Source organism: Candidatus Zixiibacteriota bacterium (assembly GCA_034003725.1).
In the GTDB taxonomy this organism is placed as follows: domain Bacteria; phylum Zixibacteria; class MSB-5A5; order GN15; family FEB-12; genus WJMS01.
Map to the genome: position 1 here is coordinate 115,343 of JAVEYB010000007.1, position 57,671 is coordinate 173,013.

Here is a 57,671-nt window from a genome sequence, read left to right on the forward strand (position 1 = left end):
CGATGAACCCGCTCAGCGCGATCCCAACGCGCCCATGGATCCCAACGACCTCGCGCGCGAACTGGATTCGGTCGTCGAGAAGTTCAACGAGGAGATGGACAGGGCAGCAAAAAGCTGAACGATTACCCATCCCGTACTGCTTCGGGACCGGCCTCGTTCTCGCCAGGCCGGTCCTTTTTTTTCGTTTACCCCGTGTAGCTTCCGCCGCCTAACTTCCGCTTTCCCCAAGAATCAAATGCCCTATATTCTTCACTACGACAGAGAAAACAATCCCGAGTGAGGAGTATCTCGATGGCGCTTTTTACCTGGCAGGAAATTCACAAAATGCTCGACGAGGCGGTTGCCCATATTCACAAGCAGATCGATTTCGCTCCCAAAATCGGCATCATCCTGGGCACCGGTCTCGGTTCGCTGGTCGATGGCATCCAGATGGTCGGCACGGTTGGCTACGAAACCATTCCGCACTTCCCGGTCAGCACGGTTGAGTCGCATGCCGGACGGTTGCTGTTCGGCCACCTGAAAGGCAAACCGGTCGTATGCATGCAGGGGCGTTTCCACTACTACGAGGGCTACACGTTCCAGCAGATCGCTTTCCCGATCCGCGTCCTCAAGAAGCTCGGTATGGAGACCCTGATTGTCTCTAACGCCGCCGGCGGCATGAACCCGAACTTCAAACCCGGCGACATCATGGTGATCAAGGATCACATCAACTTCTTCCCCGGCAACCCGCTGATCGGTCCGAATGACGAAAGCTGGGGCGATCGCTTCCCGGACATGTACGAAGTCTACAACAAGGGGTACGTTCAGCTCGCTAAAGATGTCGCACTCCAGCAGAACCTGAGACTGCAGGAAGGCGTCTACGTCGGCCTGACCGGACCGTGTCTGGAGACGTCGGCGGAGTACAGGATGCTTCGCGGGTTCGGCGCCGACGCGGTCGGGATGTCGACTGTGCCCGAGGTCATCACCGCGCACCACCAGCGCAACAAGATTCTCGGCTTTTCGATCATCACCGACATGGGCCTCGCCGACAACATGCATCCCTGTTCGTTGCAGGACGTAATCGGGACGGCCTCCCGCACCGAGCCAAAACTGCGTGATTTGATTGCAGGATGTGTGGAGAAGATGTAGGGAAGACTTCTCCCCCGAGCGAAAGACTGTGGCCCACCTATAGTCCCCGCCGCGGCGGGTCCTGCGGACGCGGGTTCTGCCCTACGCGGATCACTCTGCAGCACCCACCCCCTGCCCGCAACAACATCGCCCCACTCGCGTGTCTGGGCACGGCGGGTGGGGCTACTCTATACAGTCAGTTCGACAGGCAAACGGCTAGAACGTAACAAGCGGTTTGATGATGCCGTCCTCTTTCGAGGCCATCAGGTTAAACGCCTTGTCCACTTCGTCGAACGTAAACCGGTGTGTGGTCAGCAGTGACGGATCGACCTTTTTCGTCTCGAGCAGCCGGAGCAGGCGGTCCATCCGGACCCGTCCGCCGGGGCAGAGGCCGGTGCGGATGGTCTTGTCGGACATGCCGACTCCCCACTCCGTGCGCGGAATCTTGACATAGTCACCCTCGCCGAAATAGCCGCAGACCGAGATGGTCCCGCCCGGCCGGGTGGCTTTGACGCAGGACTCGAAGGTGATCTGCGAGCCGAGGCACTCGACCGCCGAATCGACCCCGAGACCGCCGGTCAACTCGAGGATCTTCTTCACCGGGTCGCCTTCCTTGAAATTGACCGGGATATCGACTGCCAGTTTGCGCGCGAGATCGAGCCGGCTTTGGACGCCGTCGACACCGATTATCAGTCCGGCGCCGAGCAGTTTGGCCCCGACCGCAGCCATCATCCCGACCGGTCCGAGGGCGAAGATTGCCACGGTACCGCCGAGCGGAATGTTGGCCTGCTCGGAGCCCATAAACCCGGTCGACATCATATCGGTAGCATAGACCGCGATCTCCGGCGGCACGCCTTTGGGAATGAGCGCGAGGTTGGCCTCGGCATCGTTGACATGGAAGTATTCGGCGAAGGTGCCGTCTTTGATATTTGCAAATTTCCAGCCACCGAGCATCTGGGTGCACTGCGAAGGGTAGCCCCGGAGACAGTTTTCGCATTTGTAACAAGGGGTGATGGCGTTGACAGCGACCAGGTCGCCGTTCTTGAACGAGTGGACCTCGCTGCCGACCTCGTGAACGATCCCGACCGCCTCGTGTCCGAGCGTGAGGTTGTGGCGATCCCCGATCGCTCCCTTGACAGTGTGTACGTCGGAGGTGCAAACCAGGGCGTGCGTCGTTCTGACGATTGCGTCGTTTGGCCCGGCTTTCGGTATCGGCTTCTCGGCGAATCCGACTTTCCCGATTCCCTGCATCACAAAACACTTCATGGTGCCAGACATAGCTTTCGCCTCCAGCTTGTTACGGTTTGCGGCTGCCGATCCCCTGAGGGGGTTCGGCGAAGTTCACTAGTCATACGAATTTGAGGCCGAAAAAGTCGAAAAACCGGTCCCGGGAGTTCGCAAACATGGAGTACTTTGTCCTTATTATGATAGGTGTTGTGGGCGCTTGCCCACCAGTAATGCGGTCTGTGAGGGTAGCAAAACGAGAGTGGCGGAGTCACCATGGCGCCGGGGTAGACAGCCGCTGTTCCATGCGCCTTCGCCAACAAAAAACCCGCCTCTTGGCGGGTCGCAGACCTCACTCGTGTGCCGATCACTTACGGCGCGAACTTGTCAAACTTCGTCCAGTAGGTCTCGCTCAACTGGTACGCCACAAACCCCTCCGGCCAGCCTTCGCCACTCTGGTCCGGCGCCGCGACGATCATCCCCAGCTCCTCGGCAAAATCAAATACCCGGCGGATATCCGACCGATTGTCCAGCCGCACCTTCTCCCCGATCACGGCCTCGTTGAATACCCACTCTTTGCCGATCTTGCCGAGCGCCCCCACATGCTCCTTGCACAAGGTCAGCAGGTACTCCTGGACGGAGTTCTGGTTGTTCGGGTAGGCATCGGACTTCGGCTTAGGCATGGGAACTGCCGCGCCGACCGCAATTTCATACTTAAAGTATTTGAGCGATTCGACTTCCATGATATATAATGTATCGGCAATTTGGTATAAAATCCAGCCTCATTTTTGCTTCGGCCCCCCGTCCGGCCCCTGAAACTCCCCCCGGACCCGGCCGACCAGCGAGCGCACGGTCCGTAAACTGTAGAAAAGTGATAAGGTAAAAACCGCATGTCAACTAAACAAAACGACCTGCTGATAGTCGAAGTGATGGTCGAAATCACCAAAGGCAGCCGTAACAAGTATGAATATGACTCCCGGCGGGGAATAATCCGGCTCGACCGGATGCTCTTCTCGGCGGTCCACTACCCCTCGGATTACGGCTTTATCACCGACACGCTGGCCGGCGACGGCGACCCGCTTGATGCGCTCGTGCTCGTGTGGGAACCCACTTTTCCCGGTTGCTATATAGAAGCCAAGCCGGTAGGCGTGTTCCATATGCGAGATGAAAAAGGCCCCGACGAAAAGATCCTCTGTGTGCCGACCAAGGACCCGATGTGGAACCAGATCGAGGAACTCGATCAGGTCCCCGCACACCTGCTGCTCGAGATCGAGCACTTTTTTGCGGTTTACAAGGACCTCGAGAAGAAAAAGACCGGTATCGAGGGTTGGTCGCCGCGAGCCGCGGCCGAGCGTGTGATCCGTGAATCACAGGAACGGTACCGTCAGTCCGGAGCAGCGCGACATGACTGATAGCGACGACTGGCTGAGCAGAGCACAGCATTCCCTGAACGGTCTTCGCGGCACCGGAGTACGCCGGCTCACCGAGAACTTCGTGTCGTTGTCGGTCCTTCAGGCCGCGAATTACATCCTGCCACTCGTCACCGTCCCGTATCTGACCCGCGTGTTGGGCGTCGAGAAATATGGTCTGGTCGCGTTCGCCCAGGCTGTCATTCAGTATTTCATCATTCTCACAACCTTTGGGTTCGAGTTGTCCGCCACGCGCGAGATCGCCGCCCACCGGGAAGACAAGGAGCGTGTCTCCCGTGTTTTTGTCGGTGTGCTGCTCGCGCAAAGCGTGTTTCTCGGTCTCGGCTTCTTGCTCCTGTATTTACTAACCCTGGTCGTGCCGCGGCTCGCCGAAGATCCGGGCATTTACCTCATTACGTTCACGATTGTCCTCGGACGAGTACTCTTTCCGGTCTGGTTTTTCCAGGGTATGGAACGAATGAAGTACTCCACCGCGCTCAACCTCGGCGCCCGGGTGCTCTTCGTTATTCTGATATTCGTCTTTGTTCGGACCGCGCACGACTATCGCCTCGTGCCGCTGTTCAACGGACTGGGAATGACCCTCGCCGGCGTTGCCGGGCTCACCCTCGCGTTCACACGGTTTTCTATCCGCTTTCACCTGCCGTCAATCTCGGAAGTCCGACATCTCGTTCGCGATGGGTTCCAGTTTTTCGTCGCCAGCTTGTCGTCTTCGGTGTCTGCGTCGTTCAATACGCTCGTGCTCGGCTTCGCCACCACAAATACCGCGGTCGGCTACTATGCTGCCGCCGAAAAGCTCTATATCGCTATGCGTGCCCTGTTTCATCCGGTGGTTACCGCGTTGTATCCATACATGTCCAGCCAGCGGAATGTCAGGCTGTTTCGACACGTCTTCAGAGTCGGACTTGCATTTGCAATTGTGATCTCGTCGGTCGCGTACCTGTTCAACGAGGAAGTGACGCGGCTCGTGTTTGGGCCGGGATTCGGCCAATCGGCTGATCTCTTCCGTATCTTTTGCCTGATCGTGCCGATCCAAACCACCTCAATGATGCTGGGGTACCCGTTCCTTGCGGCGCTCGGACATGCGTCGTACGCCAACTATTCGCAGGTTGTTGGATCGATCGTGCACATAGTGCTCGTGGGTATGCTCTTGACATACCTTACCCCCGCCCGGATAACCTTCCTGCTGCTTTTCACGGAGACTTTGATCCTGGGCATCAAGATCTACGGGACTCATAAGTACCACTTGTGGAAGCAGGCCTGACCCGTCCGACGACCCATTAATGTCTTGACGACCTTCCATTTTTGGGTATATTCTCGTGCTACACCAGAATAGAAGGTAAGTATCGTATGAAACGGACATTTCAGCCGTCCAATCGGAAGCGGATTAACGATCACGGCTTCCGGAAACGGATGGCCACCAAAAACGGCCGCAAGGTGCTGGCGCGCCGTCGCGCCCGGGGCAGAAAACGTCTGACTGTCCGCATTGCCCGCAAAAAATAGATTACCCCGGAGTGAGAGCCTGAAAGGCAGGGTCGCGATCGACCAGCTTTTCGCCGATAGTCGCCGAATTCCGGGGGATTCTTTTACCCTCCTGTGGCGACCGGCAGACGAGTTTCGATTCGCCGTTTTCGTGCCCCGGGCCTGCGGGAAGGCACACTATCGCAACCGCCTCAAACGGATCTTCCGCGAGGCGGTCCGACTCTCCCGCGATAAGCTCGCCGTGCCGGGTTGGGTCGGTATTCTGGCCCGACCAAAAGCCCCCGCTCCGTCAGTGGAACAAGTGAGTGCCGATGTCAGCCGGATCTTCGCAAGCCTCTCCGAGCAGCCCTTATAGCATATCATGGGCGGCCTATCCATTGATTGCTCTGATCTATCTCTATCGCTATACCCTGTCGCCGATTATAGGAAATCAGTGCCGTTTTGATCCAACCTGTTCGCACTACGCCGAAGATGCCTTGCGAAAATACGGCGCCCTCCGCGGCTCCTGGCTCGCCATCCGTCGCATCCTGCGTTGCCATCCGTGGCACGACAGCGGCTATGATCCGGTGCCGTAGGAAAATATTAAGTACATATGAGACATAAGAATAAAGGAATGTGACCGTGGACAGGAAGTCTATCGTTCTGATCGTTATACTGGCTCTCATTGTCCTGTTCTATTGGCAAATCCTCGAGTTTCTCGGGCTCCACGAGCCAGAGCCGCCACGACAAGCCGCACCCACGGAGCAGATTGACTCATCGACACAAGATGCTGCTAAACAACAGGATACATTCGTTTCTCCATCGGGTGCCGCAATCCCCGATCTGTTGTCCGATACGTCTGCAATCAGCCCGCAGCTTTCCGAAGATATCCTGCCCGACACGACAAAAATTGATTCGGTGATCATTACCACCAATAAGTATGAAATCACCATGATCAGCCTCGGCGGCGGCCCCGTCTCCATGCTGCTGAAGGAGCATACTTACCGCGATGGTAATTTGATAGAGATGTTGCCGGAGCCCATGAATGTCGCCCTGGAGGCCGGTTTTGCCGGCGGCGCCGTAATGACAGGCAAGCTCCCGTTTGTTTCTTCACTCGCGCCGGGCGCGTATGCCATTAAAGATAAAGAGCTTACGCTTGACTATACATTCCGTGCCCCCAGCGGAGTGGAAATCATCAAGCACTACACGTTTTTCCCTGACACCTATTCGTTTGACATGGTACTCGCGGTCCGCAACACCGAACGTCTCGGTATTGACCTGCAGTATGAATTGGTATGGAACAATCCTCCCCCGGTGACCGAGCCCGACGCCAAAACCGATTTCAACGCGATGAACGCCGTGGCGATGATCGGAGGTTCACGAAAGCAGCTCGATGATTACTCCGATGGTGCTCTGAACCAGAGCGAATCCGGCACGACCACCTGGGCCGGGGTCCGCTCCAAGTATTTTACGTCGGTCATGATCCCGAAGTCGCAGCTCGCGGAAGGTGCGCATGCGACCGGCCGCAAGTGGAAAGCGACTATAGACGGCAAGGAAGTCGAGGTCAAACAGATCGCCGCGGCGCTCGAAATGCCGCTCGGCGGGCGCCATGAGATTCGCGACAGCTTCACCGTATTTGTCGGCCCGATGGATTATTTTCTCATGCGGTCGTACGATGTCGGTCTCGAAGACATGCTCGATATCGGCACCACCCCGTTCATCGGCTGGATCATCAAGCCCTTTGCGATCGCAGTGATGTGGGCGCTGCCCAAAATGTATCATGTCATCAGCAACTACGGCGTGGTTATCATCCTGTTTTCGCTGATAATCAAGATCATCACCATGCCGCTGTCGCTGAAATCGTTTAAATCGATGCAGGCCATGAAAGATCTGCAACCCAAAATCGAAGAGCTCAAGAAGCAATATCAGAAAAATCCGCAGGCGATGAATCAGGAGATGATGAAGCTGTACAAAAAGCACGGCGTCAATCCGCTCTCCGGCTGCCTTCCGATCCTGCTGCAGATGCCGTTGCTGTTTGCGATGTTCTCCGTTTTCCAGGCGACCATCCTGCTTCGTGATGCACCGTTTGTGTGGTTTATTAAAGACCTGTCGCACGGCGCCACCGGCTTCACCGATCCCTACATCGCGCTCGTGATTCTCATGGTAGCCGCCCAGTTTCTGTCGCAGCATCTGACCATGGCGTCAAGCACCCAGCAGAACAAAGCTCTGATGTATATCATGCCGCTGATGATGGGCTTTTTCCTGTACAGCCTCCCGTCCGGTCTGATTCTCTACTGGATCTGCTTCTCCGTGTTCTCACTGCTCGACTGGCTGGTTTACCGTCGACCGAAAAACGTGCATGTCCAGACGGCTTAACCCGCACGTGGGTCTGAGATGACAGCATCCGTGGAAAAAAAAAGCCTGACAGCGGCGATGACACTATCGCCGCTGTCATAACGCCACCCGGCGAAGGCGGTATCGCCGCTGTCCGTGTCGCCGGCCCCCGAAGCCTCGCTATCCTCACGAACCACTTCCGGCCGCAGTCAGAGCGCACCGATCACCATGTCACACCGTTTATGCTCCGCTACGGGCAATGGCACGATGCGAGCGGGCGTGTGATCGACGAGGTCACTGCGGTCTATATGCCGGAAAAACAATCATATACGGGTCTGGACCAAATAGAGATATTCTGCCATGGCGGACGTCACGTGGTTCGCATGCTCCTCGACAGTGTGCTTGGTTCGGGAGCACGCGCCGCCGAGCCGGGCGAATTCACACGCCTGGCCTTTCTGAACGGCCGTATCGATCTTGCCCGCGCCGAGGCGGTCGCCGAGGTGATTGCCGCCAACACCCGGCACTCCTATGAAGTCTCGCGCCAGCACCTGCTCGGAGCCTATTCGCAGGAAATCGAATCCCTCCGCGACCGGCTTCTCCGCGCGCGAGCGGAACTTGAAGCGTCCATTGACTTCACCGAAGAAGACATCGATCCGAATCTGCTGCTATCAATGCGTGAGCCGGTACGCGATGTCCTGACAGATGTCGAGCGTCTGCTGGCGACTTACCGGGGCGGCCGCATTATTAATGAGGGATTCCGGATCGTCCTGGCCGGACGGCCAAACGCCGGCAAGTCCTCACTTTTTAACCTCCTGCTTCGACAGGAGCGTGCGCTCGTCAATCCAACCGCCGGTACAACAAGAGATTACCTGTCGGAATGGATAGACCTTCACGGGTTCGCCGTCAACCTGATCGATACCGCAGGTCTTCGAACCGAAGGCGATGAGCTGGAAAAGGCGGGTCAGTCCCGCGCCCGCGCGCTGATCGATCAGGCTGACCTTGTCATCTGGATGGTCGATCTTGCCGACCCCGGATGGAGGACACATCTTCCGGCCGATGTTGCCGGTTTTGATCCATCCCGCACTCTTGTCACCGGTAATAAAATCGACCTCGCGGTCGGCACACCCGACAGTCGAATCGTCCTCAGCTACTCCTGCAAGACCGGCGAAGGTATTGAAGCGCTCATCAACGCTATTGTCGCCTCTATTGATGATCGGATGCCCGATCTGACATCCGGGGTCGTGGTCACCTCGGCTCGCCATCAGCAGAAACTCCGAACGTCACACGACGCACTGCTGCTGGTGTGCGACCAGCTTGAATCGGGGGACTCGCCGGACCTGATTGCATATAACCTTCGCCAGGCGACCGATGCACTGGACGAAATCACTGGACGGATATATACTGAAGAGATTCTGGGCCAGATCTTTGGGTCGTTTTGTATCGGCAAATGAATATCTGGGTACATTGAGCTAATGCCATCGCTCAGGGCGATGCAATATTCGTCGGCGGGAATCGGCAGGTGTCTGTGGATCGTTTCACGTGAAACATCCCGACTTCTCCGTTGGTTTTGAATGAACATGATCGATCGCGACTTTGACATTGTCGTTATTGGCGGTGGGCACGCCGGTGTAGAGGCGGCGCTGGTCGCCGCCCGGATGGGGAAGACCGCCGCTATCGTCACTATGGACCCTGCCCGGCTTGCCCTCATGTCCTGCAACCCGGCAATCGGCGGGATCGGCAAATCGCAACTGGTTGCTGAGATTGACGCTCTCGGGGGAGTAATGGGTCTGGCGACCGATGCTACCGGCATCCAGTTCCGTCGTCTCAATCTCTCCCGCGGTCCTGCTGTCTGGTCCACCCGCGCCCAGTGCGATCGCCGCTATTATAACCAGTTTGTCGTCGACTATGTCTCTGCTGAACCGAATGTATCCGTTATCGAGGCGCTCGCCGGCGATATTATGCTCGATTCCGCAGGCCGCGTCTGCGGCGTGCGAACCGAGGACGGCCGTCCGATCCTCTGCCGCGCCGTCATCGTTGCGACCGGAACGTTCCTTGGCGGTCTTATCCATATAGGCGAAAAAAAGATACAGGCAGGGCGGTTCGGTGAACAAGCCGCCTACCGGCTATCCGAATCGTTTGCCCGCCTTGGTTTCCAACTGGGCCGACTCAAGACCGGCACGCCACCCCGCCTCGACGGGGACACCATCGACTGGTCCCGATGCGAGATTCAGCCCGGCGAGGTTCCAATGCCGCGATTGTCTTATCGCTCCGAACCGCGCCATTTCGAACAGGCGCCATGTTATCTCACTCGCACCACCGATGCAACCCGCGAGATAATGCTGGCCTCCCTGACAAGATCTCCAATGTTTTCAGGGCAGATCTCGTCAACCGGCCCCCGGTATTGCCCGTCGGTCGAAGACAAGTTCTTTCGCTTTGCCGATAAGCCGACGCACAACCTCTTTCTCGAACCCGAGGGCAACGGCACGTCCGAAATCTACCCCAACGGCTTTTCGACCGCTCTCCCTGAGGATGTTCAGGAGAGAGCGATTCGCACCGTCATCGGGCTGGAGGAGGTACGGATCACCCGCCCCGGGTATGCGGTCGAGTACGACTACTGTCCCACCTGGCAGATCAAGCCGTCGCTGGAAACCCGCCGTATTCCGGGATTGTTTTTCGCCGGCCAAATCAACGGCACATCCGGATACGAAGAAGCAGCTGCACAAGGGCTTATGGCAGGAATAAATGCCGTACTCATGATAGCCGGGGAGCAACCGTTTGTGCTCGACCGATCCGAAGCCTATATCGGCGTCATGATCGACGACCTCTGCACGCGGTCGATCACCGAACCGTATCGCATGTTTACCTCACGGGCCGAGTACCGTCTGGCCCTTCGCCAGGACAACGCCCGCGATCGTCTTTTCCGGTACGCGGCCCGGTACTCGCTGGTTCCCGCACCTGACCTCGCCCGCTTTCGGGAACTGGAAGAGAAGACTCAGATGGAAATCGGGAAGCTCCGAGCGACACGTGTCAAGACCACCGACATCCCGGACTTCCGGGATCGGTTCAAGAAGACTGACGACGTCTCTCTGGAGAATCTTCTACGGATGCCCGGTATCGGCCTGGAAGAGATAATGCCTGTTCTGGCGCGATTCGATGGTACGTTCTCTGGAGAGCCGGAGGTGTTGCAGCGAGCCGCGATACGCATCCGGTATGAAGGGTATATCGCAAAGCAGGATCGTGAAATAGAGAAGTTTCGCAAGCTGGAACGGCAACGGATTCCGGAGCGCTTCAGCTATGGCTCAGTCTCCGGCCTCCGGATTGAGGCCCGGCAGAAACTGTCACGATTCCGCCCTCAATCACTTGGTCAGGCGGGACGGATCGAGGGCGTGACCCCGGCCGATGTCGCTATCCTTTCAGTTCACCTCAAGCGTTACCAGGCGGAATCGGCGTGACCGGCTCCCCTCAGACCGTCCCTTTTGACGTGCCCGCCCTGTTGGACCGATTCGACAGCGGTTCAAGACTATCCTTTTTCCACGACCTGCTGATGGCCGAGAACAAGCGAATCAACCTTGTTTCACGTGAAACATCGCGCGATTCATTCGACCGCATGGTCGCCGAGTGTCTGCTTCCACTCACGGTGCTGAACAGCGGCGCCGCCGGGGGCGCCTATCTCGACATCGGAGCCGGCGGCGGATTTCCTCTTTTTCCCATTGCACTCACCGGACGGACCGCCTCTCTCCATGCCTGCGAACGGACCCAGAAAAAGGCCGCCGCCCTGGTCAGGATCGCGCGTGATCTCGGACTGGCCGTCACCGTGATTCCCCGTACGTTCGAGGATATCCGCTTCGAGCGCACCTTCGCCCTCGTCACACTCCGATATGTCACCCTTACGGCGACCTTGCTCTCCGGGGTACTGTCTGTCCTCGACAGTGATGGCGTTTTCGTGTACTACAGCGATCCGCCGTTCGCGGTCGATCGTGCCGGAATTCGACGTTTTCGGTTCCAGTCCGCTCCCGATCAGCCGTTTAAGCACTTCTGCCTGATCACCCGAGAATAGCCCCGGCGAAGGCCCGTTTTTAGTTGCATAAGGCTAGCCGGGATGATAAGATTGGCGCGTACGTGGATGGCAGCTTTTGTTGACAAGGAGTCACTGTGCAGAAGATCATCGCGATTGCCAACCAAAAAGGAGGAGTGGGCAAAACCACTACAGCCGTAAACCTCGCCTCCTGTCTGGCGGCCGCTGAGCAGAAAACCCTTCTCATCGACCTCGATCCCCAGGCCAACACCACCAGCGGGTTCGGGATCGACAAACATAAAGTAGATATATCGATCTACGATGTCATGCTTGAGCGGGCGGGGCTCCCGCAGGTTATTCGCCCCACCGAGATGGCCTGTCTCCATCTTGCGCCCTCCTCCATCTCCCTGGTCGGCGCCGAAGTCGAGCTGGTCAGCATTCTCTCTCGTGAGTCCCGTCTGAAGGCCGCACTGACATCGCTGACCGACGAGTACCGTTACATTATCGTCGATTGCCCGCCGTCACTCGGCCTGTTGACGATTAACGCCCTCACCGCCGCGCACTCCGTCATCATTCCCATTCAGTGTGAGTACTACGCGCTCGAGGGCGTGAGCCAGCTGATGAACACCATCAAGCTCGTACAGCAGCACCTGAATCCGTCGCTGCAGATCGAGGGTGTACTGCTGACCATGTACGACGGCCGCTTGAATCTGTCCAAACAGGTTTCCGATGAAGTACGGCGCTATTTCGACTCGAAAGTGTACAATACGGTTATCAATCGGAATGTTCGCCTGTCCGAAGCGCCGTCGTTCGGTAAACCGATCATCCTGTACGACATACTTTCGACCGGCGCCGAAAACTATATGGCCTTCACCCAGGAGGTAATGTCACGATGAGCAAGCAGGTATTGGGACGAGGACTGGGAGCGTTAATCCCCAGTCATGCGGAGCCCGAGGGTGAAAGCGCGAGATTCCAGATGATTCCGCTCACCGACATATCGCCGAATCCCATGCAGCCACGGCAGTCATTTGACTCCGAGCGGCTCAACGAACTGGCCGAGTCGCTGAAAAAAGACGGTATGATGCAGCCGCTGGTATTGAAGAAAAATGGGTCCGGGTACCACATTATCGCGGGTGAGCGGCGCTACCGTGCGGCCAAGCTGGCCGGATTGGACAAGGTCCCCGCCGCCGTGATGGAACATGTCGACGACACCCGGATGCTGGAACTGGCCCTGATCGAAAACGTGCAGCGCGAAGATCTCAATCCGATGGAACTGGCCGAGGCGTACCGTCGGCTGATCGAACAGTGCGGACTCACCCAGCAGCAGCTCTCCGAAAGGATAGGCAAGTCACGCACCGCCATCACCAATCAGCTCCGCCTGTTGCGACTTCCTGAGTCAGTCGCGCGGTTCGTTCGTGACGGGCGGCTGACCGAAGGGCACGCCCGCTCCCTGCTGGCGCTTTCGTCCGAAGATGACATGCTTCGGATGGCGGAGCAGGTTGTCGATGGTGCGTTGTCGGTGCGGCAGGTCGAGGGCAAAGTCTCCACGGCCCGTAAGAGGCGCCTGATTCCGAAACGCAAGCTGCCGGCGCTGGCTGACGCCGAGACGTACTTGAAACGGCTCATGGGAACGTCGGTAAAAATAGTGCCGGGGCTAAAGAGAGGACGCATTGAGATCGAATACTATAATGATGACGATCTCAACCGCCTCCTGGAGTTATTCGCCCGGATTGAGTAAGACGCCATGCCGACCAAGTACGTAACTATCATGCTGATCCCCGACGGGACTGAGGCGCGCGCCCAGTGGCGCATCCGCCAATGGATCCTCCGACTTATCGTCGGCGGCATCATCTTCATTCTGGTCGGGATCGTGCTCTTCTTCTCGTTTTATGGCAGCGTGCTCTCCCGGGCCGCAATCACCGAAAGAGTGCAGTCCGAGAATGAGGGCCTGAAGCGATATCGGTACAAGGTGCAGTTACTCGAAGACAACCTTCGTGAAGCGCGGGAGATGGTGACCCGGCTCACGAAACTGGCCGGCGTTGACTTCGAATTCCCGGAGATGCCCACCGATTCCACTATTTTCGCCCAGCTCGACCGGACAGCCATCGCCGTCATGGCGCGGCCGGTCTCGGCCGACTACTCCGTGCCCGTAGGATTGCCGATCGACGGTTTCATCAGTCAGCAATTCTCCCCCAGCGACGATCACTATCATCCGGGCGTCGATATCGCCTGCGCCATCGGCACGCCGGTACTCGCCACCGGTTCGGGCCTTGTCGAGTTTGTCGGATTCGATTCGCTCTACGGCAATCTGGTCGTCGTCCGCCACAATGACACGGTGACGTCAATGTACGGCCACAACCAGGAGATCCTGGTTGCCCCCGGTTCTCCCGTGACAGTGGGCGCACGAATCGCCCTCTCGGGTAATACCGGACAATCGACTGCACCCCATCTGCACTATGAAATCAGAATCAAGGATGAACCCATAAACCCGTTGGACAATCCGTATGATAAAGAAGACGAACGGCAATGAGGTAAGCGGAACCATGAATACGATTATCGGCAAAGATACGGTTTTCACAGGGACGCTCGATGTCAAGGGCGCGGTTCGGGTTGACGGTACGGTCAAGGGCAAAGTGATTTGCAGTGACTGCGTCACGATCGGCGCTTCCGGAATGGTGGAAGCCGATATTGAGGCCGACTCCGCAGTGGTCGCCGGGAAAATGCACGGTAACATCAAAACCACCGGCAAGATTGAACTCCAGGCCAAGTGCGAAATGGAAGGCGATATCCGAACCAACTCGCTGGTCATCGAACAGGGCGCCATCTTCTGCGGCGCTTGCGACATGAAAGACAAGGGGCTCCGCTCGGACCTGAACTTCCTGCCGCCCGAGCACAAAGAAGATAGCAAAGAGCGAAACAGGCTCGTGACCATCGACAAGGACGGCACCAAGTAGATTACCGGCCTTTGTTCTTATGTGGACAACCGGTCAAATTTGTGGATAGACACGTAAGTATTTGATGGATATGCGCTTGACTGGCGCCTTGACGGTCTCTGTCAGTCGGTTATCCACAACCTGAACCGGTTTCTCGGACATGGACAGGGCTGATCGGACTTTCGAGTTCGGGCAGGTCTTGAGGGAACAAACTAAGCCCCTATCCCGTAAAAACTTGTGATGCCGGAACTACCTCCCCGGGCAGCGGGGGGGCCGGTCGACCCACAACAGTACACCGGCTCTGTCCGCCCGGTCGATTAACGAGCTTCGGAAACTATTAACAACTTTTCCGTAGTCTCCGCTTTCCAACCGGACCTCCGAGTCGTGCACAACCGTAATCACCCTTTGCTGGGAGGAGCTGATGTCTCCAACCGAGTTTGAGTCCGATATCAAAGCCGTAGAGTCTCTCAACGATGCCTACTCCCGGATCACCAGCGAGATCGGCAAGGTGATCATCGGACAAAAACAAGTCATTGACCAACTGTTGATTTCGCTTCTGTCTTCCGGGCACTGTCTGCTGGTCGGCGTCCCCGGCCTCGCCAAGACACTGCTTATCTCAACGCTTTCCGACGTTTTGAATCTCCGCTTCAACCGAATACAGTTCACGCCGGACCTGATGCCATCGGATATCACCGGCACGGAAATCATCGAAGACGATCACGGAACCGGGAAGCGCAACTTCCGTTTCGTCAAAGGTCCCGTATTTGCGAACATAATCCTGGCCGACGAGATCAACCGTACTCCCCCAAAAACGCAGGCGGCACTGCTGCAGGCTATGCAGGAGCACGAAGTGACGGCCGCCGGTCACACGTACACGCTCGACGAGCCGTTTTTCGTCCTGGCAACCCAGAACCCGATTGAACAGGAAGGCACATATCCCTTGCCCGAGGCCCAGCTCGATCGGTTCATGTTCAACGTCTTCGTCGATTATCCGGCGCAGGATGAAGAGGAGCAGATCGTCAAATCGACTACGACGGGCGCGGAACACCAGCTTGAGCGCATCCTCTCGCCCGAGGAAATCGTGGCCTTCCAGAGGCTGGTGCGGCGCGTACCGGTCTCGGACCATCTCGTGCGGTACGCCGTGAATCTTGTTCGCGCCACCCGCCCGCACGAAAACGGCTCTCCCGATTTCGTCCGTAACTGGGTCAACTGGGGCGCCGGCCCGCGGGCCTCCCAGTTTCTTATCCTCGCAGCCAAGACGCGCGCGATCCTCGACGGCCGCCCCACGCCCGGGCCCGACGACGTCCGGTTTGCGGCGTTTCCAGTCCTGCGACATCGCATTGTCACGTCCTTTAACGCGGAAGCCGACGGCGTCGATTCGATGGAGATCATCCGGCGGCTGCTCGATACCGTCAAGGCCGAGAAATAGCGATGCAACCGTCACCGGGGCGGATCCTATGACAGCGACCACACACCGCATCGTGTTCGGCGACTCGCGCCGCATGACCGGGGTCGACGACCGCTCGGTACATCTGGTGGTGACCTCGCCCCCGTATTGGCAGCTCAAGGACTACGGCGACACACGCCAGATCGGATTCGATGACTCCTACGAGGAGTACATCAACAATTTGAATCTTGTCTGGATGGAATGCTGTCGCGTGTTGCACGATGGTTGCCGACTGTGTGTCAACATCGGCGACCAGTTCGCCCGCGCGGCATATTACGGCCGCTACAAAGTGATCCCCATCCGTACGGAAATCATCCGCTTCTGCGAGACGATCGGTTTCGACTTCATGGGCGCCATCATTTGGCAGAAAGTGACGACCTGCAACACGACCGGGGGCGCCACGATCATGGGATCATTTCCGTATCCGCGCAACGGGATCGTCAAACTCGATTACGAACACATTCTCCTGTTCAAAAAGCACGGGAAACCGCCGACAGTGTCTCACGAGCAAAAGGAAGCCTCCAAGCTCACTACTGAGGAGTGGAACTCGTATTTCGCCGGTCACTGGAATTTCCCCGGCGAAAAACAGAGCGACCATATCGCGATGTTTCCCGAAGAACTGCCGAGACGGCTGATCCGCATGTTCAGCTTCGTCGGCGAAACCGTGCTTGATCCGTTTCTGGGAAGCGGAACCACCTCGCTCGCCGCAGCCAACACCGGACGCAACTCGATCGGCTACGAAATCAGCGCCGTCTTTGAACCGCTGATCAGCCATAAACTCTCAACAAGAGACGTCACGTTTGAACAGGATCCATCCGGTAGCACGGACGACGCAATCTCCCGGCTGCCATACCGGTTCAGCGATCCGCTTCGACTCGATAAGCAGGACGATCCGCGCGGGCAATCCTACGGCTCGCGGGTAAGCCGACACGATCCCCCGCGTGATGAGTCCTTCGTCACCGTCCGCGACGTTCTTTCTCCGGTCGAGATTGAACTGTCCGACGGTCGCACCGTCGCGCTTCACGGCCTCACGATCATTGATTCGCGGCGCCGCCACGCGATGGACTTTCTCAATTCGAAAGTGCGGGGCAGGCAGGTGTACTGCAAATTCGAAAGCTCCTCATCGAGCGGCGACAGCCCACGCTCGGTCTACCTGTATCTCAAGAACAGGACATTCGTCAACGCACACTTGCTCAAGCGCGGCCTGGCTGCTCTCGACCGACGCCAGTCGATCACAAACAACTCGTTATTGAGAATTGCCCGGACTGTCTCGCATGAGACCATTATCGGAGAACCCGAACGGTGAGCGGCAATCGCACCAAATTCGAGCAGTTCGCCCTCGCCGGCCTGCCGCCGACAGGCAAGCTTTTCGTGGGTATCTTTACGACTCTCATGCTTCTGATCTGCCTGTGGGCGGTGTTCATCTTCTATGTCGACAAGGGCATCATTGACGAAGACTCGCTCCCGCTGTACCTGACCAAATCGATGTCCGGCGCTCCCGCTTCAGGCGAACGTGCGCTGCAGGAAGATATCGATGTCATCATGGCGGACTCGCAGGCTGTGCTCGCCCCGATCTGGGACAGCGCGTTTGCCGGGCGCGAAGCTACCGCCGACTCGGCGACACTCGACGTCCAGTTCCATCGCACCGATGAACGCGTGGCGAAGGAAGCCGGTCGTTTTTCCCGGGAACCCGAGTACGGCTCGCACCACGAACATTTGCGAAGAAATGTCGGTCTTGCCCACACGCATATCAACGGCCAGACCTTGCTCTTTTTTGCCCTCGGCCTGGTCTTTTTGTTCAGCTCCGCATCGGTGAAAGTCAAAAAGACGGTCCTGTGGATATTCGGTATCGTCATCCTCCTGCACGCAATCGGTCTCTCCGGCGAAGGATTCGGCTCGCTCTTCGACGATATCCTCGCCGTCAGCGGCGTGGCGATTCTGGTGGTCATTGCGTATATGGCTTTGATGATCTATATCGACCTCGGTCGAAAGGCGGACGAAAACTAATGGCAACCGACTACCGTGCCTATCTCCAGCCCGAAACCGTCTCCAAGCTCAAAGGCATGGAACTGAAAGCCCGGATGGTGGTCGAAGGCTTCATCGCCGGTTTGCACAAGTCGCCGTATCATGGGTTCTCAGTCGAGTTTGCCGAGCACCGTCAGTACATGCCCGGCGATGATATCCGGGGTCTCGACTGGAAAGTATATGCGAAGACCGACCGGTACTACATCAAGCAGTACGAAGAAGAGACCAACCTGAAGGGCTACCTTCTGCTGGACTGTTCCCGCTCGATGGCCTACCAGTCCGCCGGGGTGGTGAACAAGCACGACTACGCCGGCATGCTCTCCGGCGCACTGTCGTACATGATGCTTCGCCAGCGTGACGCTGTCGGCCTTGTCACATTCGACCAGCAGGTCAGGCGCTACATCCCGCCTCGCTCGAAATCCGGACACCTGCATGTCCTGCTCAACGAAATCGCCCACGCCAGACCATCGGAGCGCACCGATGTCGGCAATGCCCTGCACGAGATGGCGGAACGTATCAAACGCCGTGGACTGGTAGTCATCTTGTCGGACCTGCTTGACGAAGCCGACACGATCATCTCCGGCCTGAAGCATTTCCGCTACAATCACCACGAGGTGATCGTGTTTCACATCCTCGATCCCCGCGAGCGCGATTTTGCATTTGGCGGAGAAGCGGTATTCAAGGATATGGAGACCGGGGAAGAGCTTTCAACTCTTCCGTTCCAGATCAAGAAAGACTTCGCGAAGCAGGTGGGTGTCTTTGCCGAACAAATCGGCGCGGCTTGCCGTCAGGCGAATATCGACTACCACCCGATCGACACCGGCATGTCATTCGACAAAGCGTTGTATGCGTTTTTGAGCAAGCGCGAACGGTTGTACTAGATTCGCCGCGATTCCCTGTCGACTGCTTGTCACTTCACTGACGATCCGGTTGTCAGCTCCGTTAGCGGGACAGTTCGGAGCCGGTTGGCACGTTCAGTATATTCGCAAACGGTGTTGACCTGCATCTGCAGGAGAGTTGTGGCCCACCTAAAGCCCGCCTGCGGCGGGCGGCAGGTGGGATTGCTTGGATGCGCGGTGCACGGGGACGTACACCACGCACGAAAATCGGTCACTTCTTCCCGCCGGTCACAAACTCCGCCAATCCTGCGGCGAACGCCTTCGTTTCGGCGTTCTCTGTCTCCGAGGGCACCAGGCGCGCGCGAAGTTGGTTCTCGTAGACTTTTAGCTTGAGACCGGTCAGTCGGTCGGCGACCAGCTTTATTCCTTCGCCCCCCCACCCGTACGAACCAAACACCGCGGCCTTCTTGCCGATGGAGTAGACGGTCGAAAACAGACTGACAAAGTCCCATACCGGCTTGACTGCGTCGCCATTGAAGGTAGGCGTGCCGATCACCACCGCGCGGCTCCGCTCGATCACATCGCGACCGGTCGCGTCGTCGATCGCCGTCATGTCCACTTGTCTGGTTTTTACGCCTAACCTCTGCAACTCGGCGCTGATAATCCCGGCCATGGCGGCCGTGTTGCCGTAGTTGCTGGCATACACGATTGCTGCATCCTGATCATATTGCTCAGCGGTCCAGTCTTTGTACTGGTTGATATAACGGCGCGGCTCCTTACGCTGTATCGGACCATGCGACCCGGCCACCATCGCGATCTCGAACTCGTCGAGCTTGGGCAGATTCCGCCGGATGTATCCCGAAAACGGTCGCATGATGCAGTCGTAGTAGTACTTAACTTCCCAGTCCATATCGATGCTGGCCGACAACTCGTCGTCGTACAGCTCGCCCGTGCCGATATGAGCCGCGAATCCGTCGCAGGAAAACAGGATCTTGTCTTCAACCAGATATTCCATCATCGTGTCGGGCCAGTGCATGTACGGTGTGGCCTTGAAAATCAGCTTCTTGCCGCCGAGATCGAGCTCGTGATTGTCCTTAACCCCGGTGATGTCCGCTTCCGTATTGATGACGTTGTTTACGAACGGTACCGCCGGCGCTGCGCAGAGAATCTTGATATGTGGATGCCGCTTCAGCAATTCCGGGTATGAGCCGCTGTGATCCGGTTCGGTATGGTTGATAATCAAATACTCAATGTCGGTCAGCGGCATGACCTGTTCGATATTCGCAAACCACTCGTCCTGGAATTCGAGCTTGGAGCCGTCGATTAACGCCGCCTTTTCTCCACGGACAAGATATGAATTGTAGGTCGTGCCGGTCTTGGTCTCCATGACGATATCAAAAACCCTGAGACCGCTGTCAACCACGCCGATTGCGTAGACATTTTTCGCTATGGAAGTCGCTGCCATGTAACTAGTTCTCCACTTCGTCCTCTGCTGTGCCGCAATATAGGCAAATCTATCCGTGAAACAAGCCGAGGGCGCTTTGGTTCTGCTCCTGTGAACGGTTTCCGAAAAGGTGCCGAAACACCGGACAACGAGGAGAACCGACCGTGGAGATTCGTACGATGACAGCTCTCGATGATTGTCTCGGGCGGTCAGATATCCGGGAAGTCCGGTTCGATCAACCGGTCTCCGAAGATTTCATCCGCCATCTGGAGTCATTCGGTAACCTGTCCTACTTCAAAGACTTCCCGAGACCCTTTTATCTGGTGGACGTAGCCTGCCGGTTCACGTTTCGCGGAGTCGAAGGAACTGACCGGGGCCGTCTCACCATCAAAGGCGACTATGCTTTGGCCGAATCGGCCTTTCGAAATATGGTGTCTTCCTTCAATCCGCAGACAACACCGCCCTGCCGCGCTCCGCGATGAATCCGCAACCCCTTTCCAGGCGGAAAACGCCCATATCACTGGGTGGTTGAATCGGTCGCGGGGGCCGATATAACGAAAACAGACGGTTGTATGTCCGACGTGGGGGCAACCGGGCATTGTCAACAGGGCGGCAACTGGTGAGGAGAGCATGGGCGTCCGACTGGAGCAACTGTACGAAGAGGCCCGGCTGCTCGGCGGCATCAAGGCACAGATGCGGCTGGCAATGCTCACCGGACTGCCTCGGCATAAGGCCGCCGCAGCCGAAGACCTGCCTGAGTCCGTCAAGAAGCTCGAAAACGCACTCATGCGAATCAAAAAAGAGATGTAGAAGGCCACACCATGAGAACGGCTGCTCCACATACCACCGTCGACATTACCTCAGCCGGCTCGTCCGCCGTCTTTACGCCCGACAGCGTTTTTGATCCCTCGGCCCGGCGCCATCTCGTATGCGAACAGCCAACCGTTATCCACTGTCACCACTACGCAACGCTCTTTACCCAGATGGCCACCGATGCTGAACATCTTGGCGGTCCGGTCCACCTGATCGACGCAGCCGCGGAGGCATTATATCCGATTCTGAAACGCTACATGGTTCTGCACAAGCTCGTGCGCCTCAACGATCGTCTGGCTGTCGCCGAGCAGTACTTCTCTTTCTCCGGGCTCGGACAGATCCGTTTTTCCTGTCGCCCCGGTGAAGCGCTCGTAACTATGGCGCGCTCGCATATCGACGACGGCTGGTTGCGCCGATGGGGCCCTCGCGACAAACCGGTGAACTTCATCGGACTGGGATTCATCAAGGCAACCCTGGCGGCCGTGTTCGACCTCGACGACTGGCACGACGTGAATGTGACTGAGCACAAAAGCATCGTGTGCGGCGCTCCGCACAGCGAGTTCCTCGCCGCATGGAGAACAGCTACCGATGGTGCTTGATAAAGGACAGATTATCCGGGACCTGTCACAACTGCACTTGAGCGGTGACAGTAACGGGCTCATTTCGGCGTACGGCGTCCTGCTGCAGCAGTTGCCGACCGCTTTCTGGAATACGTTTACAGCTCGCCTTCTCCGGGCGGCGTCGCCGGATCTCACCGAAGCGGCGGAAACGCTGCTGGAAAACGCGGCCGCTGAGTGCGGCTATCACACAGCGTACGGTGTAGTCCAGTCGGAAGAATTCAACGCGGTCGTCATGCCGATGGTGCAGGACCGCCCCGGCGATATCCTCCGCGGTCTGTACGCGGTATTTGGAGCCTGGGGATGGGCCGACGCAGAAGTGATCGAGCTTGAACCGGCCCGGCGCATGGTCGTCCGCGCCCACAAATATTACGAAGCCGAAATCCCTCACGCACAAAGACCGTGCGCCTTCATGCTCCGCGGCGTCTCCCGCGCCTTGATGGATCTGGCCTATGGAGAGCCTTATCCCAACGGATTGGGTCGGTACCGCTGCATTCAGACCAAAGGGATCGAAGTTGGAGATCCCTGTGGTGAGTTCGTGGTCACGAAAAACTAGCCCTGTGCGCAAATGTCATGAAAAGCGGGCGCCCTGCAGGGTGCCCGTTTCTAATGAAAGGTCGCGTACATCTCCTCAATCTCTGCATCCGCTCCCGGATGCCAGGCGATAAATCGCCAGGTAGGCGACAAAAATGAGGCGGGGAGTGACCCGGAACGTCCGTGTATACATCTATGAGGTCAAATACGACTGGAGTTCATCGCCTGGATTGCGCAATAAAACCGATAATGGTTTCCTGCGCACGCTCGAAATCCGCAGTTGCAGTCGTCTTGATCGTCAGCAGGCTGTCGTCCGACAATTCCCGAAGCCGCCGGACCGTCTCGTCTTCACCCGACTCCGGCAGCACGAGAACCGTGGGGCAAGCCACCGGCGCCAGCTGCTCCATATCCCGATAGGGGGCCGCGTAACCCGACCGAAGACTATACCAGAACCACATCACCGTACGCCGGAACGGAAACCACAGCCACCCCTCGCGTTCCGCAACCCGGTCCAGCCAGCGCGACGTCGTCAGGTGAGGTCGCCACGCGATCACCCGGTCGATCCGCGATTCTTCCAGCGCCGCCAGCAGAGCTGCATCGGCTCCCAGCCCTCCACCAACCACCGTCACGGGGTGAATCAGGCGGTTGCGGATCACCAGCCAGGCCAGAAGGGCCTCCAGATCATTCGCCTCGTACCGGCCCTCCCCGTGGTATTCACCCGTGGAGCCGCCCGTAGCCCGTGGATCGTAGGTCACCACGGAAAAACCCGAATCAACCAGCGCCGACGACATAGGCAACATGGCGGTCCGGTCGGTTTCCTCCGACGGAATCAGAAATACCGTCCCGGCCACGCTATCCGGCGTGGTGATCGAGTCCGGCAAAATATACAGGCAGCTCAAAGTCGTGAGGCCGTCCGCCTCGACCCGAAACGTATCGGCATGAAGACCGGCCGCTAGAAACGGCGTTGGGTCGTTGACCAGCACCAGAGAATCGCTCCCGGAGTCCTCGGACCCATCCGACTCGCGCGCCATGGCGGCTTCCGTTCGATTGAGGGGGTAGATGACGTAAAACGTGAGGGCCAGCCCGACGATCACAAAGAACAATACGACTTTGACTATCTCTTTGGTTTGTCGCGACATCTTCATTTTAATACCTCACACCCTCATCGCCGTCTGTTTTACCTCAACCTGAACTGTGTCCGTATATGCCCAAGGCCGAGACCACAGTCAATAATAAAGTTGTCGGCCGACCCGATCCCGGTACGGGTCGGCATCCCGGTAGCCCGCTGCCAATTCTGCCTCATGCTCCGGACTGGAGCCGGCGTACCGCCAGGCCGAGAACAAACCGCCTAATCGTCTGCCGATCAATGTTATATAGTCAGTGCTGAAGATGCTCCCGGTCTCGTTCGATCATGCTCCCGTACCTGTCATGCTCCAGAGTGCCCTCCCGGTGAACAGTCGGCATTAATTGAGATCCATCCGCCCATCCAACTGTGGCCGACCGCCGCGGATGACCGATATATGCAGGTGAGTGCAGGTTGACAGCGGCGCCCCCTGCATACCGACATATCAGGCGCGTCCGAATCGTGACCGATACAGCCGCGCTAACGTGTTACCACGCTTGGACCACGCTCCATGCGTCGATCACGCGAACGGAATCTGTCCGACATCGGAGATCGTGCCGTCGACGGCATGATGATTGCAGAAGGTGCGCATCGAGGTCAGTCCGCGAATCATCGTCGCGCGGGCCGCGTCACCGTGCGCCCGGAGGTTCATCCGGCGTATTGGTGTCATGTCGGCCCGCCGGGCGCTCGCTGGAGCGCCTGGAATCAGACGCGCCGGTGGCTCGGTAAGACACGACAAAAACAATAGGAGTACACACGGTTGTCCGAATGTCGGCGCCCCGCTCGCCGCATAAAAAAAAGTGTGAATGAGCCGGCCTTTCGGTATTGACAAGTTCTGCGCAGGTGCATATATTGGCCCTTGGATGATAGGTGTTACGTTCACAGTCGTGCCTCAACTCAAGTCATACAGTTGAACGTACGAATCTTCAGAGCCGATTCTTTCCGAGCGCGAACTGTCAGAGTAAGTACTTCAGGTCGCTGACCGACTGTGGGGGTCGAAGGCGACAATACTAACAGGTTACTTACAAACACGCAACCGTTGTTAAAGAATTCAAAAGTACACGTTTCGAAGAGCCGCTGAGGACTGTCCGGGAACGATGGTTCGGCGGTGGCGACGTGTGGGTTCTTTCCGTGTCAGTCGTGTGTACTACGTAACTTGGTGACAGTGTCAGCATTATAAACCGGATAGGAGGCAGGTATGCCTTTCGGCTCTTACCTCACGCGGCTCAGCCGTCTGCTCTTGATCCTGATCGCCGTTGGCGTCATACTCGCCGCGGTCCCCACAACCCAGGCGCAAACTCTGTTCGTTCGCGTTGGCGATACCACCGGCGCCGGTGGAGAACTGAACTCCGTCATAACCGTGTACTTGGAAAACTACCAGGACACGGTCGGCGCGTTCACGCTCTGGCTCCGGTTTGCTCGCAGCGATATAGCCAAATTCCAGACCGATCTCGATACCGTGGTGGACACCACCTATTGGCATTGCATGACCGGTTCTTTCCCCAACTGCCAGGATTCCGTGTCATGGGAGGAAACCCTGCACGGTCCGACCTGGGATTTCATCCATGTCGACACTGTCGAAGCGCTGGTCGGTGATATCGACACCGCCGGGACGCTCATCTCCGGATGGGAATATGTCGAGTCGCGAAATATCAACGCCGACGGCAACGACATCCGCGTCACGGCGCTGGCTAACGTGCAGGGCGACGGTCAGTTCACGCCCGGCATCCCGCCCTTCACCGGCGGCGGCCCCGCCCGCGTGCTCTTCCGCCTGCGTTCCGACATCCTGCAGTGCGATCCCGATTCCCAGTTCGTCTTTTCGCCGATTGAAATCATCGACCTCGCCAAACAGTGGTTTGTGTTCTCCCGCCCCAACGGCACCGCCGTGGGATACCTGCTTGACACGATTCCCGACAGCAACCTCTTCCGGTGCGTGGCCTGGGACGGCAACGAATGTATTGACTACCTGAAAGTATCCCTGCCGCCGTATGACTCGGTCGAGTACTTTGATGCCGTCATTTCGGTGCTCGACACCGCCAACGTCTTCGTGCAGGACGGCTCCCTGCTCGTGTTGTGCCGGGAGTGCGGCAACGTCAACGGCGACGCGGAGGGGCTGGTGGACCTCTCTGACCTGATTTACCTCGTAAACTTCCTGTTCCTCGGCGGCCCGCCGCCGCCTAATATGGGCAACGCATCGGTGAATTGCGATGCCAACAACGATGTAGACCTGTCCGATTTGATTTATCTGGTGAATTTCCTCTTCCTTGGAGGACCAGAACCCTGCGACGGCTGCTAGCCGTCGCGGCCACGCCGCCCCCGGATGGGCCGGGACGGCGTCCTGTGTGAATGTATGGGTGCATTCATGACCGCAACATGTACTTCTAGTTTGACGCTAATGAGCGATAAACAGATAAACGTTAGTCTCGAGTCAGTCAGTCTCGAAAGAAACGCGATACGGCTTACCGCCGTGTCGCTTAACTAGGAAAGAAAAACCCTTGATGGTAGGGAGGACGCTTACAAGAGGTAGTAGCACGCGCTCAAGATGAGTAAACGGATAAGTGACTCTTTTTGCTCTGGCCAGGGTTGTCACGAGGATCTGGTGGCTCTCATTCTCAGACGGCTCATAACAGTGGCAGAGGGGGAAAAGAAGAGGCGTTCATTATTCGTTCAAATCGGCTACTAAGTAATTGGACTAAGTAGGAGTAAAAAATGAAGCGCATTTCATTTTTCCTTGCTTTGTTTGTAACAGTCTTTGCATGTGGGCTGGTAAACGCTCAGGTGACAGAGAACGCCATCGTCCTGGAAAACCTGGACGGTGAATACTCGCCGGGCGTAATCGGACGCAATATCACGGGCCATCTGACGTTCAACATGCGTGTGAACATCCGTGAAGACGTGGTCAAACTCGCCGGTTACACCAGCGGCTTCCATGTTTACTCGCCGGACGGCGCGACATGGGAACCCGGTATCGTTGGATCGACTATTGCAACCTTTGCATCTTCCAGCGGTAACTTCAACGTTACGTCCGTGAACTCGTTCAGCGCTGACGGTATTGGCGCTGACACGCTTGGTTTCAACGGCGTGGCCTTCGGCGGCGGTCTTAACATCCCTGCCGGCGGCTACAGCGAGGTCGCGTGGTTCATCGACCTTGACCTTGACATGGCGAATAGCGCCAACGACGGCCTGACCATCTGCTTGGACTCGACGGCGACCTATCCGCCGACGCTGACCTGGAAGTGGGCCGGCAGCGCCGCCAACTATCCGCCGGCCGGCGATATCTTCCCGACCCACTCGGGTCCGCACTGCTGGATGTTCGACTCCATCCCGAACATCCCGCCGACTATCACCAACGCGCCGGTTGATATCGACGAGCTTCATTGCGCAGAATTCGAACACGACTTCGACGCAACTGATCCGGAAGGCGACCTTCCGTACACCTTCATCCTCGTTAGCGGTCCCGGCGCCATCGACGACGAAAGCGGCGTGTGGTCCTGGAATCCTGGTCTTGCCGACGTGGGCAACTATGTGATCGAAGTTGCGGCTTCCGATCCAATAGCCGGTCAGGGTCCCTCCGCATTCGTCAACGTGATGGTCGGCAACCAGGCTCCGGTCATCACCAACTGCCCGGCTGTTGAGGTCAATGCCCAGGTCGGTGTCGACCGTTTTGTTGATCTCAATGCGACCGATGGCTGCAGCGACGTGATCACCTGGTCGATCATCGGCGGCACCGGTGCCGGCGATGCTAGCGTCGATCCGAACACCGGCGAAGTGACCTACAATGCCACCGCTGCCGGTACCTTTACGGTTGAAGTGGAAGCCACCGACGGCGACATGGCCGACGCGTGCATCATCACCTTCATCGCCGTTGAAGGCGCTCCGTACGCAGTAGTGATTGAGAAGGACGAAGGCCAGACCGGTCTCGGCGCTCTCCAGGGCCAGTTCACCACCGTGGACGTCACTCTGGATGCCGCTGAAGGCCCGATCGGCGGCTTCAGCTTCTTGATCGTGTACGATGCCTCGGCTCTCAGCTTCTCGAGAGCGATTGTTGACAACTCGCCGTTCTATCAGGATTGCGACTGGGAATACTTCACCTATCGTACCGGCGCCAACGGCAACTGCTCCGGCGGCTGCCCGAGCGGTATGGTGAGCGTGACCGGTATTGCCGAGACGAACGATGGTCCGAACCATCCGACGTGGGACTGCACGACCGGTATCCTCTTCCAGTTGGAGTTCCTGGTTTCGTCCGACCGTAACCTTGAGTGCCAGTACGTGCCGATCCGGTTCTTCTGGGTCGACTGCACCGACAACACCATGTCCAACATCGGTGGTGACACGCTGCTCGTGTCGCAGGCCGTGTTTGACTATCAGGGCGTGGGCGACGACATCTACTCGCTGAACATCGCTGACCCGAACTACGGCTTCCCGACCTATCTGGGCGTCCAGGCTGAATGTCTGGAAAACCCGGATCCGAACAAGCCGACCCCGCGTCAGGCGATTGGCTTCTACAACGGCGGCGTTGACATTATCTGCGCCGACGACATCGACGATCGTGGCGACATCAACCTCGACGGCGTGGCTTACACCATCGCTGACGTTGTGATGTTCACCAACTACTTCATCTATGGTAACTCCGCGTTCACCGTTATCCAGGGCGCCGCGTTCCCGATCGAAGCCGCGACTGCTGCTTCCGACGTCAACGTCGACGGTCTGACCCTGACGGTGGCCGACCTTGTTTACCTGATCCGTGTGGTCATCGGCGATGCGTTCCCGTATCCGAAGACCGTACCGGTTGATGTTGCGTACACCAACGCGAGTGGCGTTCTGTCGGTTAACGCTCCTGTTGCGGCTGCGTTCGTGATCAGCGAAGGCGCCGAGCCGGTTCTGCTGGCTGACAACATGGAGATCAAGACCGCCAACGTCGACGGCGTCTGGAGAACCATCATCTTCTCGACCGAGCAGGGTGCGACCTTCGAAGGCGCGTTCCTGAACACCAACGGCCGTGTCAACTACATTGAGATGGCCACTTATGACGGTGCTCCGGTTCGCAACCTCGAGATGCCGACCGACTACTCGGTTGCCCAGAACTACCCGAACCCGTTCAACCCGACCACCACTATTGAGTTCGCTCTGCCGACCAGCGGTGATGTGTCCGTGAAGATCTTCAACGTCACGGGTCAGCTCGTGCAGGAGATCAGCGGCACCTACCAGGCCGGTTCGCACTCGATCGAAGTCGACATGACGAACCAGTCGTCCGGTGTCTACTTCTACAAGGTGTCGGCGAACGACTTCTCGAAGACCATGAAGATGGTGCTTCTGAAGTAGTTCTGTGTCTCTGTCTGCCAGGCGTCGATGACGCTTGACAATACCCCGGAAAGGGCTAACCCCCTTTCCGGGGAAATTTCGAACCCGGTGTCACACCAGGGAGGCACGATCGATTCGTTACGATAACGGGTAAGCAAGCAATTGCTGGAACAACGAAGGGCTGTGCCTGACGTAGGATGGTCGTGCGATGGTCGTCATGATGACAATGACCGGTCAGATCGGAAGGAACCTACTGACAGGGACCGCCTTTTTTTGGTTTTGAATGAGGGATTCAGGTTCATGTGCCGACGCCGCGATGTGGTTCCGCTGACGATCGCGATCGCGGATATCGCGGCAGGATTCTGACCAGAAAACACGATCGGCCCTTGACAGATTTCGGCAAGAGTGTATCCTTGCTTTGACCCGGCCGCGGGGGGTGGTAAGGAGGTTGGATCGACTCGTTTCGTTCATGAAGAGGACAAGCAGCAGCGTTGGAACGAAAGAATTACATCGGATCAGGACGCGAGTCCAATGATCACCGCAAACTGGCATTCTGGACCTACAAGGCCGGTATCGGGAGTAATTCTATCGTATTTTGGGGGCACTTTGAAAGACGTAACTACTATGCAAGCGCATGCACTTTTGCACGAGCTTGTAAGCGTTTTTTGTGTACAAAGCCTCACCTCATTGTACCCCGTACTCACTGCAGCATCAGGAGACTTCACGCCGCCATACCGCTATTGCTGAATCGAGCCTGGGGATAGGCTCGTAAGTCACAGATATACCTATCCTTATAAGGATCTTAAGGAAGGCCAGACAGTACTGAGGGCGGGTCGAGCGATTGACCGATGGACGGTCTTTGGCGGCTCGGCATAATTCGGGTTCCGGTCCGATTCTTGCTCAATGCAGGCTCGGACGAAACTCGACAGGAGAACGTATGTTTGCGAGTTTGGGGCGCTCTGGGGTAGTATTACTGATCGTGCTGTTGTTTGCAGCAGGATTTGGTGTCGCCGCGGACGATCCGTATGGTGAGCCCGATCTTGTCTACATCGACGCAGTCGAGGGCCGGGCCGGCGACCAAATCGCCGTCCGGATCAACGTCCGCAATGATGAGACCATCGGCTCCATCTCGGTCCCGCTGACCTATGACACCAGCCTGCTCACCCTGACTTCGATCAGTTTTACCGGCTCCCGGGCTGAACACCTTGAGACGAAGCTGATCGCGCCGGAAAAAACCGGCGATATCAAGGGGCACTTCGTCGTGGCCGTCGTCCGCTTCACCGAGCCGCCTATCGAGGCCGGTGACGGGCTGTTTTTTACGGCGATTTTTACGATCGATCCCGAAGCCGAACCCGGCTTACAGACGGTGATCGATACGTTGTTTTATCCTCCCGGCGGCGAGCTGATCATCAGCGAAAACTCCGTCGGGACGCAGATCCGCCCGGACTTCACGCCGGGCGCCATCACCATCAAATCCGCCAACCAGGCGCCGTCGTTTGTCGGGCTGGAAGACCAGTACGTGTTCGAGGGCCAGCAACTGGTACTGGATATCGCGATCAGCGACCCGAATCTCGATAACATCACGCTGGCGGCGACCTCCAAGCCGACCGGCGCCACGTTTGTCGACAACGGTGACGGCACCGGCCGCTTTGCCTGGACCCCCGGATTTGTGGGACCGTATTCGTCCGACGGGTCCCCGTTTGCGGTGGTGTTTTGGGCCGGCGACGGCGAGTTCGCCGTCGAGCAGTCGATCGACCTGAGCGTCGTCAACGTCAACCGCCGCCCCGAGATTTCGGCGCCGTCCGAAGTCATCGTAGCCGCCGGCGAAATCGTCTCGTTTGACGTCGCCGCGACCGACGCCGATTTTGAGACCGTCACCTGGCACGTCCAGTCATCACAGCCGGGTTACCTGTTCACTCCCGGCAATCCCGGTACGTATACCTGGCAGTCACCCATCACGGAGACATCGGAGTACATCGTCCGTTTTATCGTCGAAGACCCGCATACAGCCGCTGACACCGCGTCGGTCACCGTCCGTGTCCGCCCCGCGACCCTCTATTCTTTGGTAATCGACACGGCCTCAGCCTCACTCGGCGATGATGTCACGATAGATGTCCTGCTCGAAAATCTTGTCGGAGTCTCCGGTTTCGACCTGCTCGTCGGGTACGATCTGACCGCCAGCAGCATAGTCGGCGTGACCAGCAATGGAACGAGGTCGGAAGGTTTTGATTATTTCACGGTCACGCATAACGACCATTCCATCCCCGGCAGTATCCGCATAGTGGGAATCTCGGATAACGCGCCGCCGATCGGCACGTTGCTGACCGCCGGCAGCGGCCCGATCGCCCGCATAACCTTCGAGGTCACCAATGACCTCGCCTACTCGGGCTATCAGGTGCCGGTGCAGTTCAAATATCTGGGCGGCACCGCCGGGAGCAGTGACAACACTCTGAGCGACACCCTCGGCGCCCGCATTGACACTACTCAGGTGTACCGCCAGAATGGCGCGATATACATCAAATCGATTGGAACGGTCCGGGTCGGCGATATCAATCTCAACGGGATCCAGTATGAAATCGGCGACGTCATTCTGTTTACGAATCACTTCATCAATCCGGCCGTGTACCCGTTTAGCGTGATCCAGTACGCCAATTCCGATATCAACGGCGACAACATAGTGGCGTCGATCGCCGATCTGGTCGCCCTCATCAATATTGTAGTCGGCGGCGAAGCGGCGCCGAGACTGCTCGATGGTCCGGTCCCGACCGCCCTTATGGGTTCCTCGCAGACTGAATTCAGCCGTCGCGAAATCTGGTATGAGTCCGAACTGGACATCGCCGCCGCGTTGGTGACCTTTGAGACGACGCCCGGTTTTGATGTCGCGCGGATTGAAGCGATCGATCATAGGATGACGATCGCCGCTCACCAGTCCGGAACCACCGTTCGCGCCTTGTTTTACTCGCTGGACGGCGCCATCCTGCGGTCGGGGCACCACGGGCTCTTTGCAGTCGAAAATGCAGAAAGTATTACACTGGTTGCAGCCGAGATGGGTACGGTCGACGGCCGGGTAGCGGCGCTCTCCCTGGCGCCTCCCGAAGCCGAAGTGCCCGATGAGTTTGTGCTGCATCAGAATTATCCGAACCCGTTTAACCCCGAGACGCAAATCGGCTTCGATCTGCCCGTTTCGGGGTCGGTTCGCTTGTCGGTATACAATGTGCTGGGACAACAGGTGAAAGTACTGGTCGACGGCGATCTGGTGGCGGGCAGCCACCAGGTAACCTGGAACGGAACGGACCAGTCAGGCCGGACAGTCTCGTCGGGAATCTATCTTTACCGACTGGAAACCGCCACGGCAGCTTTATCGCGCAAGATGATGCTCCTGAAATAGATGACCGGGCATATCCCGTGAATGTTTGTGTTGATGCATAGATGGTAGAGGTAGCAATGAAGCGATTCAGAATCCTTCTTTTAGTTCTGCCGGCAGTGATGCTGCTGTGGTCCGGGGCCGAGGCCCAGATCCAGCCGCCGCCGCCGCCGCCCGAAATAATCTCCTGTGATGATTTCACCACCTTCCCGACTGAGAGGGTGTCCATTCCGCTTCTGCGAGCTCGTCCGGGCGATACGGCGCTGATACCGATTCGGCTTGAGAATACCCAAATCCTCAGCGGCTTCTCGATGCTTTTCGCGTACGAGGAACAATGGCTCAACCCGGTCTACGTGCCGGAAACCACGATCGTCGGACCCGATATCTTTATCGATGACTCTACGTATGTCGATGTCCGAATTCTCGGCGACACGGCCGGTATTCCCGACAGTATTCTCGCCGACATTCAGGACGGCGCGACCATCAACCCGGCGACGCCTATCACGGGCCGTTTTCCGATCGACCGATGGACCCGCACCGGGACCGCACCGTTTTATGTGTACACGCCTCAGTACAAACTGTCCGCTTCCCGGTACCGGTCGTACAATACGCGTTTCGTCGATTCGGTCAGCGTCATGTCGCTGCTCTTCTCGGACTTCCAGCCGCCGCTCGATACCATCGTGCCCGGCAACAGCGTAGTACTGTACGTCAAGATGCAGGTCGACCCGTCCGCGAACCATCTCGATACCCTGTACTTCGACTGGTACAAGGAAAACAACTACTACATAGACTCCAGTGACTTCCCGACCGAGGTCGTGTATCTCGACGGTTGCTTCCAGACAGAGCTGGCAGCCTTTTTCTATACCGGAGACACGATTTTCGATACGACCTTTGACGGCGAAGGCAACGTCATCGATATCGATACCGTCCCGCAAGCCTACTCCACGCCGCGCTTCCCGGTGGCCACCCGCGGCGCCCTGATCGTCGATACGGAATACGTTCCGGGCTCGGATCCGGTGATCAACAGCTTCACTGCGCTGCCCTCGAGTGTCGGACCCGGCCAGAGCGTAACGCTCACCTGGACGACATCGAACGCGGACTCGGTCAGAATCAGCCGCGGCAGCACCCTGCTGGGCAGATTTGACGCCTCCGGTTCTACCACCAACCTCCCGCCGCAGGTCGATGGCGCCTACGTCTATAACCTCACCGCCTACGGCGCCGGCGGATTGACTGCCTCACAGAACCAGACGGTTACATACAGCAGCGGAGGAGGCGGAACAGGAAGCGCACCAAATATCACGTTTAACCCGCCGGGCGGCGTCTACACGGTCGAACAGGGCCAGGCGCTCTCCTTTACGGCAACCGCGACCGACCCCGACGGCAAGCAGGTCACGCTGACCGCCAGCAACCTGCCCAATAACGCCAGCTTCGCACCCAACCCCGCCACCGGTCTTCCGACCGCAGCGGGCTCGTTCAGTTGGGTACCGGATTTCAACCAGTCCGGCGTGTTCTCGGTGACGTTTACGGCGGTCGACGGTGACTCGCAGCAACGGGTAGTATCGGTCACGATCAACGTTACCGAGCTTCAATTCGATCGCCTGTTCTCGACTTCTGCTGAAGACCTCGCCCCCGTCGGCGGGCTGCGCGGCACCGGTGGAGTTTACTTCCCGATTAACCTCGTCACGCAGCAACCGAACGTGTACGGCGTGCAGTACGATATGAGCTACCCGCCGTCGCAAATCAAGATTGACTCGTTCGTCCCCAGCGGACGCATACCCGACTGGGTCATCTATGACAACGTCGGCACGACCCCCGGCCAGGTCCGCGTCGTTACCTTCGGTCTGGCCAACGAGCCGGTTGTGTCCGACACCACGACGGCGATTCTCTGGACCGTCATGACTATCGACTCCAGCAACTCGCCCTGGGTAGAGATTCCCATCACCCTCAGCAACGGCCGCGAATCGGTCAACCCCGACCCAAACTTCGGGTCGCTCGAACTGGTGACGGAATCGGGGCTTGTCGAAGTCGACTCGCTCGGTGACATCAACCTCGATCAGCGGATCGACGTCGCCGACGCCGTGAGCTGTGTGGGTAATATTATCGGTGACTTCACGTTCACCCCGCGTCAGTACGCTACCGGCAATATCATTATCGATGCCTCCATAAACGTCTTCGACCTCGTGGGTATCATCAACTCGATCTACGGCATCCCCGTCGACATCTCGCCGGCGCCGATCAACACCGATCAGCCTGCCGTGATCGCACTCGAGCTTGATCCGCTGATGGCCGGATCGTCCGGGCTGATCAGCGTCGCATCGGAATTGCCCGACTTAGTCGCCGGCGTACAGCTCGAACTGGCGTATGACCCTGCGGCCGTGTCGCTTGGTATCCCGATGCTGACCGACGATGACGCCAATTTCGTGATCCGCTATAAAGATCACGGTCAGCGCATGACCGTCCTGCTGTACCACATGGCGCCGTTCAAGGAGACCGAGCTGCTTCAGGCCGGCGCTGCCGAACTGGTGCGTATACCGGTCATCGCCAAGCAGAATATCGAACCGGGGGACAAGACCAAGATTCGCATGAACAAGGCGCTTCTGGCCAATCCTAACGCCGCGTCCATCCCGGTCAGCGGCATGGGTCCGGAACTGCCGTTTGATTTCTCCCTGGCGCAGAATTACCCCAACCCCTTCAATCCGACCACAACCATCAGCTTTACGGTCGGCACCGGTACCGCCGGAGGGGTGGGACCACGGAAGGTCAGCCTGGAGATCTTCAACGTCCTCGGACAAAGAGTCTCCATGCTGGTTAATGATAAACTCACTCCCGGCACGTACAACGTGGTCTGGGACGCCACGACCGACTCCGGTCAGCGAGTAGCGACCGGTATCTACCTGTACCGCTTACGGGTCGATGACGAGTCCGCGGCGAAAAAGATGCTGTTCCTGAAATAGAGGCGTGAGGAGGATCTATAAATGTTGCACATGAGACAGGTAGTTGCTCTTCTCTTCGTACTGGCGATAGTCGCCGTCGGCGCCTCCGCGCAGACCGTTGCGCCGGTACTCGACCCGATTGGGGCACAGTCGGTCGACGAAGGGCAGACCTTGAACCTCGTCATCACCGCGTCGGATGCGGACCTGACCATCCCGACCCTGACGACATCGTTGCCGCTGCCGCCAAACGCGACTTTCCTGGATAACGGCGACGGCACCGCCGATTTCTCCTTTACGCCCGACTTCACGCAGGCGGGAACGATCAATATCACATTCTACGCTAACGACATCGTGACCGCCGATATCGACTCCGAACAGGTCGTCATTACAGTTGACAACATCAATCAAGCCCCGGTGCTTGCTGCAATCGGCCCGCAGTCAGTCAACGAAGGTGCGACCCTTGCCTTCACGGTGAACGCCAGTGACCCCGATGGCACCATCCCGGCCCTGAGCGCCACACCGCTTCCGACAAATGCCACCTTTACAGACAATGGTGACGGTTCTGGTTCGTTCAGCTTTACGCCGGACTTCACCCAGGCTGGCACGTTTAACATCACGTTTTCGGCCAGTGATGGTACGGCTACCGACGATGAGGTAGTCGTTGTCACGGTTAACAACATCAATCAAGCCCCGGTGCTCTCAGCTATCGGTCCGCAGTCGGTCAACGAAGGCGCTACCCTTGCCTTCACGGTGAACGCCAGTGACCCGGATGGTACGATCCCGGCCCTGAGCGCTACACCACTGCCGACCAACGCGACCTTTACAGATAATGGTGACGGTTCTGGTTCGTTCAGCTTTACGCCGGACTTCACCCAGGCTGGAACGTTTAACATTACATTCTCAGCCACCGACGGTACGGCCACCGACGATGAGGTAGTCGTTGTCACGGTTAACAACATCAATCAAGCCCCGGTGCTCTCAGCTATCGGTCCGCAGTCGGTCAACGAAGGCGCAACCCTTGCCTTTACGGTGAACGCCAGTGACCCCGATGGCACCATCCCGGCCCTGAGCGCCACACCACTGCCGACCAACGCCACGTTCACAGATAATGGTGACGGTTCTGGATCGTTCAGCTTTACGCCGGACTTCACCCAGGCCGGCACGTTTAACATTACATTCTCAGCCACCGACGGTACGGCTACCGATGATGAGGTAGTCGTTGTCACGGTTGACAACATCAATCGGGCTCCGGTGCTCTCAGCAATCGGTCCGCAGTCGGTCAACGAAGGCGCGACCCTTGCCTTCACGGTGAACGCCAGTGACCCGGATGGTACGATCCCGGCCCTGAGCGCTACACCACTGCCGACCAACGCGACCTTTACAGATAATGGTGACGGTACCGGATCGTTCAGCTTCACGCCGGACTTCACCCAGGCCGGCACGTTTAACATTACATTCTCAGCCACCGACGGTACGGCTACCGATGATGAGGTAGTCGTTGTCACGGTTGACAACATCAATCAGGCTCCGGTGCTCTCAGCAATCGGCCCGCAGTCGGTCAACGAAGGCGCTACCCTTGCCTTCACGGTGAATGCCAGTGACCCCGATGGTACAATCCCGGCCCTGAGCGCTACACCACTGCCGACCAACGCGACCTTTACGGACAATGGTGACGGTTCTGGATCGTTCAGCTTCACGCCGGACTTTACCCAGGCCGGAACGTTCAACATTACGTTTTCAGCCACCGACGGTACGGCTACCGACGATGAGGTAGTCGTTGTCACGGTTGACAACGTCAATCAGGCCCCGGTCCTTGCTCCGATCGGCCCGCGCTCGGTTGCCGAGGGTGCCACTCTCGCTTTCACCGTGACTGCGACTGACCCCGACGGGACTATCCCCGTCTTGAACGCCTCGCCGCTGCCGACAAATGCGACATTCACAGATAACGGCAATGGCACCGGCTCCTTCTCTTTCACACCCGACCTGACTCAGGAAGGCACTTACAATATCACGTTCTCGGCAAGTGACGGCGCCCTGAGCGATGACGAGCTCGTGGTCGTGACGGTTACCGGTACGAACCAGGCCCCGGTGCTTGCTGCAATCGGTCCGCAGTCAGTCAACGAAGGTGCGACCCTTGCCTTCACGGTGAACGCCAGTGACCCCGATGGCACCATTCCGGCCCTGAGCGCCACACCACTGCCGACAAATGCCACCTTTACAGATAATGGTGACGGTTCTGGATCGTTCAGCTTTACGCCGGACTTCACCCAGGCTGGAACGTTTAACATTACCTTCTCGGCCAGTGATGGTACGGCTACCGATGATGAGGTAGTCGTTGTCACGGTTAACAACATCAATCAGGCTCCGGTGCTCTCAGCAATCGGCCCTCGATCGATCAACGAAGGTGCCACTCTTGCTTTCACGGTGAACGCCAGTGATCCCGATGGTACGATTCCGGCCCTAAGCGCCACACCACTGCCGACAAATGCCACCTTTACAGATAATGGTGACGGTTCTGGATCGTTCAGCTTTACGCCGGACTTCACCCAGGCCGGAACGTTTAACATTACCTTCTCGGCCAGTGATGGTACGGCTACTGATGATGAGGTAGTCGTTGTCACGGTTAACAACGTCAATCAGGCCCCGGTCCTTGCTCCGATCGGCCCGCGCTCGGTTGCCGAGGGTGCCACCCTCGCTTTCACCGTGACTGCGACTGACCCCGACGGAACTATTCCCGTCCTGAACGCCTCGCCGCTGCCGACAAATGCGACATTCACAGACAACGGTGATGGCACCGGCGACTTCAGCTTTACGCCGGACTTCAGTCAGACGGGCGCTTACAACATAACTTTCAGTGCTGGCGATGGTGCTCTGACGGACGATGAGCTGGTCGTTGTCACCGTTACTAACACGAATCTGGCGCCGGTACTCGACCCGATCGGCCCCCGGTCGGTCAACGAAGGCGCGACCCTTGCCTTCACGGTGAACGCCAGTGATCCCGATGGTACGATTCCGGCCCTAAGCGCCACACCGCTGCCGACCAACGCGACCTTTACGGACAACGGAAATGGCACCGGCTCGTTCAGCTTCACCCCGGACTTCACGCAGGCCGGAACGTTTAACATTACCTTCTCGGCCAGTGATGGTACGGCTACTGATGATGAGGTAGTCGTTGTTACAGTAAACAATGTCAACCGTGCGCCTGTTCTGGACCCGATCGGCCCGCGGTCGGCGGCCGAGGGTGCGACCCTTGCCTTTACGGTAACGGCCAGTGACCCCGATGGTACAATCCCGGCCCTGAGCGCCACACCGCTGCCGACCAACGCGACCTTCACGGACAACGGCAATGGCACCGGCTCGTTCAGCTTCACCCCGGACTTCACGCAGGCCGGGACATTTAATATCACGTTCGCGGCCGGGGACGGAGCGCTCACCGACAACGAACTTGTGGTTGTCACGGTGACAAATACGAATCAGGCGCCCGCTCTTGCCGCGATTGGTCCGCGTTCGGTGGATGAAGGCGACCCGCTGCAGTTTACGGTTTCGGCGTCGGATGCCGACGGAACAATACCGTCGCTCAGCGCCTCGCCGCTGCCGACCAACGCCACCTTCGTGGACAACCTGAACGGCACGGGCACGTTTACGTTTAATCCGGACTTCACGCAGGCCGGCACGTTTAATATCACCTTTACGGCGAACGATGGTTCGTTGACCGATGACGAACTGGTGGTCGTCACCGTCAATCAGGTGAACCTGCCTCCGGTGCTCGCCTCCATAGGGCCGCGCTCGACTACTGAAGGTGTTACCCTTGCCTTTACGGTAACCGCCTCAGACCCGGACGCCAATCTGCAGGCTATTACAGCCGCGCCGCTCCCGCCCAACGCAAGCTTTACCTACAATGGTGACGGTACGGGCAGTTTCAGTTTCACGCCTGATTTCAGTCAGGCCGGTATCTATAACGTCACCTTTACGGCCCGTGACGACTCATCGGTAACCGATGCTGAAATCGTAACCATCACGGTGAACGACGCCGGGAACCAGGCGCCGGTGTTGTCGGCGATCGGTCCGCAGTCGGTTGACGAGGGTCAGGTGCTGACGTTTGGCATCAGCGCTACCGATCCCGACGGGACGATCCAGTCGCTGACGGCGACGAACGTGCCGGTGAACGGGACGTTTACGGATAACGGCGACGGGACGGGGACGTTTACGTTCACGCCGGACTTCACGCAGCAGGGCGTGTACAACGTGATCTTCACGGCGACGGACAACCTGTTTGGGACGGATGCGGAGCAGGTGACGATCACGGTGAACCAGATCAATCTGGCTCCGGTGCTAGCTCCGATCGGTCCTCAGACGGTTGCGGAGGGCTCGACGTTGAATCTGTCGATCACGGCGTCCGATCCTGACGGTAATCTGGAGTCGATCACGGCGACGGGATTGCCGTTGAATGCGACGTTTGTAGATAATGGGAACGGGACGGCGACGTTCAACTTCATTCCGGACTTCACGCAGTCGGGTACGTACAACATCACCTTCACGGTGACGGACGACTCGCTGTTGACGGATGAAGAGCTGGTAGTGGTGACGGTGACTGACGCCGGCAACCAGCCGCCCGTTCTGGCCGCGATCGGTCCTCGTTCGGTGGACGAAGGTCAGGTGCTGACGTTTGGTGTCAGCGCCACCGACGTGGATGGGACGATCCAGTCTCTGACGGCGGCGAACGTGCCGGCGAATGGGACGTTTACGGATAATGGAGACGGGACGGGGACGTTTACGTTCACCCCGGACTTCACGCAGCAGGGCGTGTACAACGTGACCTTTACGGCGACGGACAACGGTCTGGCGACCGATAATGAAGTGGTCGCCATAACGGTCAACCAGGTGAACCTCGCGCCGGTGCTGGCGGCAATCGGCCCGCAGTCGGTGGCGGAGGGCTCGACGTTGAATCTGTCGGTAACGGCGTCCGATCCGGACGGCAATCTGCAGTCGCTGACGGCGTCGCCGCTGCCGGCGAACGCGACCTTTACGGATAACGGCGATGGCACCGGCTCGTTCAGCTTCACCCCGGACTTCACGCAATCGGGTACATACAACATCACGTTTACGGCGACGGATGACTCGTTGCTGACGGATGATGAGCTGGTGGTGGTGACGGTGACGGACGGTGGCAACCAGCCGCCGGTGGTGACGCCGATCGCTCCTCAGTCGGTGAACGAAGGGCAGACGCTGGCCTTTACGGTGACGGCGACGGATATCGATGGGACGATCCAGTCGCTGACGGCGGCGAACGTACCGGCGAACGCGACCTTTGTGGACAACGGAAACGGTACGGGTTCGTTCAGCTTTACGCCGGACTTCACGCAGCAGGGCGTATACGACGTGACCTTTACGGCGACCGACGACGGTCTGGCGACGGGAAGTACGGTTGCTGCGATCACGGTCAACCAGGTGAACCTGGCTCCGGTTCTGGATCCGATCGGACCACGTTCGGGCACGGAGAACGCGACTCTTGCGTTCACGGTGACGGCTTCCGATCCGGATGGAACGTTCCCGTCGATAACGGCGGCGCCGCTTCCGGCCAATGCCACGTTGACGGATAATGGTGATGGGACGGCGTCCTTCAGCTTCACGCCGGACTTCACGCAATCGGGCGTGTACAACATCACGTTTACGGCGAGTGACGGCCTGCTGAGCGACAACGAGGCAGTCACGATCACCATCACGGAGGCGGGGAACCAGGCGCCGGTGTTGTCGGCGATCGGTCCGCAGTCGGTTGACGAGGGTCAGGTGCTGACGTTTGGCATCAGCGCTACCGATCCCGACGGGACGATCCAGTCGCTGACGGCGACGAACGTGCCGGTGAACGGGACGTTTACGGATAACGGCGACGGGACGGGGACGTTTACGTTCACGCCGGACTTCACGCAGCAGGGCGTGTACAACGTGATCTTCACGGCGACGGACAACCTGTTTGGGACGGATGCGGAGCAGGTGACGATCACGGTGAACCAGATCAATCTGGCTCCGGTGCTAGCTCCGATCGGTCCTCAGACGGTTGCGGAGGGCTCGACGTTGAATCTGTCGATCACGGCGTCCGATCCTGACGGTAATCTGGAGTCGATCACGGCGACGGGATTGCCGTTGAATGCGACGTTTGTAGATAATGGGAACGGGACGGCGACGTTCAACTTCATTCCGGACTTCATGCAGTCGGGTACGTACAACATCACCTTTACGGTGACGGACGACTCGCTGTTGACGGATGAAGAGCTGGTGGTGGTGACGGTGACTGACGCCGGCAACCAGCCGCCGGTTCTGGCCGCGATCAACGATACGACCATTATCGAAGGCCAGACCCTGGCCGTCGTAATCAGTGCCATAGATCCGGACGGCGAGATACCGACACTCTCGGCATACGAGCTGGGCGGTACCATCCTCCCGGCCAACGCCTCCTTCACCGATAACGGTACCGGCTCGGGTGACTTCACCTTCACGCCGGACCTCACGCAGAGCGGCACGTACAGCATCGTCTTCAAGGCGCTCGATGCCTCGCTTGCGGTCGATTCGCAGGTCGTCACCATCACGGTCAATGAGACCAATCAGGCTCCCGTACTGGCGACCATTCCGGATGCGAACGTAACCGAGGGTACCAACCTGACCTTTGCCGTCTCGGCCAGCGATGCCGACGGCACTACGCCGGTGTTGTCTGCGACCAGCGTACCGCTGAACGCGACCTTCACCGACAACCTTAACGGTACCGGCACCTTTGTCTTTGATCCGGACTTCACGCAGGCCGGATCATACACGGTGCGCTTCCTGGCGAGTGATGGTATCGATATAGACTCACAGGACGTCGTGATCACCGTCAACGATGCCGGTAACCAGATTCCGGTCCTGACGGCTTTCAACGACACGACGATTGTCGAGGGTCAGACGCTGGCGGTGACCATCACCGCATTCGACGCCGACGGTACCTTCCCGACATTGACGGCTGAGAATCTGCCGGAGAATGCGACGTTCGCCGACAATCTGGACGGCACGGCGTCGTTCAGCTTCACGCCGAACTTCGTTCAGTCCGGGGTGTACACGGTGACGTTTATCGCATCGGACGGCATTGCAGCCGACTCTCAGATTGTCACGATCACCGTCAACGAAGCCGGAAACCGCCCGCCGGTCTTCACCGCCCAGCCCGATACGTCGGTCTTCGAGGGAACCTCGCTGGTGCTCACCTTCACCGCGACCGATCCCGACGGCACCATACCGGCGCTTTCGATCAATACGGCGATCAACTCCACGCAGTATAGCTTCGTGGACAACAACAACGGCACGGCGACCTTCACCTATACACCGGACTTCTTCCAGGCCGGCGCAGACTCAGTGTTTGTGATTGCCAGCGACGGTGGCACACCGCCGCAGACGGGAGTGCTCGGGTTCCGCCTGACCACGGTCGATATCAACCAGCCGCCCTCTATCGTCACCGGCGGGCCGTACGGGGTAGTGGTTGACGACACCCTGTTTGTCACGGTGACGGCCTCCGACTCCACCAGTCCGGCCGCGAATCCTCGCGTGCTGCTCTCCGGAGTCAGCCTGCCGGCTAATGCGACCTTCGTGGACAACGGCGACAATACCGGTACTTTCCGGTTCATTCCGACCGCCGCCGACCTCGGGCAGCGGACATTCAGTATCCTCGGGGTTGATCAGGGCTCGCCGGCCCTCTCGAACACCGCCACGATCGTTGTCAACGTCGTCGAAGTCAACGACCCGCCGGTCTTCGAACCGGTCGGACCGCAGATTATCACCGAAGGTGAAACGCTGTCGCTGTTGATCAGCGCCACGGATCCGGACGGCGCCACGCCGCCTACCATCTTCGCCCGCACGCTTCCGGATAACGCGACCCTCGTGGATCTCGGCACAGGTACAGCCGCTTTCGAATTCAATCCGGACTACACACAGGCCGGCGACGGTCCCTCGGCATTGTACTATGTGCAGTTCAGCGCGAGTGACGGATTCGATGTGACGCGTATGACGGTGCTGATCCAGGTGATCGAGGCCGGCGACCAGTTGCCGGTGTTCGACTCCATCCCGGCTCCGTTCGTCACCGAGGGCGCCGCGCTGAGCTTCAGCTTCACGGCCTTCGATCCCGATGGCGGTCCGGTTACTCTGAGTACGGTCTCCGGCACCCTGCCCACCGGCGCTTCCTTCGCCGATAACGGCGACGGATCTGCGACCATCAGCTGGACGCCGAACTTCGTGGCTGCCGGAATCTATGATGTTGGCGTCATCGCGACCGACCAGGTTGGATCGGCCGATACCGTCACCATCACGATCGAGGTTCTCGAGGCAGGCAACCAGTTGCCCGTGCTCAACCCGATCCCGGACTACGTTGTGGCGGAAAATTCGCAGTTGCAGTTCCAGATATCGTCTACCGACCCCGATCAGACCCCGCCGACCGTGGCGACCGGTCCGCTGCCGACCGGCGCGACCTTTGTCCCCAGCGGCACCATTCTGGGTAACGGGACATTCACCTGGACACCGACCTTCGCGGATTCGGGCCTTCATGAGGTCATATTCTACGCGATCGACGCTATCGACCCGCTGCTGTATGACTCTCAAGTCGTGACCATTACCGTGACCAACGTGAACCAGGCGCCTCGTTTCATTCTGCCCTTCCCGACCGCTCAGACCGTTAACGAGGGACAGACTCTTACCGTCACGGTGTTCACCACCGATCCCGACGGAAACATCCCATCCCTCCGGGCTGACCTGAGTGGCACCGCCGATACGCTGGCCACCAACATGACATTTACCGACAACGGCGACGGCACCGGTACCCTCGTGTTTACCCCCGATTACACGCAGGGCAACAACTTCGGTTCGTTCTCGTTGTACAACGTCGATTACTATGTCATCGACGCCATCGACCCTGCGGTGGAGGTTGTCTATCCGTCCGTTCAGTACCGGGTCAACAACGTCAACCAGCCGCCGGATCTGGGCTTCCCGGATGGAGCCGGTCCCTTCACCATCTCCGAAGGCGACTCGCTCAATTTCCGCGTCAGCGCTGTCGATCCGGACGGTGGTGGCAACTTTGCGACCATCTCAGTCTCTGATTTGCCGGACAGCAACGCTGTGTACAACGCCTCCTTCTCCAACCTCGGAACGTTCATCTTCACGCCGGACTTCACCCAGGCCGGCACCTACGGGGTGTTGTTCCGGGCGACCGATGTCGGTGGCGCTATTGACACGCAGCGGGTGACAATAAACGTCCTTGAGGCCGGCAATCAGGCCCCGACGTTTACGACAGCCCTGTCCATCCAGATTGTGATACCCGCCAACACGCTGTACCAGTTGCCGGTGGCGGCATATGATCCAGATCTGGACCCGCTGACAACCACCTGTACGCCGATCGATCCGATCCTCCCCGGAGCGACATTCGCTCCGACCACGACCGGCGGAACATTCATCTGGCAGCCTGACCTGACGGATGTTGGCACATCGACTCCGCTCACCTTTATCACCAGTGACCCGAGCGGACTGGCCGATACGCTGACCACGAGTCTGGTGGTGGTCAATGCCCTGCGGGGTGACATCGATCTGGATAGTCGCTACACCATGAACGACTTAGCCGTGCTGGTCAGCTTCCTCTTCCGGAGCGGACCGGCTCCGCTGCTTATGGATGTGGCCGATGTTAACGATGACACAGGTGTCAACCTGACCGACATCTTCTACCTCATCAACTTCATGTACAACAACGGCCCGCAGCCTCCACAATAAGCACTTCGGCAGGCTCTTAATACTCCGAAAAGCCGCCCCTCCACGGGGCGGCTTTTTCCCTGTCGGCCCCGCAGCCATACGGCGGATTCAGGGGGGGTTATTGTCTTGACAAAAGCCTGAACCAGTCGTATTTTTATTACTGACTTAGGGTCTCGGAAAAAAACTGGCTACAAACAACATTTACTCGCACGTCCGGGCGTAACGCGCGCTCCGCGCCTTGGAACGTCTCTCTTTCTTTGGTGCTGTCCGCGTATTACCGGCACTGGCTTGGAACAAACCTTTTCAAGAATGCGTGTGCTACCTCAATCAGTGTTTACGCTAACCTGAGGGCGATATGTTAGTCTGCGACCTGCACGTGCACGGTATGTGCGGTTCGTGAAAGGAGGTGTAATCTACAAGGGAGTAACAATTTCACGTGCCGACGGTGTGACCCTGCACACCGCGTGAAGATCTTGTCCGCTGACGCCCGGCGAATCGCCGCCGCGGCCGCCACGGATGACAAAACAGAGTGAACGTTGGGAACTTCAATCCGTCGAAAGGATCAAAGAATGGCAAGAAAGATTTCATTGTTCTTTGTCCTGTCCCTGGTACTGGTAGGGCTTCTGAGCGTCTCGGCTGTCGCCAAGAACACGGCTATCAACAAGATGGAAGCATATGATTTTGTCTTGAAGCCGAAGATGCAGAAGATTGGTGCTGAGGGCAGCGATGCTGTGCGTACCCGGATCAACTGGCCCGTGGGCCTCGAGGCCATGGACGGTGGTTCGGCCGGCCGGCAGATCGGCTTTACGTACTACGACATTCAGGGGAACTCCACCATCGGTCGTCTGGTCGACTGGCGTGGTGGCCCGCAGATCCATTTCGGTTACACCTTCGGTCCGTCGCTCAACGTGACCGGTGACCGTACCGTCGCGTTCCAGATGTTCGACCCGATCACCGGTACCCTGCCGCTCAACGGCGGTGCGGGCTGCCCGGTTGTGGATCCGAACGTCCAGCGCGCCGGTTTCGCCAACATCGACGTCCGGCCTCCGAGCCCGTCGATCAGCGGTGAGCTGTCGTCGGTCGTGTTCGGCGCCCACGTCTCCCCGAACACCGGCGAAGACTTCCAGACCCAGGTGTTCTGGGATCAGGCCAACACCCTGGACGGATACTGCGACTTCTCGGCCACGAACCGGATCGGCGATGCGCTCGAAGATCTGTTCTACACCGCCGACAACCTGATCTGGCCCAAAATAGAGTATCATGTCAACGGCACCGATACCTTCACCTACGCGTGCAACTACGGCGCGTCGGATGCCGGTGTCGAGCCGATCGTGTTCTGGCGCGTACGCGGCCGGTTGGGCGATGCCAACACGTGGGAAGGCCAGATCATCGATACCAGCTTCTTTATCTCGCAGGACGTGATTGCGTCCCGCCTCTCGCAGAAGGTTGCCGTCTGCTACACGATCCCGGCCGCCGGTGAATCGGAAGGCTCCTCGGATCGTGATGTGGCATACCGTGAATCCAACAACATGGGTCAGTCCTTCGGCCCGGTGGTCAATATCACCAACTATCCGGTTGGCGTCCCGGGTCACCGTGCCTGGCTTGAAAGCACCGGTATTTACGATACCAACGACAACCTCCACATCGTGTGGAACGCCAACGTGTACGATGGCTCGACCGCGACCGGTCGCCAGTGCCGCGTGTTCCACTGGGCCAGCAACACGGGCGTCATCTCGACGGTTCATAACGCCGAGTGGAGCCCGAACCTGGTTTGCGGTGTGATGGACGTCAACTCGCTGAACACCCGTGCCGTCAGCATCTCCCAGTGCGACACCAGCCTGTATGTTATCTGGGTGCAGTCGAACGATCCGAACAACGGTTTGATCGACGACTGCTCGGCCGACCTCGGCGCCGGCCGCAACGGTAACGGCGACCTCTGGCTGTCCGTCTCCGGCGGCCTCAACGGTCTGGCCTGGGATGCGGCTCGCAACCTGACCAACTCCTACACCCCGGACTGCGATACCGTGGTCGATGGTGCCAACGACTGCGCCAGCGACAACTGGCCGGCCATGGCCCGCTACGGTATGAACAACGCCGATTTCGGTTCCCTCCTCTTCCCGATGGAGGCGGTCGACGAAGTTGATCCCGATCCGTCCTACACCGGCTCCTACTTCATTGACGTGATGTACATCCACGACAAGGCCCCGGGTATCGGCTCGCAGGGTTCCGAGACGCTGACCCGCAACCCGGTTCGCTGGTTCCGTCTGCCCTGCGTTGAGCCGGTGGTCGAAGCCAACCCGAACGTCTCGCCGACCGTGATCGGCTTCCCGACCTATCTGAACCACGGTGAAGATTCGTCGTTCAACCTGATCATCGAGAACTCGGGTACTGCTCCGCTGACCGGGACGCTGGTTACACAGCAGGATTCCGGCCCGGCCAACTGGCTCGCCTGCAACCAGGTGGCCGTGAACCTCGGTATCGCCCCGAACAACTTCGACACCGCCCTGGTGACGTTGAACAACGGCGGCGTGGTTAATAACCCGGGTTCCGTCGTCAACCTGATCGGCAGAGTCGTCCTCCGTGTCGACCAGCCGACCGTTCGCGACTCCATCAGCCTTGATATCAACCTGATTATCGCCGACACGATCGTCGGTCTCGCCTGGGATACCATCACCACCGGATACATCAGCCTCACCGTTGGCAACAACGGGAACAGCGGCCGTGCCGGTAACGACGGTATCGCCGGCGCCGACTCCGGTCGCACCAACATGGACTTCTGGATGACCGGCGACGAGTGCGACGCGCTGCCGGGCCTGGACACCATTCCGGGTAACGCCCGCGTCTATCTGTACGACAACTCGCCGGTCGTTATGTGGGTCGATACGGTTGACGGTACCGACACCACCATCGCGGCTAACTGGTCGATCTTCAGCCTCTCGCTGGCTACGGAACAGGCCTTCCGTCCGCTGGCCGACGCGGGCTACGATGCGCCCGGTCTGCTGGCCGACTCGCTGACCGGTGGCACCTATGATGCCTACTGGTCGGGATTCTTTGCCACCACCGATACCTCGCTCATTCTCGAGAAGACCTCGTACGGAGCACAGGATGCGGGCGACGCCACCTTCATCATCCATCGCGTTGCGATATGGTCGAAGACGGGCGCCGCGAAGAGCGGTCTGGTCATCGGCGAGGCCTGGGACTGGGATATCCCGTCGGATTCCGGCACCGATAACTCAGCCGGCCAGGTTCCGGTGAACGGTGTCCTGTATCAGCGCGGCGGTGAGGTCAACGAGTCGCACGGTGACAGCCTCGAGTGCCAGGACAACAGCGGTCGCTTCGGCGGCGCTGCCCTGATCGGTTTCCGTGACAACTCGACCGGTGCCAACGTCAACACCAGCACTCCGCCCGAACGGTTCTACACTGCGTCGAACCCGACCTTTGTATTCCCGGCAGGTGGTTTCATCCCGATCGAGCTGTGGCGGAACATGACCGATGAGACCGGCTTCACGATCGACCCGACGACCGAAGACCAGCACATGGCCATGGCGATCTTCCAGGATTACACCCTGGCCGCCGGCGATACGCTGGAATACTGGATCGTTCAGGCGACCGTGCGCGACGGCGTCGAGGCCGACCTCGTGAACGCCATCCAGGCCGGTCGCACCTGGTTTACCAACAACATGCCGCTGGCCACTCGGCCGCTGCCCGCGGGCTGCTGCATTGGCTTCACGGGTAACGTGAACAACGACGGCGGTGGTGCGGTTGACCTGTCCGACCTGATCTACTTCGTGAACTTCCTGTTCCTTGGTGGTCCGGCCCCGGCCTGTCCGGCTGCTGCCAACATCAACGGTGATCTTGGCTGCGCGCTCGACCTGTCCGACCTGATCTACCTCGTGAACTTCCTGTTCCTTGGTGGTCCGGCTCCGGCTGGCTGTATCCCGGGCTGCTAAGCGCACCTGGATGCATGCGATAGCTGACTGAGTTCGCTCAGTACGTTAGACAACAAAGGCCGCTCTCTCCGGGAGAGCGGCCTTTTTTTGTTTGTCTCAACGCCCCTGCGGTGTATATTGTAATTGTTCGGCCGATTACCGGCCTGACACCGGGTACCAGTCATACTGTCACAAAAACCTCACTGTACCTTCACCGGCGCCGATACCGAAGGTCGACTGCCGACCCGCGAACTGCCGTGCCGGAGAAAGCGTTATGACTATCGGGCAGTTAAGAGAATAGCCGATCCTGTCGTTTAGGATAATAAAGAGAGCTAAGCAGACATATCGATATCGAAAGGAACACTGCAATGGCAACGCGCGTCACCCGCACGGGTATGTTTCTGACCGTCCTGGCGATTCTCGTGCTTGTCTCGGCATCCGGCTGGGCCAGTGTCAGTTCGGACGGATCCAAGGCTGAGCCGATGCTGATCCGAGGCACGCTGGTCGTGGAATTCGAATCGGACGTCGTGATTCAACAGGTCCAGCGTGGATTCGGCTCCGTATCGCTCGGCATCGCCTCCGTCGACCTGCTCATGCAAAAGCACAATGTCTCCGATGCCGAGAAGGCCTTCCCATGGCGCGAGGCCGGCCTCGCCGCCAGCGTGGAGGAAAACCGGCTCGCGCGAATCTACCAGCTGACACTCCCCGAATCAGCCGATCTCGAGGCGGTCCGCACCGATCTTCTTCAGAATCCGAGAATCCGCGATGTACATATCCTGTATGCGATGCCGGTGACGGCTACGCCGGATGATCCCGAATTCACCAATCAGTGGCATCGAACCAAATTGCAGCTCGAGTCCGCCTGGGACTACGAACAAGGTTCCGACTCCGTTATCATCGCCATCATAGATAGCGGCGTCAATTATCTCCACCCGGACCTCGCCGGCAATATCTGGGTGAATCCCGGTGAAGATATCGATGGCGACGGAATCGTATACGACAACGATGATATCAACGGCATCGATGACGACGGCAACGGCAAAATCGACGACCTCGTGGGATGGGACTTCTTTAGCGGAGGATTCACCGTGGCCGACGGCGAGGACGGCGGGACGCCCGACCGCGACCCCAACGACTTCGACGGCCATGGCACCCACTGTGCCGGCATCGCCGCTGCGGTTACCAACAACACCACTGACGTCGTCGGCGTCGCGGGCGGCTGGGCGAACTCCCATCGCTCCTTCCGGGGACCGCGAATCATGGCCCTTCGCACCGGCGGACGCGCCAACGACGGCCTCGGTTACGTCAACCCGCTCAACTGCGCCCAGGCGATCGACTACGCCGTTCTCATGGGCGCCGACATCATCAATATGTCGTGGGGCGGCAGCTCCACGCAGGCCGCCGCAATCGTCAACGCCATCAACAACGGCCTGACGCTGGTGCATGCCGCCGGTAACGAAGATTGCGACTGCCCGGACCAGCTGGACGGCTACGGCACCAACGTGCTGTCGGTCGCCTCTACCACCTCCGGCGACGGCAAGTCGGATTTCAGCAACTACGGCGCCTGGGTCGACGTTTCCGGCCCGGGCTCGCTCATCCTGTCTACCGTGTCAAACGAATACTCGCCCGATATCGATACCTACTCCGGAACATCGATGGCTGCGCCGATGGTAGTCGGGCTGGCGGCCCTCATCCGTTCTGCCATGCCGTCGTTGACCAAGTCGCAGATTGACAGCGTCATCATGGCAACCACCGATAACATCGATGCCATCAACCCGTCGTACGCGGGCGCCCTCGGGACCGGACGCATCAACGCGAACAATGCCCTGTCGTCGATGGCAATCGCGCGGTTCACGTCGACTGCCACCGACGGCCCTGTGCCGCTGCAGGTGACTTTCACCGACCAGTCACCGTTTAGCCCGACCTCCTGGTCGTGGAATTTCGGCGACGGCGGTGTGTCGACCGACCCGAATCCAGTTCATACCTATACCCAGCCGGGATTATACGACGTCTCGCTCATCGTGGACGACGCCAATGGCGTTGGGGAAGAACGCCTCAACCGCTACGTCTGGGCGCAGGCCGATACGATCATCGCGGATTCTGTCGAAGCGATCCCGGGCTCATCTGTGCCGGTGACGATCAGCCTGACCAATACGCTGCAGGTTTCGAGTATCGAGTACTCGTTCAAAATCGCCAACAACGAAAGTGTGCTGCTGGATTCGGTTTCCGTTGCGGGTACGAGATGCGACGGCATGACCGTGCAGATTCAGGGATACGACATCGCCAACGATCGGTTCTCCGTGTTGATCACCGCGAGTTCGCCGGGAACCACCGACTGGATGCCCGCAGGCACCGGCCCTGTCATGAAACTCTACTTCCGGATTCCCAGCAACTACACGCGGGTGACTCCAATCGTGGTTGATACCACCTCGTGGGGAAGCCGCAATAACGAGCTGATTACGCCCATCGGACCGTTTGTCCCGACTATTGACCCGGGTGCGCTCTACCTCGCCGGGTGCTGTATCGGCCAGACCGGCAACGTCAACGATGATGCCGGCGGAGCGGTCGATTTGTCCGACCTGATCTATTTCGTCAACTTCCTGTTCCTCGGGGGACCCGCTCCGGCATGCTCCGGCGCGGCGAATATCAACGGCGACGTCGGTTGTGCGTTGGACCTGTCGGACCTCATCTATCTGGTCAATTTCCTGTTTCTGGGTGGGCCGGCGCCAATGCCGTGCAACCCCGCCTGTAACTGACAGGTGGTGTTTCGCTCAGTGACTTTGACGGCCGCTCCGGGCAAATCCCGGAGCGGCCGTTTCGCTTCAGATCGGGCATCAGGATTGCTGGTTGCCTGAAACCGGGCTTTTTGGCTCCGGCACAGATTTTGCGCTTTACCGAACCGGATTGTTAGACAACGGTTATAAGAAGTAGACCCCGTACAATTGGGTTACTTTTTTATTGACTCGTTTTCGTCAATGGTATATCGTAGCCCGGTGCGTACTTTCGTATCTTTACGTTGCGGAAGCGCACCTTATTACTTTTCTCAGTTCGAGAGTCGAAGGATACTGAAGATACAGAACATGGAGGCATTTTGACCATGAAGTCGCTAGTGTTATCAATTTTTCTGGGGCTCCTGCTGGTCACAGCCGTGCCGGTCGCCGCTGACGATCTCGGGGCGCCCGATTCCGTCAAGCTCGTCGCGACCCGCCCTGACATCAGCGGAAATGACTCGTCCTTTGCCGTTGAACTGTACATGTGGACCGACCTGCAGGCCATCGTCGGCGCAACTCTCGGGTTTGTCTGGGACAATCCGAACGTTCTCCTGGACTCCGTGATCGGCGTACCCGGTCACATCCAGGGTAATCCGTTTGCCATCGTCAGCTACATGTACAAAAACAACATCGATACCACCAATGCCGCGAAGAGGTTTCTGATTAACGCCGTGGCGTTTGGCGTTCCCGGTGTCCCTGCAAACGGAACCTGGGATCACTGGGCCACCTACTACTTCAGTGTTACCGACTGGACGGCGACCGACTCTATCGTCCTCGACACGGCCAACGTGATGGTCTCTCCCCAGGTTATATGGCAGACTGCCGGCGGATATACCGCTGGTGACGTCATTTTCCCGATCTGGACCGGCAAAGTCGTTATCAAGGATCCTTCCGATGCCGCCCAGCCGGGTGATATCGAAGTCCCGTCGACTTACTCTCTGCTCCAGAACTACCCGAACCCGTTCAACCCGTCTACCACCATAGGCTTCGCCCTCCCGACCGCGGGCGATGTCACGCTGGACGTGTTCAACCTGCTGGGGCAGAAAGTAAAGACTCTTGTGAATACGGCGATGGAAGCCGGAGAACACACAGTCGTATGGGATGGCACCACTGATGCCGGTACTCGCGTCGCCAGTGGCGTCTACTTCTACCGCCTCTCAACTGAGAACTTCACCGACACCAGAAAGATGTTGATGCTGAAGTAAGCCCCCCGACTGAGCCTGAATCTTGGCGCCCCCGACTATCGGGGGCGCTTCTTTTTTGTCAAAATCCGTCAAAGTACTAAACAATACGTATTACCGAGTTAAGATATTGTATAACATGCAGTTGTATTATTTGTGTTGACAATTGCCGGGATGGGGGATATTTTGGTTTTTTATCCGGCCGTCTGATATTCGGTAAGTCATTACAACATAAGGATATATATGTTAGGGGTCATTGGAAATAAGTTCTCCATTGGCAAGGAAACCTACGATCCGTTCGCTGTCGAGTTACATTACTTCCGGGTCGAAAAACGCTATTGGTCGATCTGCTTCGAGCGCATCAAACGCGCCGGGTTCCGGATCATTTCCACCGCCGTGCCATGGAATGTCCACCAGGGTAACAGGAAAAACATCGACTTCATCGGTACCGATGATCCCCGCAAGGATCTCATCGTCTTTCTCGAACTGGCACGTGAGTTCGGGTTTAAGGTCATCCTTCGCCCCGGTCCCTGGGTCGCGGGACAGATCAAATACGGTGGGCTCCCCTCGTTCCTGTACAAAGACCTCCGGATTCTCGCTCGCGACGCCAAAGGGCAGGAACTGACCATGCCCGATGATTACGGGGTCGAGGGCGGCTACCTGCCGTCCTACCTTCACAAAAACTACCAGTTCCAGCTTCGGAGTTATTTCAAGTCCTTTATCGAGACGACCAAAAACTACGTCCATCCCCGTGGGCCGGTCTTTATGGTCGAACTGGACTACGAAACGTCGTTTGGCCGCATCCTGAAACCCGACTCCGCGGATTACAACCCCGACGTAGTGGCTGAGTTCTACGGCCCGTTTTTGCAGCATCGATACGAGGACATCAAAAAACTCAACGCTGCCTACAAAGAGAAAAACGCCGATTTCTCCGCGGTCGAGCCTCCAAGGCAGTTCCACGACCTCAAGATCGAGGACTACCCGAAAGTCCTCGACTGGTTCCGGTTTCGCGAATGGATGCTCAACCGCTATCTCGAGACCCTCGAAGAGGTCTTTACGTCCTACACGGTCGAGCCGCTGTTCTTCCGCTCTCTGTATTTCGCCTCCGGCGATCTGCTTCCGGCATATAATCTGGTCCCTGAGGACCGGGCGCCGTTTCTCGGGTGCAACGTGTTTCCCGAAGGCACCTACTTCGATCTGACCAACAAGGCCCGGTTCATGAAGTCGGAATATGGATTCGCCTACGCTGCGTCGTTCACCTGCGGCCGGGCTGCCGAAGATCCGGCACGCGAAGAGGCGATGGCGCCGATCAGCAACAACACGCGGCGTTTCTACTTTGCCGCCGGCCTCGCGGCCGGCTTCAAAGGCATTAATCACTACATGGCGGCCGATCGCGACCACTGGTACGGCGCCCCCCTCCGTAACGACGGCACCGTCTCTCCGGGCTACGACGTCATAAGAAACTTCAACACCGCCATTCAGCAGATCGGTTTTGAGGAGATGGACTTCCAGCCGAAAGTCGCCATCCTCGCCAACCGACTCCACTACTGGCTGCGTCTGACCTCCAGTCCCAAGGAGTTTTTGTATGTCGGCCGCTTGATGGATGAGACCGCGCCGGGATTCTGTCACGACCTCCTTCGACTCAAAATCCCCTACGGTATCCGGGAAAACCGGGACTACGAATCGATGAAGAACTACGACCTCCTGTTCGTACCCTCGACTGAAGTCATGGCCGAGAAGGATCAGGAGGCGATTGTCGAATTGGTCAAGGCCGGCAAGACCGTCATCCTCTGCGGCCTGATGCCGAGATACGACGAAGATTTGAAAGAATGCCAGGTGCTGGCCAATCACTTCCGGATCAAAACGACGGTGGATTATCACATCGGCGCCATAACGCACAAAGGCGGCGCGTTCCCCTCCTACGTCTACGGCGCCATACGATCGACCGACGATGCCAAGGTGAAAAAACTCGCACAGGTCGGCGCCAAGACGGTTGGCGTCTGCTCCACCCGCTTCAAGGGTCAGTTCTACGTCTTCTCCTTTGACATCGCTTCCGGCGGCAATCACCAGAAGTTGTCGCATCTGGAGTCCGTTCTCGCGGGCATCAATGTCGAGCCGGCCGCCTTCTGCAGCGACCCGTCCGTCGATATCGCCTGCCACATGGGCTCCAGAAAAGGACTCCTCTACATCGTGGTGCCGCCGCCCGGAGAGTTGTCCGACGGCCTCGAGACCGGAAAGCGGGAGATCATTCTTCAGATCAACCTGAAGAAATACGGTTTCACGTCGGCGCGCGTCAAAATGACTAACATTCTCGAAGGTGAGGAAGCCAAGCCGATAAAAACGACCGCCAAGGATTTGCGCGACGGTTTCGCGCTCGAAGTCGAGTATCCCGACGGCCTTATCTTTCTCATAGACAAACGCTGAGGAACGCCACACTCCGACATGATACGACAAAATCCCTTTCGTTTCCTGACGCCCGCCGGCCTCGCGGCCGTTTGCGGGCTCCTTTTTGCACCCACCGCGTGTGACAATATACACGTCACCCGTTATTTCGAGCGTGCCGCCGTAGTGTCGGCCGCGCCACTCGCCACCGACGCCGGCGTGAAAGTCTTCAGGAACGGCGGAAACGCGTTTGATGCGGCGGTTGTCGTCGGCTTTGTGCTGGCGGTCGTCAACCCCGAAGCCGGAAATATCGGCGGCGGCGGATTTGCCGTCATGCGCCACGGCGCCAGCGGCGAGATCACGACCCTGGACTTCCGGGAAACCGCCCCCGCGGCGGCCCATGAGGCGATGTTTCTCGATGACAGCGGCCGCGTCATTGAGGGACACTCGCTGGTCGGCGCGAAAGCCGCCGGCGTGCCCGGCACCGTGGCCGGCCTCTATGCTATCTGGCAGAAGTACGGCTCCCTCCCCTGGGAAGATCTCGTGCGCACCGCCGCCGATCTCGCCGATACCGGCTTCACCGTCGATGAACGGCTGGCTGCCACGCTCGCCGAACATGCCGACTCCCTGCGACGGTATCCCGAAACCGCACGGCTCTTTGCGCCGACCGGCGCAACACCTTCAAAAGGTGAACGATTCGTCCAGAGCGACCTCGCCCACACCCTGTACCAGATTGCCGCCGAAGGTCCGGAGGCCTTTTATACCGGTGCGGTCGCCGCGCTGATTGATTCTACGATGCGCGTACACGGCGGACTGATCACCCGCGACGATCTCGCCGCATACAAGGCGCTCTGGCGTACGCCTGTTCACGTACGGTTTGATTCGCTTGATGTCTACTCGATGCCTCCGCCGTCCTCCGGCGGGATCGTACTCGGCCAGATTCTGAAGATCATGGAACCGTTCGATATGAGCACCTGGCTTCCCGATTCCCCCGAGTACCTGCGCCTCCTGGTCGAATCCAGCCGGCTGGCATTTGCCGATCGCGCAACCCACCTCGGAGATCCCGACTTCTACGAGATCCCGGCCGGATTGCTCGACGATGCGTACCTGAGGATTCGTCGCGAGCTCATCCCTGCATCGGGCGCCGGCTCGTCCAGTCAGATCGGCCCCGGGATGCCCATGCGCCCTGAAACCGAAGCAACCACGCATTTCTCCGTGTGCGATGCCGACGGCAATATGGTCGCGCTCACCTACACGCTTAACAGCTGGTATGGGAGCCTCGTGGCCGTCGACGGCGCCGGCTTCCTGCTCAACAATGAGATGGATGACTTCTCGATCAAGGCCGGGGAACCGAACCAGTTCGGATTGGTCGGCGGCGACGCCAACAAGATCGTACCCGGAAAACGCATGCTGTCGTCCATGACCCCCACCCTCGTCCTCAACAACGGACGGCCCTGCATGGTCCTCGGATCTCCCGGCGGATCCAAAATTATCTCGGCGGTTGCCCAGACTATTCTCAACGTGAGCCGCTTCAACATGTCGCTCAATGAGGCCGTGCTGCAACCGCGCGTGCATCACCAGTGGATCCCGGACAAGGTTTCCCTTGAGCAGGGCGGCTACTCCGTCGCGGTCATTCAGCGTCTGATACGTGAGGGATACGACGTCGAGGAAGTGAAACCCATCGGCAACGTGAACGCCATCCTCATAGAGTCGACCGGCCTCATGCAGGCCGTCGCGGATACCCGCCGCCAGGGCGTGGCGGGCGGCTACTGAGTTGTCGACGGGTGGGTGCGCGGGCAGTTGCGAATGCCCAGGATAATCGCCCCCGCCCCCAGAATGCTTACCAGCAGATACGCGAGTCCCCAGACATAGGGAATCGCGAAAACAATCCCGAGCAAAAACAGGCCGAGCAGCAGTGTCCCGGATCGCAGCGGACTCCGGCCCGGCGCCCCCTTCAGTATCACGGCTCCCAGCGCAAACGCCACGATAATCTTGCCGGAATAGAAAATCACCGCGCCCGACACCGACAAAAAGCTCGTGATCGGAACCAGCAGTGTCGACATGATCAACAGCGGTCCGCCGAATATCGCGAGCCCCCCGCTGTCGATCAGAATAACGCCGGCAATGATCGATGTCACCGCGATCAGTAGTACGAGAATGCAGAATCCCAGCGCAAAAACGCTGACCACACCCGTCGCAAGCGACACCAGCGCCCGCGTGCGGAGCTGCTTGTAGGATTCCTCGGCGTAGGGACGGAATATACGGACCACGATTATCCCGAACAGGAACGCTGCCAGCAAACTCGAGATGCTCAGCAGGATATCCGTCCCCAGCGACGACTCCTTCTCTTCCGACTCCGCCACGTGCGGTTCCCAGGTCGTCGTACCGAGAATGGTCACGCCCGGTTCGATTCTGATCGCGGCGGAATCCTCCGTCTCGTACACCAGATTCCCCTGGATTACCGCCGGCGGCATGATCACGATACGGTCCGCCGTAAGCTTTGCGTCGCCCTCGATCGTCCCCTTGATCTCGATCCGCCCACCGGTCAGTTCGGCATTGTTGCGAATCGTACCGTTTATGATTATGTGATTTCCCCACAGCCGCGCGTCGCGACCGATCACCGCACCGTTGTCGAGCGTGAAGCTCTCTCCGAAAGCAACAACCGACCTTCCGATAAAACCGGACAACACGATCGTCTGTGCGAACACGCGCGCCGA

Annotated in this window: 38 protein-coding genes (2 of these 38 running past the window's edge); 32 read left to right on the forward strand and 6 right to left on the reverse strand. The window is 58.4% G+C overall.

Annotation, left to right across the window (positions count from 1 at the left end):
* Together RBT76_09665 and RBT76_09670 are read left to right on the forward strand one after the other, a co-directional pair.
* Positions 1-118 carry the end of a DivIVA domain-containing protein gene (locus tag RBT76_09665; protein ID MDX9858047.1) on the forward strand. The gene continues 1,043 nt to the left of window position 1, outside the view, so 118 of the gene's 1,161 nt are visible here — the last part of the coding sequence; its start codon lies off the left edge, out of view; its stop codon occupies positions 116-118.
* 173 nt (positions 119-291) lie between these two features.
* Positions 292-1,128, forward strand: coding sequence for a purine-nucleoside phosphorylase (locus RBT76_09670; GenBank protein MDX9858048.1), 837 nt, complete (start codon positions 292-294; stop codon positions 1,126-1,128).
* Between the two features lie 195 nt (positions 1,129-1,323).
* On the opposite strand, the gene RBT76_09675 is transcribed toward RBT76_09670, so the two are convergent.
* The gene (locus RBT76_09675) at positions 1,324-2,373 is read right to left on the reverse strand and encodes an NAD(P)-dependent alcohol dehydrogenase (GenBank protein ID MDX9858049.1); all 1,050 of its coding nucleotides are present in this window, start codon (positions 2,371-2,373) and stop codon (positions 1,324-1,326) included.
* 329 nt (positions 2,374-2,702) lie between these two features.
* The gene (locus tag RBT76_09680) at positions 2,703-3,014 is read right to left on the reverse strand and encodes a hypothetical protein (protein ID MDX9858050.1); all 312 of its coding nucleotides are present in this window, start codon (positions 3,012-3,014) and stop codon (positions 2,703-2,705) included.
* 207 nt (positions 3,015-3,221) lie between these two features.
* On the opposite strand from RBT76_09680, the gene RBT76_09685 reads away from it, so the two are divergent.
* The 16 genes from RBT76_09685 to RBT76_09760 all read left to right on the forward strand — a co-directional run bounded on the left by RBT76_09685 (position 3,222) and on the right by RBT76_09760 (position 18,854).
* On the forward strand, positions 3,222-3,743 hold the full coding sequence (locus RBT76_09685) for an inorganic diphosphatase (protein ID MDX9858051.1): 522 nt from the start codon (positions 3,222-3,224) through the stop codon (positions 3,741-3,743).
* The gene (gene rfbX / locus RBT76_09690) at positions 3,736-5,022 is read left to right on the forward strand and encodes an oligosaccharide flippase family protein (protein ID MDX9858052.1); all 1,287 of its coding nucleotides are present in this window, start codon (positions 3,736-3,738) and stop codon (positions 5,020-5,022) included. The genes RBT76_09685 and rfbX overlap by 8 nt, the downstream gene beginning before the upstream one ends.
* An 86-nt stretch (positions 5,023-5,108) precedes the next feature.
* Positions 5,109-5,261 carry a 50S ribosomal protein L34 gene (gene rpmH / locus RBT76_09695; protein MDX9858053.1) on the forward strand — a complete coding sequence of 51 codons (153 nt, stop codon included), beginning with the start codon at positions 5,109-5,111 and terminating at the stop codon, positions 5,259-5,261.
* A gap of 356 nt (positions 5,262-5,617) precedes the next feature.
* Complete coding sequence (gene yidD, locus RBT76_09700; GenBank protein MDX9858054.1) at positions 5,618-5,815, forward strand: membrane protein insertion efficiency factor YidD; 198 nt, start codon at positions 5,618-5,620, stop codon at positions 5,813-5,815.
* 46 nt (positions 5,816-5,861) lie between these two features.
* On the forward strand, positions 5,862-7,595 hold the full coding sequence (gene yidC, locus RBT76_09705) for a membrane protein insertase YidC (GenBank protein ID MDX9858055.1): 1,734 nt from the start codon (positions 5,862-5,864) through the stop codon (positions 7,593-7,595).
* 65 nt (positions 7,596-7,660) lie between these two features.
* The gene (gene mnmE / locus RBT76_09710) at positions 7,661-9,004 is read left to right on the forward strand and encodes a tRNA uridine-5-carboxymethylaminomethyl(34) synthesis GTPase MnmE (GenBank protein ID MDX9858056.1); all 1,344 of its coding nucleotides are present in this window, start codon (positions 7,661-7,663) and stop codon (positions 9,002-9,004) included.
* Positions 9,005-9,130: 126 nt separating this feature from the next.
* The gene (gene mnmG, locus RBT76_09715) at positions 9,131-11,005 is read left to right on the forward strand and encodes a tRNA uridine-5-carboxymethylaminomethyl(34) synthesis enzyme MnmG (protein MDX9858057.1); all 1,875 of its coding nucleotides are present in this window, start codon (positions 9,131-9,133) and stop codon (positions 11,003-11,005) included.
* On the forward strand, positions 11,002-11,610 hold the full coding sequence (locus RBT76_09720; protein ID MDX9858058.1) for a class I SAM-dependent methyltransferase: 609 nt from the start codon (positions 11,002-11,004) through the stop codon (positions 11,608-11,610). The genes mnmG and RBT76_09720 overlap by 4 nt, the downstream gene beginning before the upstream one ends.
* A gap of 95 nt (positions 11,611-11,705) precedes the next feature.
* Positions 11,706-12,464 carry an AAA family ATPase gene (locus RBT76_09725; GenBank protein ID MDX9858059.1) on the forward strand — a complete coding sequence of 253 codons (759 nt, stop codon included), beginning with the start codon at positions 11,706-11,708 and terminating at the stop codon, positions 12,462-12,464.
* Positions 12,461-13,306 carry a ParB/RepB/Spo0J family partition protein gene (locus RBT76_09730; GenBank protein MDX9858060.1) on the forward strand — a complete coding sequence of 282 codons (846 nt, stop codon included), beginning with the start codon at positions 12,461-12,463 and terminating at the stop codon, positions 13,304-13,306. Before RBT76_09725 ends, RBT76_09730 begins: the two co-directional genes overlap by 4 nt.
* A 6-nt stretch (positions 13,307-13,312) precedes the next feature.
* Entirely contained in the window at positions 13,313-14,098 is a 786-nt protein-coding gene (locus RBT76_09735) for a peptidoglycan DD-metalloendopeptidase family protein (GenBank protein MDX9858061.1), read from the forward strand.
* Entirely contained in the window at positions 14,073-14,522 is a 450-nt protein-coding gene (locus RBT76_09740; GenBank protein MDX9858062.1) for a polymer-forming cytoskeletal protein, read from the forward strand. Before RBT76_09735 ends, RBT76_09740 begins: the two co-directional genes overlap by 26 nt.
* A 400-nt stretch (positions 14,523-14,922) precedes the next feature.
* A complete protein-coding gene (locus RBT76_09745) occupies positions 14,923-15,930 on the forward strand; it encodes a MoxR family ATPase (GenBank protein MDX9858063.1) in 1,008 nt (335 codons plus the stop codon).
* 28 nt (positions 15,931-15,958) lie between these two features.
* Entirely contained in the window at positions 15,959-17,254 is a 1,296-nt protein-coding gene (locus RBT76_09750; GenBank protein ID MDX9858064.1) for a site-specific DNA-methyltransferase, read from the forward strand.
* Positions 17,251-17,955, forward strand: coding sequence for a hypothetical protein (locus tag RBT76_09755; protein MDX9858065.1), 705 nt, complete (start codon positions 17,251-17,253; stop codon positions 17,953-17,955). The genes RBT76_09750 and RBT76_09755 overlap by 4 nt, the downstream gene beginning before the upstream one ends.
* Positions 17,955-18,854 carry a DUF58 domain-containing protein gene (locus RBT76_09760; GenBank protein MDX9858066.1) on the forward strand — a complete coding sequence of 300 codons (900 nt, stop codon included), beginning with the start codon at positions 17,955-17,957 and terminating at the stop codon, positions 18,852-18,854. Before RBT76_09755 ends, RBT76_09760 begins: the two co-directional genes overlap by 1 nt.
* Before the next feature lie 229 nt (positions 18,855-19,083).
* Here the strand turns inward: RBT76_09760 and RBT76_09765 are convergent, their stop codons facing one another.
* Entirely contained in the window at positions 19,084-20,277 is a 1,194-nt protein-coding gene (locus RBT76_09765) for an FprA family A-type flavoprotein (GenBank protein MDX9858067.1), read from the reverse strand.
* Between the two features lie 143 nt (positions 20,278-20,420).
* Here RBT76_09765 and RBT76_09770 point away from each other — a divergent pair, with 143 nt between their 5' ends.
* From RBT76_09770 to RBT76_09785, 4 genes are all read left to right on the forward strand, one after another.
* The gene (locus RBT76_09770) at positions 20,421-20,738 is read left to right on the forward strand and encodes a hypothetical protein (protein ID MDX9858068.1); all 318 of its coding nucleotides are present in this window, start codon (positions 20,421-20,423) and stop codon (positions 20,736-20,738) included.
* Between the two features lie 148 nt (positions 20,739-20,886).
* Positions 20,887-21,066: a hypothetical protein gene (locus RBT76_09775; protein ID MDX9858069.1), complete on the forward strand. Its 180-nt coding sequence runs from the start codon at positions 20,887-20,889 to the stop codon at positions 21,064-21,066.
* Positions 21,067-21,077: 11 nt separating this feature from the next.
* Positions 21,078-21,668, forward strand: a complete 591-nt coding sequence (locus RBT76_09780) for a hypothetical protein (GenBank protein MDX9858070.1) — start codon at positions 21,078-21,080, stop codon at positions 21,666-21,668.
* Positions 21,658-22,242, forward strand: coding sequence for a hypothetical protein (locus tag RBT76_09785; protein MDX9858071.1), 585 nt, complete (start codon positions 21,658-21,660; stop codon positions 22,240-22,242). The genes RBT76_09780 and RBT76_09785 overlap by 11 nt, the downstream gene beginning before the upstream one ends.
* Before the next feature lie 196 nt (positions 22,243-22,438).
* On the opposite strand, the gene RBT76_09790 is transcribed toward RBT76_09785, so the two are convergent.
* Both RBT76_09790 and RBT76_09795 read right to left on the reverse strand, forming a co-directional pair.
* Positions 22,439-23,365 (reverse strand): CocE/NonD family hydrolase, encoded by a 927-nt coding sequence (locus RBT76_09790; GenBank protein ID MDX9858072.1) that lies wholly within the window; start codon positions 23,363-23,365, stop codon positions 22,439-22,441.
* A gap of 498 nt (positions 23,366-23,863) precedes the next feature.
* Positions 23,864-24,013, reverse strand: coding sequence for a hypothetical protein (locus RBT76_09795; protein ID MDX9858073.1), 150 nt, complete (start codon positions 24,011-24,013; stop codon positions 23,864-23,866).
* Positions 24,014-24,541: 528 nt separating this feature from the next.
* Here RBT76_09795 and RBT76_09800 point away from each other — a divergent pair.
* The 10 genes from RBT76_09800 (at position 24,542) to ggt (ending at position 56,727) form a co-directional block, all read left to right on the forward strand.
* Positions 24,542-25,639 carry a hypothetical protein gene (locus RBT76_09800; GenBank protein MDX9858074.1) on the forward strand — a complete coding sequence of 366 codons (1,098 nt, stop codon included), beginning with the start codon at positions 24,542-24,544 and terminating at the stop codon, positions 25,637-25,639.
* 413 nt (positions 25,640-26,052) lie between these two features.
* Positions 26,053-28,665 carry a T9SS type A sorting domain-containing protein gene (locus tag RBT76_09805; protein MDX9858075.1) on the forward strand — a complete coding sequence of 871 codons (2,613 nt, stop codon included), beginning with the start codon at positions 26,053-26,055 and terminating at the stop codon, positions 28,663-28,665.
* Positions 28,666-29,581: 916 nt separating this feature from the next.
* Positions 29,582-32,032, forward strand: coding sequence for a cohesin domain-containing protein (locus RBT76_09810; protein ID MDX9858076.1), 2,451 nt, complete (start codon positions 29,582-29,584; stop codon positions 32,030-32,032).
* 56 nt (positions 32,033-32,088) lie between these two features.
* Positions 32,089-34,962: a T9SS type A sorting domain-containing protein gene (locus RBT76_09815; GenBank protein MDX9858077.1), complete on the forward strand. Its 2,874-nt coding sequence runs from the start codon at positions 32,089-32,091 to the stop codon at positions 34,960-34,962.
* Positions 34,963-34,983: 21 nt separating this feature from the next.
* Positions 34,984-44,712, forward strand: a complete 9,729-nt coding sequence (locus RBT76_09820) for an Ig-like domain-containing protein (GenBank protein ID MDX9858078.1) — start codon at positions 34,984-34,986, stop codon at positions 44,710-44,712.
* Positions 44,713-45,260: 548 nt separating this feature from the next.
* Entirely contained in the window at positions 45,261-48,641 is a 3,381-nt protein-coding gene (locus tag RBT76_09825) for a hypothetical protein (protein ID MDX9858079.1), read from the forward strand.
* Positions 48,642-48,988: 347 nt separating this feature from the next.
* Positions 48,989-51,376 (forward strand): S8 family serine peptidase, encoded by a 2,388-nt coding sequence (locus RBT76_09830; protein ID MDX9858080.1) that lies wholly within the window; start codon positions 48,989-48,991, stop codon positions 51,374-51,376.
* 341 nt (positions 51,377-51,717) lie between these two features.
* Entirely contained in the window at positions 51,718-52,596 is an 879-nt protein-coding gene (locus RBT76_09835; protein MDX9858081.1) for a FlgD immunoglobulin-like domain containing protein, read from the forward strand.
* Positions 52,597-52,815: 219 nt separating this feature from the next.
* Positions 52,816-54,996 (forward strand): beta-galactosidase, encoded by a 2,181-nt coding sequence (locus RBT76_09840; GenBank protein ID MDX9858082.1) that lies wholly within the window; start codon positions 52,816-52,818, stop codon positions 54,994-54,996.
* 18 nt (positions 54,997-55,014) lie between these two features.
* Complete coding sequence (gene ggt / locus RBT76_09845; protein ID MDX9858083.1) at positions 55,015-56,727, forward strand: gamma-glutamyltransferase; 1,713 nt, start codon at positions 55,015-55,017, stop codon at positions 56,725-56,727.
* Here the strand turns inward: ggt and RBT76_09850 are convergent.
* A protein-coding gene (locus RBT76_09850) for a hypothetical protein (protein ID MDX9858084.1) crosses the window boundary here: on the reverse strand, positions 56,721-57,671 show its 3' portion. 282 nt of this gene lie beyond the right edge of the window; only the last 951 of its 1,233 coding nucleotides appear in the window; its start codon lies off the right edge, out of view — the gene reads right to left on this strand; the stop codon is at positions 56,721-56,723. The genes ggt and RBT76_09850 overlap by 7 nt on opposite strands.

Bases quoted from the DNA above. Each gene is read 5' to 3' on its own strand.
- RBT76_09795 (MDX9858073.1), bottom strand. From the start codon at position 24,013: ATGACACCAATACGCCGGATGAACCTCCGGGCGCACGGTGACGCGGCC.
- rfbX (MDX9858052.1), top strand. From the start codon at position 3,736: ATGACTGATAGCGACGACTGGCTGAGCAGAGCACAGCATTCCCTGAAC.
- ggt (MDX9858083.1), top strand. From the start codon at position 55,015: ATGATACGACAAAATCCCTTTCGTTTCCTGACGCCCGCCGGCCTCGCG.
- RBT76_09815 (MDX9858077.1), top strand. From the start codon at position 32,089: ATGAAGCGATTCAGAATCCTTCTTTTAGTTCTGCCGGCAGTGATGCTG.
- RBT76_09745 (MDX9858063.1), top strand. From the start codon at position 14,923: ATGTCTCCAACCGAGTTTGAGTCCGATATCAAAGCCGTAGAGTCTCTC.
- RBT76_09685 (MDX9858051.1), top strand. From the start codon at position 3,222: ATGTCAACTAAACAAAACGACCTGCTGATAGTCGAAGTGATGGTCGAA.
- RBT76_09790 (MDX9858072.1), bottom strand. From the start codon at position 23,365: ATGAAGATGTCGCGACAAACCAAAGAGATAGTCAAAGTCGTATTGTTC.
- RBT76_09785 (MDX9858071.1), top strand. From the start codon at position 21,658: ATGGTGCTTGATAAAGGACAGATTATCCGGGACCTGTCACAACTGCAC.
- RBT76_09780 (MDX9858070.1), top strand. From the start codon at position 21,078: ATGAGAACGGCTGCTCCACATACCACCGTCGACATTACCTCAGCCGGC.
- RBT76_09680 (MDX9858050.1), bottom strand. From the start codon at position 3,014: ATGCCTAAGCCGAAGTCCGATGCCTACCCGAACAACCAGAACTCCGTC.
- RBT76_09775 (MDX9858069.1), top strand. From the start codon at position 20,887: ATGGGCGTCCGACTGGAGCAACTGTACGAAGAGGCCCGGCTGCTCGGC.
- RBT76_09825 (MDX9858079.1), top strand. From the start codon at position 45,261: ATGGCAAGAAAGATTTCATTGTTCTTTGTCCTGTCCCTGGTACTGGTA.
- RBT76_09840 (MDX9858082.1), top strand. From the start codon at position 52,816: ATGTTAGGGGTCATTGGAAATAAGTTCTCCATTGGCAAGGAAACCTAC.
- rpmH (MDX9858053.1), top strand. From the start codon at position 5,109: ATGAAACGGACATTTCAGCCGTCCAATCGGAAGCGGATTAACGATCAC.
- RBT76_09805 (MDX9858075.1), top strand. From the start codon at position 26,053: ATGAAGCGCATTTCATTTTTCCTTGCTTTGTTTGTAACAGTCTTTGCA.
- mnmG (MDX9858057.1), top strand. From the start codon at position 9,131: ATGATCGATCGCGACTTTGACATTGTCGTTATTGGCGGTGGGCACGCC.
- RBT76_09740 (MDX9858062.1), top strand. From the start codon at position 14,073: ATGATAAAGAAGACGAACGGCAATGAGGTAAGCGGAACCATGAATACG.
- RBT76_09800 (MDX9858074.1), top strand. From the start codon at position 24,542: ATGCCTTTCGGCTCTTACCTCACGCGGCTCAGCCGTCTGCTCTTGATC.
- RBT76_09675 (MDX9858049.1), bottom strand. From the start codon at position 2,373: ATGAAGTGTTTTGTGATGCAGGGAATCGGGAAAGTCGGATTCGCCGAG.
- RBT76_09735 (MDX9858061.1), top strand. From the start codon at position 13,313: ATGCCGACCAAGTACGTAACTATCATGCTGATCCCCGACGGGACTGAG.
- RBT76_09820 (MDX9858078.1), top strand. From the start codon at position 34,984: ATGTTGCACATGAGACAGGTAGTTGCTCTTCTCTTCGTACTGGCGATA.
- RBT76_09810 (MDX9858076.1), top strand. From the start codon at position 29,582: ATGTTTGCGAGTTTGGGGCGCTCTGGGGTAGTATTACTGATCGTGCTG.
- RBT76_09760 (MDX9858066.1), top strand. From the start codon at position 17,955: ATGGCAACCGACTACCGTGCCTATCTCCAGCCCGAAACCGTCTCCAAG.
- RBT76_09670 (MDX9858048.1), top strand. From the start codon at position 292: ATGGCGCTTTTTACCTGGCAGGAAATTCACAAAATGCTCGACGAGGCG.
- RBT76_09730 (MDX9858060.1), top strand. From the start codon at position 12,461: ATGAGCAAGCAGGTATTGGGACGAGGACTGGGAGCGTTAATCCCCAGT.
- RBT76_09830 (MDX9858080.1), top strand. From the start codon at position 48,989: ATGGCAACGCGCGTCACCCGCACGGGTATGTTTCTGACCGTCCTGGCG.
- RBT76_09765 (MDX9858067.1), bottom strand. From the start codon at position 20,277: ATGGCAGCGACTTCCATAGCGAAAAATGTCTACGCAATCGGCGTGGTT.
- RBT76_09835 (MDX9858081.1), top strand. From the start codon at position 51,718: ATGAAGTCGCTAGTGTTATCAATTTTTCTGGGGCTCCTGCTGGTCACA.
- RBT76_09750 (MDX9858064.1), top strand. From the start codon at position 15,959: ATGACAGCGACCACACACCGCATCGTGTTCGGCGACTCGCGCCGCATG.